Source organism: Streptomyces sp. P9-A4, assembly GCF_036634195.1.
GTDB lineage: Bacteria > Actinomycetota > Actinomycetes > Streptomycetales > Streptomycetaceae > Streptomyces.
This window is the reverse complement of the sequence record NZ_JAZIFY010000001.1, coordinates 4469046-4523764: the sequence shown is the minus strand read 5'-3', so window position 1 is coordinate 4523764 and position 54719 is coordinate 4469046. Positions and strand designations below refer to the sequence as shown.

The following is a 54719-nucleotide window of genomic DNA, read 5'->3' as shown; positions in this document are numbered from 1 at the left end:
TCGCCGTCCTTGAGGACGGTCTTGTCGTCGGGGATGCCGTGGACGACGACCTCGTTGACCGAGGTGCAGATCGTCGCGGGGAAGCCGCCGTAACCGAGGAAGTTCGACTTCGCCCCGTGGTCGGCGATGACCTTCCGCGCGACCTCGTCGAGGTCCTTCGTCGTGGCGCCCGGCACGGCCGCCTCACGGGTCGCCGCGTGAATGGCGGCGACGACCAGCCCCGCCTCGCGCATCTTCGCGATCTGCTCGGGGGTCTTGATCTGCACGGGCCGCGGCCTTTCCATCGGGTACGGGGAACAGAACAACGATACGGCCGCGGCGCCCCTGAGGGGCACCGCGGCCGTATCGCACGAACCAGGGGTTACTTCTTGAGCGCGTCCATCGCCTTGGCGGTGACCTCGTCCACCTTGCCGAGCGCCGAGATCGTCACGACCAGGTTCTGCGCCCGGTAGTAGTCGATGATCGGCTCGGTCTGCGTGTGGTAGACCTCCAGGCGCCGGCGGACGGTCTCCTCGGAGTCGTCGTCGCGCTGGAAGAGCTCGCCACCGCAGACGTCACAGACGCCCTCGGTCTTCGGAGCGTTGTACGTCAGGTGGAACACGTGCGCGCTGTCGTTGCGGCAGATGCGGCGACCCGCGATCCGCTTCACGACCTCGTCCTCGGGGACCTCCAGGTCCAGGACCGCGTCGAGCTGCATGTCCTCGGCCTTCAGGACCACGTCCAGGGCCTCGGCCTGAGCCACGTTGCGGGGGAACCCGTCCAGCAGGAAGCCATTGGCGGCGTCCGGCTGCTCCATCCGGTCCTTGGCCATCCCGATGGTCACCTCGTCGGGGACCAGGTCGCCGGCGTCCATGAACGCCTTCGCCTTGAGACCCAGCTCCGTGCCCTGAGAGATGTTGGCGCGGAACAGGTCGCCCGTGGAGATGTGCGGGATGTCCAGGTTCTTGGCGAGGAACGCGGCCTGCGTTCCCTTGCCGGCACCGGGCGGTCCGACGAGGACGATTCGCATCAGCGGAGGAACCCTTCGTAATTGCGCTGCTGGAGCTGGCTCTCGATCTGCTTCACGGTCTCCAGCCCCACACCCACGATGATGAGGATGCTTGTCCCACCGAAGGGGAAGTTGGCATTGGCGCCACCGAAGCCTGCCAACGCCATCGTCGGCACAAGAGCGATCAGACCCAAGTACAGCGAGCCCGGCCAAGTGATCCGGTTGAGCACGTAGCTCAGGTACTCGGCAGTAGGTCGACCAGCCCGGATACCCGGGATGAAGCCACCATACTTCTTCATGTTGTCGGCGACTTCCTCGGGGTTGAACGAGATCGCCACGTAGAAGAAGGCGAAGAACACGATCAGGAGGAAGTACGCGGTGATGTAGTAGGGGTGGTCACCCTTGACGAAGTGGGCTTCGATCCAGGTCTTCCACCCTGCGGTGGAGTTCGAGAACTGCGCGATCAAGGCCGGGATGTAGAGCAGCGACGACGCGAAGATGACAGGAATCACACCCGCCTGGTTCACCTTCAGCGGGATGTACGTGGACGTACCGCCGTAGGAGCGCCGGCCGATCATGCGCTTCGCGTACTGCACCGGGATGCGGCGCTGTGCCTGCTCGACGAAGACCACGAGGGCCACCATCACGAAGCCGATGAGGATGACGGTGCCGAACTCGATCCAGCCCTTGGCGAGCTTGCCGCTCTCCTTGATGGCCCACAGGGCGCCCGGGAAGCCGGCGGCGATCGAGATGAACATCAGGATCGACATGCCGTTGCCGATGCCGCGGTCGGTGATCAGCTCACCGAGCCACATGACGACACAGGTACCCGCGGTCATCGTGATGACCATGGTGGCGATGGTGAAGACGGACGGGTCGGGAACGACCTGGTCCGCCACCGAGCAGCCGCTGAACAGAGCACCGCTCTTCGCCGTCGCGACGAGACCCGTGCCCTGGAGGATGGCGAGGGCGACCGTCAGATAGCGGGTGTACTGCGTGATCTTGGAGGTACCGGCCTGACCCTCCTTCTTGAGGGCTTCGAGGCGCGGGATCACGACGGTCAGCAGCTGCAGGATGATGCTCGCCGTGATGTACGGCATGATGCCGAGCGCGAAGATGGTGATCTGCAGCAGCGCCCCGCCACTGAACATGTTGACCAGGCCGAACAGGCTGTTGTTGCCCTCGCTGGCCTGCTTGACACACTGCTGGACGGCCTCGTAGCTGACGCCGGGGACCGGGATGTGGGCCCCGAGGCGGTACAGCACGATGATGGCGAGCGTGAAGAGCAGCTTCTTGCGCAGGTCGGGCGTCTTGAACGCCCGGGCGAACGCGGTGAGCACGGTGCCTCCTGCGACCCCCGCGCTAGGCGTCAAGGGTGACGGCTTGAGATTCGAAGAATCACTGGATAGGTATCGGTCATCAAATCCGCACGGGCATACCGCACGGAGTCTAGACAGTGGACGCCACCTTACCGGCGACCATGCCCCCCTAGGAACGACCAATCGGGGATGCCCCTTTTGGGAGGCATCCCCGATCGGATGTTCAGGCCATCGAGTCGTCTTAGACGAGCTCGGTGACGGTGCCGCCGGCGGCGGCGATCTTCTCCTTGGCGGAGCCGGAGACGGCGTCAACCGTCACCTGCAGCGCCACGGTGATCTCGCCGGCGCCGAGCACCTTGACGAGCTGGTTCTTGCGAACCGCACCCTTGGCGACCAGATCGGCCACCGTGACCTCGCCACCCTGCGGGTAGAGCGCGGTGAGCTTGTCCAGGTTCACGACCTGGTACTCGGTGCGGAACGGGTTCTTGAAGCCCTTGAGCTTCGGCAGACGCATGTGGAGGGGCATCTGCCCACCCTCGAAGCGCTGCGGAACCTGGTAACGGGCCTTCGTGCCCTTGGTACCACGACCGGCCGTCTTACCCTTCGACGCCTCACCACGGCCCACACGGGTCTTCGCGGTCTTGGCGCCGGGGGCGGGACGGAGGTTGTGGGCCTTCAGCGGGTTGGTCTCCGCCATGTCAGTCAACCTCCTCGACCGTCACGAGGTGGCGGACGGTGTGCACCATGCCGCGGAACTCGGGACGATCCTCCTTGACAACCACGTCGTTGACCCGCTTGAGGCCGAGCGAACGCAGGGTGTCGCGGTGGTTCTGCTTGCTGCCGATGTACGACTTCGTCTGCGTGACCTTGAGGCGAGCCATTACGCACCCGCCCCAGCACGCGCACGAAGCAGGGCCGCGGGGGCGACGTCCTCGAGGGGCAGACCACGGCGAGCCGCGATCTCCTCGGGACGCTGCAGACCCTTGAGGGCCGCCACGGTCGCGTGCACGATGTTGATCGCGTTGGACGAGCCAAGCGACTTCGACAGGATGTCGTGAACGCCGGCGCACTCCAGAACGGCGCGCACCGGGCCACCGGCGATAACACCGGTACCGGGGGAAGCCGGCTTCAGGAGCACGACGCCCGCGGCACGCTCGCCCGTGATCGGGTGAGGGATCGTGCCCTGGATGCGCGGAACCTTGAAGAAGTTCTTCTTGGCTTCCTCGACACCCTTGGCGATGGCCGCGGGAACTTCCTTGGCCTTGCCGTAACCGACACCTACGGTGCCGTCACCGTCGCCCACCACGACCAGCGCGGTGAAGCTGAAGCGGCGACCACCCTTGACAACCTTGGCGACGCGGTTGATCGCGACAACGCGCTCAACGTACGCGGTCTTCTCGGCGGCAGCGCCACCGTCGCGGCCCTTCCGGTCCCGCCGCTCGCCGCCACCGGCACCGCTTCCGCGGCGCTGGGGTCCAGCCATTGGATTTACCTCTCTCTGTTACGTCCGTTAGTCCCGGAACCGGGGCTTAGAACTTCAGCCCGGCTTCGCGGGCGGCGTCAGCCAGAGCGGCAATGCGCCCGGCGTACCTGTTGCCACCACGGTCGAACACGACAGCCTCGACGCCGGCGGCCTTGGCGCGCTCGGCGACGAGAGCGCCGACCTGCTGGGCCTGCGCGGACTTGTCACCCTCGCCACCACGGATCGACGCGTCCAGGTTCGACGCCGACGCAAGGGTGTGACCCTTGAGGTCGTCGATGACCTGAGCGGTGATACCGCGGTTCGAACGCGTCACGACGAGGCGCGGACGCTCCGCCGTACCCGACACGTTCTTGCGGATGCGGATGTGGCGGCGAGCCTTGGCGGCACGCTTGTAAGCGTCGCCCTTGGCGATCTTCACACCGTATGCCATGGCTTACTTACCAGCCTTTCCGACCTTGCGGCGGATGACCTCGCCGGCGTACTTGACGCCCTTGGCCTTGTACGGGTCGGGCTTGCGCAGCTTGCGGATGTTCGCCGCAACCTCGCCGACCTTCTGCTTGTCGATGCCCTCGACCGAGAACTTGGTCGGCGACTCGACCTTGAACGAGATGCCCTCGGGCGCCTCGATCAGGATCGGGTGGCTGTAGCCGAGCTGGAACTCCAGGTTGGAGCCCTTCGCGGCCACGCGGTAACCGACACCGCTGATCTCGAGCGCCTTCACGTAACCCTGGGTCACACCGGTGATCATGTTGGCCACCAGCGTGCGGGACAGGCCGTGAAGGGCCTTGTTCTGACGCTCGTCGTTCGGGCGGGTGACGTTGAGAACGCCGTCCTCGCCCTTAACGATCTCGATCGGAGCGGCGACGGTGTGGTTCAGGGTGCCCTTGGAACCCTTCACCGTGACCGTGCGGCCCTCGATGGTGACGTCCACGCCGGCGGGAACCTGGATAGGCAGCTTGCCAATACGCGACATTAGCTATTCCTCCGTTCCCGACTACCAGACGTAGGCGAGGACTTCCCCACCTACGCCCTTCTTGCCTGCCTGCTGGCCGGTCAGGAGACCGTGGGACGTGGAGATAACCGCCACGCCCAGGCCGCCGAGAACCTTCGGCAGGTTGGTGGACTTCGCGTAAACCCGGAGACCGGGCTTCGAGATCCGCTTGATGCCCGCGATGGAGCGCTCACGGTTCGGACCGAACTTGAGCTCGAGGACGAGGTTCTTGCCGACCTCGGCGTCCTCGACCTTCCAGCCCGTGATGAAGCCCTCCTGCTGGAGGATTTCCGCGATGTGAGACTTGATCTTGCTGTGCGGCATCGACACGGTGTCGTGGTATGCCGAGTTCGCGTTACGCAGACGAGTCAGCATGTCCGCGATCGGATCAGTCATGGTCATGAAGTGGCCTTCGGCCTCTCTCGCCGTGGTTTCCGGTGCGCCATCCCTCTCCCCACACAGGGGCGGGACGGGTGCGGCGCGGGGACCTACGGCGTAGTAAGTCGTAAGGGCGGCGGACGCCCAACCCTCCTAGCCTAAGCCATGGAGGCTCGGGCGTCCGCCAACCCAATGCTTACCGAGAGACTCCGGTCATCCCAACTAAGGGATTACCAGGAGCTCTTGGTCACGCCCGGCAGCTCGCCACGGTGAGCCATCTCACGGAGGCACACGCGGCACAGGCCGAACTTGCGGTACACGGAGTGGGGACGACCACAACGCTGGCAGCGCGTGTAGCCACGCACGCCGAACTTAGGCTTACGGGCAGCCTTCGCGATGAGAGCCTTCTTCGCCATCTCGCTTACGCCTCCTTGAACGGGAAGCCGAGGTGACGCAGAAGGGCACGGCCCTCGTCGTCATTGGTCGCCGTGGTCACCACGGTGATGTCCATACCCCGGACACGGTCGATCTTGTCCTGGTCGATCTCGTGGAACATGACCTGCTCCGTGAGACCGAAGGTGTAGTTGCCACGCCCGTCGAACTGCTTGGGGGACAGACCACGGAAGTCGCGGATGCGCGGAAGCGCGAGCGACAGGGTGCGGTCCAGGAACTCCCACATGCGGTCGCCACGGAGGGTGACGTGCGCACCGATCGGCTGGCCCTCACGCAGCTTGAACTGCGCGATGGACTTGCGAGCCTTGGTGACGGCCGGCTTCTGACCGGTGATCGTGGTCAGGTCACGGACGGCACCGTCCATGAGCTTCGAGTCACGGGCGGCGTCGCCGACACCCATGTTCACCACGATCTTCACGAGGCCGGGAACCTGCATGACGTTCTCGTAGGAGAACTCCTCACGCAGCTTGCCCGCGATCTCCTCGCGGTACTTCGTCTTGAGACGCGGAGTGGTGGTAGCCATCAGATGTCCTCACCCGTCCGCTTGGCAACGCGGATCTTGTTGCCCTCGTCGTCGAAGCGGTATCCGACACGCGTGACGACCTTCTTGCCGTCCTTCTCCACGACCAGCTGGACGTTGGAGACGTGGACCGGAGCCTCGGTCGTGACGATGCCACCGGCCTGCGACGGGCCGGCCTTGGTGTGCTTCTTGACCCGGTTGACACCCTCGACGAGGACGCGGTTGTCACGGGGGAAGGCCGTGATGACCTTGCCCTGCTTGCCCTTGTCCTTACCGGTGATGACCTGGACCAGGTCGCCCTTCTTGATCTTCATGCTTACAGCACCTCCGGCGCGAGCGAGATGATCTTCATGAACTTCTTCTCGCGCAGCTCACGGCCGACCGGGCCGAAGATACGGGTGCCACGAGGGTCGCCGTCGTTCTTGAGAATGACAGCGGCGTTCTCGTCGAAGCGGATGTACGAGCCGTCCTGGCGGCGGCGCTCCTTGACGGTGCGAACGATGACCGCCTTGACGACGTCACCCTTCTTCACGTTGCCACCGGGGATCGCGTCCTTGACGGTGGCGACGATGACGTCACCGATGCCCGCGTAGCGGCGACCCGAGCCACCGAGAACACGGATGCAAAGGATCTCCTTGGCACCAGTGTTGTCGGCGACACGCAGTCGCGACTCCTGCTGGATCACGTCTATCTCCTGATTTGTCTGCCGGTTCCCGGCGGGGTCGCGCTAGCGGTCAGCGCGACCCCACCGAGCCTGGCGGAACGAACTCGAAGGGTTACCCCTTCAAGAATTACTTGGCCTTCTCGAGGATCTCGACGACGCGCCAGTGCTTCGTCGACGACAGCTTCCGGGTCTCCATCAGGAGGACGCGGTCACCGATGCCGGCAGCGTTCTGCTCGTCGTGAGCCTTGAGCTTGTTCGTACGGCGGATGACCTTGCCGTACAGCGCGTGCTTGACGCGGTCCTCGACAGCGACGACGACGGTCTTGTCCATCTTGTCGCTGACGACCAGGCCCTCGCGGACCTTGCGAGCGTTGCGCTCGGTCTTCTCAGTCACGTTGCTCTCGCTCATCAGACGTTCTCCACCGTCTCGATGCCGAGCTCGCGCTCGCGCATCAGGGTGTAGATCCGGGCGATGTCCTTACGGACGGACTTGAGCCGGCCGTGGTTCTCGAGCTGGCCCGTCGCCGCCTGGAAGCGGAGGTTGAACAGCTCTTCCTTGGCCTCGCGGAGCTTGTTGAGAAGCTCCTCGTTGCCCAGCTCGCGCAGCTCGGACGCCTTGGTACCGGCCGACATCACAGCTCACCTGCTTCGCGCTTCACGATCTTGCACTTCATCGGCAGCTTGTGGGCCGCACGGGTCAGGGCCTCGCGCGCGATCTTCTCGTTCGGGTAGGACAGTTCGAACATCACCCGACCCGGCTTGACGTTCGCGATCCACCACTCCGGAGAACCCTTACCGGAACCCATGCGGGTCTCGGCGGGCTTCTTCGTCAGCGGGCGGTCCGGGTAGATGTTGATCCAGACCTTGCCGCCACGCTTGATGTGGCGGGTCATCGCGATACGAGCCGCCTCGATCTGGCGGTTGGTCACGTACGCCGGCGTGAGGGCCTGAATGCCGTACTCGCCGAACGCAACCTGCGTACCACCCTTGCTCATACCCGAGCGCTTGGGGTGGTGCTGCTTGCGGTGCTTGACCCTACGGGGGATCAGCATTTCGGTCAGGCCTCCGTTCCGGTGCTCTCAGCCGGAGCGGCAGCGGCGGCGGGAGCCTCGGCCTTGGGGGCCTCGGCAGCCGGCGCGGACTGCTGCTGCGGCTTGCGGCCGCGGCCGCCACGCTCGCCACCGCGGCCACCACGGCCGGCGGGACGGTCGCCAGCGCCGGCGCCACGGGCCGGGCGGTTACCCGCACGGGCCGCAGCGTTCTCGGCGCGGACCTCGGCGATGTTCTTGACGTCGCCCTTGTAGATCCAGACCTTCACGCCGATGCGACCGAAGGTGGTCTTGGCCTCGAAGAAGCCGTAGTCGACGTTCGCGCGGAGCGTGTGCAGGGGCACACGGCCCTCGCGGTAGAACTCCGAGCGGGACATCTCGGCGCCGCCGAGACGACCGCCGCACTGGATCTTGATGCCCTTGGCGCCGGCCTTCATCGTGCCCTGCATGCTCTTACGCATGGCGCGACGGAAGGAGACGCGGGAGGAGAGCTGCTCGGCAACGGCCTGAGCAACCAGCTGAGCGTCCATCTCGGGGTTCTTGACCTCGAGGATGTTCAGCTGGACCTGCTTGCCCGTGAGCTTCTCGAGGTCGCCGCGGATGCGGTCGGCCTCGGCGCCACGGCGGCCGATGACGATGCCGGGACGCGCGGTGTGGATGTCCACCCGCACGCGGTCACGGGTGCGCTCGATCTCAACCTTCGAGATGCCGGCGCGCTCCATGCCGGACGTCATCATCCGACGGATGGCGACGTCTTCCTTGACGTAGTCCTTGTACAGCTTGTCGGCGTACCAACGGGACTTGAAGTCCGTGGTGATGCCGAGCCGGAACCCATGCGGGTTAACCTTCTGGCCCATTACCGGGTTCCTTCCTTGCTGCTGACGACCACGGTGATGTGGCTGGTCCGCTTACGGATCCGGTAGGCACGGCCCTGAGCACGCGGACGGAACCGCTTCAGGGTCGGGCCCTCATCCACGTACGCCTCGCTGATGACCAGCGAAGAGGCGTCACTGTGGTCGTAGTTGTGCGCGGCGTTGGCAATGGCGCTGTCAAGCACCTTGCCGACCGGCACGCTCGCGGCCTGCGGGGCGAAACGCAGGACCGCCTGAGCCTCCGTGGCATCCATGCCACGGATAAGGTCCACCACGCGGCGGGCCTTCATGGGCGTAACGCGGATGTACCGCGCCTGGGCCCTGGCTTCCATGGTTGTCCTTCCAGTGTCTGTCATGGTCATTCCACCCCGCTACTAGCGGCGCTTCGACTTCCGGTCGTCCTTCACGTGACCCCGGAAGGTGCGCGTCGGCGAGAACTCGCCGAGCTTGTGGCCGACCATCGACTCGGTGACAAACACCGGAATGTGGGTCTTGCCGTTGTGCACCGCGATCGTGTGGCCGAGCATGGCCGGGATGATCATCGAGCGACGGGACCAGGTCTTGATGACGTTCTTGGTACCGGCTTCGTTCTGTACGTCCACCTTCTTTACGAGGTGTCCGTCGACGAAGGGTCCCTTCTTGAGACTGCGCGGCATCTAAACCCGCTCCTAGCGCTTCTTGTTCGTCTTGCGGCGGCGGACGATGTACTTGCTCGAAGCCTTCTTCGGCGAGCGAGTACGACCCTCCTTCTGACCCCACGGGGAGACCGGGTGACGACCACCGGAGGTCTTACCCTCACCACCACCGTGCGGGTGGTCCACCGGGTTCATCGCCACACCGCGAACGGTCGGGCGAACGCCCAGCCAGCGCTTACGGCCGGCCTTGCCCCAGTTGATGTTCGACTGCTCGGCGTTGCCGACCTCGCCGATGGTGGCGCGGCAGCGGGCGTCGACGAGACGGATCTCACCGGACGGCATACGAAGGTGGGCCATCGTGCCCTCCTTCGCCAGCAGCTGCACGGACGCACCAGCGGAGCGCGCGAACTTGGCGCCGCCACCGGGACGGAGCTCGATCGCGTGGATCGTGGTACCGACCGGGATGTTGCGGAGCGCCAGGTTGTTGCCGGGCTTGATGTCAGCGCCGGGGCCGTTCTCGACGCGGTCACCCTGCGTCAGACCCTTGGGGGCGATGATGTAGCGCTTCTCGCCGTCCACGTAGTGGAGCAGCGCGATGCGCGCGGTGCGGTTGGGGTCGTACTCGATGTGAGCGACCTTGGCCGGCACGCCGTCCTTGTCGTGACGACGGAAGTCGATCACACGGTAGGCGCGCTTGTGTCCACCACCCTGGTGGCGAACGGTGATCCGACCGGTGTTGTTACGGCCGCCCTTGCTGTGCAGGGGGCGAACCAGCGACTTCTCCGGCGTGGACCGCGTGATCTCGACGAAGTCGGCTACGGAGGAGCCACGACGGCCCGGCGTAGTCGGCTTGTACTTGCGGATTCCCATTTCTCAGTCCTCGTCCGATTCCGGACGATCCAGACCGCCCTTAGGCGGTCGGACCGCCGAAGATGTCGATACGGTTGCCCTCAGCAAGGGTCACGATGGCGCGCTTGGTGTCCTTGCGCTTGCCGAAACCGGCCTTGGTGCGCTTGCGCTTACCCTGGCGGTTGATCGTGTTGACCCCGGTGACCTTGACCGAGAAGACCGCCTCGACGGCCTGCTTGATCTGGGTCTTGTTGGAGCCAGGCGCGACGATGAACGTGTACTTGTTCTCGTCCAGCAGAGCGTAGCTCTTCTCCGAAACGACCGGCTTGATCAGAATGTCGCGCGGGTCCGAGAAGGTCTTGCTGGTGACGACGGCCTCAGTCATCAGGCGTCGCTCCCTTCGGTCTCAGCGGTCTGGGGGCCAGACACGAAGGACTCGAGGGCGGCCTTGGTGAAGACCACGTCGTCGGAGACGATCACGTCGTACGTGTTGAGCTGGCCCGGCTCCAGGATGTGCACCTGGGGCAGGTTACGAGCGGACAGCCACGCGGCCTCGTCGGAGCGCTCGACGACCAGGAGCAGGTTCTTGCGCTCCGAGATCTTGCCGAACAGCGTCTTCGCGGCCTTGGTGGAGATGTCACCCTCGACCACGCCGGTGACGACGTGAATGCGGGAGTGGGTGGCCCGGTCCGACAGGGCACCGCGGAGGGCGGCGACCTTCATCTTCTTCGGGGTCCGCTGGGAGTAGTCACGCGGCTGCGGGCCGTGGACGACGCCACCACCGGCGAACTGCGGGGCGCGGGTCGAACCCTGGCGCGCGCGGCCGGTGCCCTTCTGGCGGTAAGGCTTCTTGCCACCACCACGGACCTCGCCACGACGCTTGGTCTTGTGCGTGCCCTGACGGGCCGCGGCCAGCTGCGCGACGACGACCTGGTGGATCAGCGGAACGCTGACCTTGGCGCCGAAGATCTCCTCGGGGAGCTCGACGGTCCCGGTCTTGTCGCCTGCCGGCGAAAGGATGTCAATGGTGCTCATCGGTTCCTCAAACCCCCTTGGCCGCGGTGCGGACCAGGACGAGGCCACCGTTGGGGCCGGGGACGGCGCCCTTGATGAGCAGCAGACCCTTCTCGGCGTCAACGGCGTGGACGGTCAGGTTCTGGGTGGTCACACGCTCGTTGCCCATGCGACCAGCCATCTTCATGCCCTTGAAGACACGGCCCGGGGTGGCGCAGCCACCGATGGAACCGGGCTTGCGGTGCACGCGGTGGGCACCGTGCGACGCCTTGCCACCACGGAAGTTGTGGCGCTTCATGACGCCGGCGAAGCCCTTGCCCTTGCTCTTCGCGGTGACGTCGACCTTCACGCCGGCCTCGAAGAGCTCGGCGGTGATCTCCTGGCCGAGCGTGTACTCGGAGGCGTCAGCGGTGCGGAGCTCCACGAGGTGGCGGCGCGGGGTGACGTCGGCCTTGGCGAAGTGACCCTTGAGGGGCTTGTTCACCTTGCGCGGGTCGATCTCGCCGAAGGCGATCTGGACCGACTCGTAGCCGTCGACGTCGTTCGTACGCACCTGGGTCACGACATTGGGGCCGGCCTTGACGACGGTCACCGGGACGACCCGGTTGTTCTCGTCCCAGACCTGCGTCATGCCGAGCTTCTCGCCCAGGATGCCCTTGATGTTCTTAGCCATCTCGCGCGCCCTCAGAGCTTGATCTCGATGTCAACGCCCGCCGGGAGGTCGAGACGCATGAGCGAGTCAACCGTCTTCGGCGTGGGGTCGAGGATGTCGATGAGGCGCTTGTGCGTGCGCATCTCGAAGTGCTCGCGCGAGTCCTTGTACTTGTGCGGCGACTTGATGACGCAGTACACGTTCTTCTCAGTGGGCAGCGGCACCGGGCCCGCGACCGACGCACCAGTGCGGGTCACCGTCTCGACGATCTTCTTCGCCGAGGAATCGATGACCTCGTGGTCGTAGGCCTTGAGCCGGATGCGGATCTTCTGTCCCGCCATGGCTACTAGTAGTCCTTTGTCTCGTAACGCTCTGGAACCCGATCGGCCGCGCTTCCTGAGAAGCACTGTCCTGCTCCGACCCACGCGGTCGGGCGTGTCGCACTCCCTCTACGCAGAAATCCCTGAGGATTTCCCAACCAAGGGGGCGCGGTAGCCATAACCGCAGGCCGGGGGCGGAACACCCACCGGGCGCCTGGTCTGCACCCCGCTGACGCTTCCCAGAAGATTCCCGTACGTCCGCCCCAGAGGAGCGACGAGTACTGTGGGACTCGCTTCCGGTCCTCCCGACGGGAGGCGCGCAGCATCGGCACTCAACCGAGCAACCCCGACAGTCTGCCATACGGGGCCATCCGGCCGCCAATCGGGGTCGAAGACTGTACCCCACGTCACGTACGGACATGCGCCGGGGCGCACGCGCCTCGCCCGGACGCCCCCCTCCCCCGCGTCACCCCAAGCGCCGTGCGCGCTCCGTGAGATGACGCCGCTCGGGTGCGCTCGTCGTCCGCCGGGCCGCCTCCCGGTACGCCGCGGCAGCCTCCTCCCCCTCGCCGAGGAGTTCGAGGAGATGCGCCCGGGTCGCGAGCAGCCGGTGGTGCCGCGCGAGCCGCTTGTCCCGCGCCACCTCGTCCAGCACGGCGAGCCCCGCCCCGGGGCCATGGACCATCGCGACCGCCACCGCCCGGTTCAGGGTGACCATCGGATTCGGCCCGGTCCGCTCCAGGAGCTCGTACAGCGCGAGGATCTGCGCCCAGTCGGTCACTCCCGCGGACTCCGCCTCGTCGTGGACCGCCGCGATCGCCGCCTGGAGCTGGTACGGGCCGACCCGGCCGCGCGGCAGCGTACGGCTGATCAGCCCGACGCCCTCCGCGACCAGACCCGCGTCCCACCGCCCCCGGTCCTGCTCCGCGAGCGGCACCAGCTCGCCGTGCGCGCCGGTGCGCGCCGGCCGGCGGGCGTCGGTGAGCAGCATCAGGGCCAGCAGCCCCGCCGTCTCGGTGTCCTCGGGCAGCAGCCGGTGGAGCAGCCGCGCCAGCCGGATCGCCTCCGTGGACAGCTCGGGCGCCGTCAGCTCGTCCCCGCCGCTAGCCGTGTACCCCTCGTTGAAGACCAGGTAGAGCACGTGGCGCACCTCGGCGACCCTGGCCGTGCGCTCCTCCCCCTCGGGCAGCGCGAGCGAACCGCCCGCCGCCCTGACCGTCTGCTTGGCCCGGCTGATCCGCTGCGCCATGGTCGCCTCGGGCACCAGGAAGGCGGCGGCGATCTGCGCCGTGGTGAGACCGCCGACCGCGCGCAGGGTGAGCGCGATCCGACTCGGCGGCGAGAGGTCCCGGTGGCAGCAGAGGAACAGCAGCGCCAGGGAGTCGTCCCGGTCGGTGCCGGGGTCCTCGTCGGCGGCGTGCGCGAGGAGTTCCGACGCGGGGGTGGCGAGGGCGAGGGAGTCCTCGCGGCGGCGGCGCGCGGCCTCGCTGCGCACCTCGTCGACGAGCCTGCGCGAGGCGACGGTGACCAGCCAGCCGCGCGGGTTGTCGGGGACGCCCTCCTCGGGCCACTGCCGGGCGGCGTCGATCAGGGCCTCCTGGACGGCGTCCTCGCACGTGTCGAAGGCGCCGTACCGGCGGACGAGCCGGCCGAGGACCTGCGGCGCGTACTCCCGCAGCAGGTCCTCGATCCGAGCCCGGTGGGGCGTCCCGCTCACACGTCCGCCGCGGACTCGTGCAGCACCGGCCACAGTTCGACCGGGTCGACGTCCGCGAAGGGCATGTCCGCGGCGATCTCCTGGGCGCGCTCCAGGCTGTCGCAGTCCAGCAGGTAGAAGCTCGCCAGGTACTCCTTGGTCTCCAGGTACGGCCCGTCGGTGACCGCGGGGGCCCCGCCCTCACGGCGTACGAGCTGCGCGGCGGCGGCGTCGGCCAGTCCGTAGGCGCCGATCAGCTCGCCGCTCTCCCGGTACCTGCGGTTGAAGGCCTCCTGCCGGGCGATCGCCTCCGGCCACTCCTCGGCCGGGAAGGACTCCCACTTGGCCTGGTTGCCGTAGATCATCGCGACGTACTTCATCTCGGGTGTCCTCCCCATAACCGCCCGCCCCGGTGGCGCGCTGTCACCCTTCGGTCGGAACCAGGATCGCCCGCTCGACATCGGTCCGCACCCTTCGGAGATCTTTCTTCCGGAGAACTTCCCCCCGGGGGGGCGGCCCCGCACAACCCCGGCACTCGCATATCCGTCTAGCAGTGGACCGATGAGCGAAGGGCCCCTGCCGTGCACACTCCCCCCCGCCGCCGGACGGTCCTCGCCGCCGCCCTCGCGGTCACCTCGGCCGCCGCCGGGTGTTCCGTCCCGGAGCCGCGCAGGACCGCGCCGACCGCCGACCCCGCTCCCGGCAGACCGATCGCCTCGGCACGGGCCCGCCGGGCACTCCTGCTCCAGGTCGCCGCGCACCCGGACGACGACCTGTACTTCATGAACCCGGACACCCAGCGGCTGCTGGACGCCGGGGTCCCGCTGGTCTCCGTGTACGTGACGGCCGGCGAGCACACCGGCCGCAACCGGATCGCCGGGATGCCCGACACTCCCCCGGACCGGTCCGCGTACTCCTCCGCCCGCCACCAGGGGCTGCGCCAGTCGTACGCGGTGGCGCTGGGCCTGCCGATGTTCACCCCGTGGCGGCGGGAGACGCTCACCCTCCCCGACGGCCGGAGCGCGGAGCTCGACACGCTCACGCACGGCCCGCGCCGGGTCGAGCTGGTCTTCCTCAACCTGCCGATGCACACCAGCCGCCGCTACATGGCGCTGCCCGCGCTCTGGCACGACCGGGCCCTCGAACTGCGGACCCATCTGTCGACCGGTTCGCCGGTGACCCGCTCGGACACGTACGACTACGACCGCCTGGTCGAGGTCCTCGCCGAGCTGCTCCGCCGCTACCGGCCCACCGTGGTGCACACCCTCGACCCCGACCCGGACATCCAGAGCAGCGACGAGGCCACCAGGAAGCGGGACTCCGAGCAGCCCGGGTACTCCGACCACGGGGACCACACCGCGGTCGCCTCCTTCACCTGGGCGGCGCTGGCGCGCTGGGTCACGGACACGGTCCGGGACGGCGGTCCGATACCGGCGTTCACGACGACCGCCTTCCGCGGCTACTACAACCGGCACTGGCCCAAGAACCTCCCGCCGCTGCTGCTCCAGGAGAAGGCGGCCCGCCTCGTCCCGTACGGCGGCGACCCGTCCTGGGAGTGCGGCAACCTCTCGGGCTGCGGCGACTACGGCGTCGGCGGCGACCGGCCGCTCACCAACCGCAAGGGCTGGGTCCGCTCCACCCACCACCGCTGGCCGAGCGCGGGCCCCGCGCTCGCCCGCGAGCGGGACGGCCGCCTCACCGCGTACGGGGTGCTCGGCCTGCGCGCGGTCCGCTGGCGCGAGCGGACGCCCGGCGTCTGGAGCGAGCCCGAGGACCTGGGCGGCGGCCCGCTGGCGCCCGCGCTCGGCTCGGCGGTGCTCCCCGACGGCCGCGTCCTGCTCTTCGGGGTGCGGTTCGCCGCGCTCGACGGCCACGGCGGCCCGAACCGGCGCGAGCTGGTGCTCCTGGAGCAGCGCTCCCCCGGCGGCCCGTTCCTGGCCTGGACCGGGCTCGGCAACCCGGAGCGCGGGGACGACCGGGGGCGGCGGCTCGGCGCCCCGGTCGCGGTCACGGCCCCCGACGGCCGGGTCCACCTCTTCGTACGGAACGCGGAGAACGGCGTCTCCACCCGGGTCCGGGCGGCGGCCGACGGCACCTGGGGCCCGTGGCGGGCGCTCCCCGGCACGGCGCAGGTCCAGGACGGGCTCGCGGTCTCGCTCGACGCCTCGGGCCGGGTGCATGTGTACGCGGCCGGGCGGGAGTCCGTACGGCACTGGGTGGACGGGGTGGAGCGGACGGAGCCGCTGCCGCTCTCGGGTTCCACGGTGGCGACGGCCGGCGGCGAGCTGTACTACCGGGCGCCCGCCGCCGGCGCGCTCCTCGGCCCGGGGGGCGACGCCGGTCTGGACGGCTTCGGGGGCGTGGTCGCCGCCGGCTCGGCGTCCCTCGGCACGGTGCTGCTCGGCACGGACGCGGACGGCCGGCTCCTGGTCCGGTCCGGGGGCCGGCTCCGTACCCGTACGGCAGGCCCCTCCGCGGTGTCGGCCGCGCTGCACCTGGGTGCGCCCGGGGTGACCGTGGTGGGCCTCGGCGCGGACGGGCACCCCTGGAGCTGGCGACCGTAGACCCCGGGAAACCGGCCCCGGGAACGCGAGAAGGCCCCGCACCTTTCGGTGCGGGGCCTTCCCCTACTGCTCAGCAGCTCGAAGGAGCTACCAGATCAGTTCAAGATCAGGCGTTGATCTTGACGACCTGGCCGGCGCCGACGGTCCGGCCACCCTCACGGATGGCGAACTTGAGGCCCTCCTCCATGGCGATGGGCTGGATCAGCTCAACGCTCATGGCGGTGTTGTCGCCCGGCATGACCATCTCGGTGCCCTCGGGGAGGGTCACGACGCCGGTCACGTCCGTGGTACGGAAGTAGAACTGCGGGCGGTAGTTGTTGAAGAACGGGGTGTGACGGCCACCCTCGTCCTTCGACAGGATGTAGGCCTGGGCCTCGAAGCTGGTGTGCGGCGTAACCGAACCCGGCTTGATGATGACCTGGCCGCGCTCGACATCCTCGCGCTTGATGCCACGGAGGAGCAGACCGACGTTCTCACCGGCCTGGCCCTCGTCGAGCAGCTTGCGGAACATCTCGATACCGGTGACCGTGGTGGTGGTCTTCTCGGTCTTGATGCCGATGATGTCGACGGTCTCGTTGACCTTGAGGATACCGCGCTCGATACGACCGGTGACGACGGTGCCACGACCGGTGATCGTGAAGACGTCCTCGATCGGCATCAGGAACGGCTTGTCGACGTCACGCTCGGGCTGCGGGATCGACTCGTCGACGGCGTGCATGAGGCCGAGAAGCTTCTCGCCCCACTCCTTGTCGCCCTCGAGCGCCTTGAGCGCCGAGACGCGGACGACCGGCAGGTCGTCGCCCGGGAACTCGTACTCGGAGAGGAGCTCACGGACCTCGAGCTCGACGAGCTCCAGGATCTCCTCGTCGTCCACCATGTCGGCCTTGTTCAGGGCGACGACGATGTACGGAACGCCGACCTGGCGGGCCAGGAGCACGTGCTCCTTGGTCTGCGGCATCGGGCCGTCGGTGGCGGCGACCACGAGGATGGCGCCGTCCATCTGCGCCGCACCCGTGATCATGTTCTTGATGTAGTCAGCGTGACCCGGGCAGTCGACGTGCGCGTAGTGACGCGACTCCGTCTGGTACTCGACGTGCGCGATCGAGATCGTGATACCGCGCTGGCGCTCCTCGGGAGCCTTGTCGATCTGGTCGAAGGCCGAGGCCTCGTTCAGGTCCGGGTACGCGTCGTGCAGCACCTTGGTAATGGCGGCCGTGAGGGTCGTCTTACCGTGGTCAATGTGACCGATGGTGCCGATGTTGACGTGCGGCTTAGTCCGCTCGAACTTTGCCTTCGCCACTGAATCCTCCTGCGGAGTGGTTCTGTACGCCTTGCTTCATCGGCGCCAGGTGATCTTTGCTGGGATGCCAGTCGCCCGGGGCCCGTTCCTCGGGTTTCGGGGGCCGAGCCCCGGCGACTGGTGTCAAGCCTAAAGCGTGAACTCGGAAGAGTTACTCGCCCTTGGCCTTCGCGATGATCTCCTCGGCGACGTTCCGCGGAACCTCGGCGTAGGAGTCGAACTGCATCGAGTAGCTTGCGCGACCCGAGGTCTTGCTTCGGAGGTCTCCGACATAGCCGAACATCTCCGAGAGGGGCACGAGGCCCTTCACGACGCGAGCGCCGCTGCGCTCCTCCATGGCCTGAATCTGGCCACGGCGGGAGTTGATGTCACCGATGACCTCACCCATGTAGTCCTCGGGCGTGGTGACCTCGACGGACATCATGGGCTCGAGGATGACCGGCGAAGCCTTGCGCGCGGCCTCCTTGAAGGCCTGCGAACCGGCGATCTTGAACGCGAGCTCGGAGGAGTCGACCTCGTGGTAGCCACCGTCGAGAAGGATGACGCGGACGCCAGTCATCTCGTAGCCGGCCAGGATGCCGAACTGCATGGCCTCCTGCGCACCCGCGTCGACCGAAGGGATGTACTCCTTCGGGATGCGGCCACCGGTGACCTTGTTCACGAACTCGTACGAGGCGTCGCCGCCCTCGATGGGCTCGATCGCGATCTGCACCTTGGCGAACTGACCGGTACCACCGGTCTGCTTCTTGTGGGTGTAGTCAAGTCGCTCGACGGCCTTGCGGATCGTCTCGCGGTACGCGACCTGCGGCTTGCCGACGTTCGCCTCGACCTTGAACTCGCGACGCATGCGGTCGACGAGGATGTCGAGGTGAAGCTCGCCCATACCACCGATGATGGTCTGGCCGGTCTCCTCGTCCGAGTGCACCTGGAAGGAGGGGTCCTCCTCCGCGAGACGCTGGATGGCAACACCCAGCTTCTCCTGGTCACCCTTGGACTTGGGCTCGATCGCGACCTGAATGACCGGCGCCGGGAAGTCCATGGACTCCAGGATGACCGGGTTCTTGTCGTCGCACAGCGTCTCACCGGTGGTGGTCTGCTTCAGGCCCATGACGGCGACGATGTCGCCGGCGCCCACCGAGTCGATCTCCTCACGCTTGTTCGCGTGCATGCGGTAGATCTTGCCGATGCGCTCCTTCTTGCCCTTGACGGAGTTCAGCACCGCGGTGCCGGCCTCCAGGCGACCGGAGTAGATCCGGACGAAGGTGAGCTTGCCCAGGTGCGGGTCGCTCGCGATCTTGAACGCGAGGGCCGACAGGGGCTCGTCGTCGGACGGCTTGCGCTTGACGATCTCCTCCGGGTCCTTCACGCCGTGGCCCTCGATGGCCTCGACGTCCAGGGGGGAGGGGAGGTAGCGCACGACCGCGTCGAGCAGGGGCTGAACGCCCTTGTTCTTGAACGCGGTGCCGCAGAAGACGGGGGTGACCGTCTTCTCGCCGCCACCCTTGCCGGAGGCAATGGTGATGCGACGGACGGCAGCGTAGAGCTGCTCCTCGGTGGGCTCGACGCCCTCGAGGAAGAGCTCCATGAGCTCCTCGTCGTTCTCGGCGACGGTCTCGACCAGCTTGGCGCGCCACTCGTCGGCGAGCTCGGTGTGCGAGGCCGGGATGTCGACGACGTCGTACATCTCACCCTTGCTGGCCTCGGCGGACCAGACAAAAGCCTTCATGCGGACGAGGTCGACGACGCCCTGGAAGTCCATCTCGGCGCCGATCGGGAGCTGCATGACGATCGGGACGGCGCCGAGGCGCTCCACGATCATGTCGACGCAGCGGAGGAAATCGGCGCCCGTACGGTCGAGCTTGTTGACGAAGCAGATACGCGGAACGCCGTAGCGGTCCGCCTGACGCCAGACAGTCTCGGACTGGGGCTCGACGCCGGCCACACCGTCGAACACGGTGACAGCACCGTCGAGCACGCGCAGCGAACGCTCCACCTCGACGGTGAAGTCGACGTGACCCGGCGTGTCGATGATGTTGATCGTGTGATCGACATCCTCGAGCGGCCAGTGGCAGGTCGTCGCGGCGGACGTGATCGTGATGCCGCGCTCCTGCTCCTGCTCCATCCAGTCCATCGTGGCAGCGCCGTCGTGGACTTCACCGATCTTGTAAGAGACACCGGTGTAGAACAGGATCCGCTCGGTGGTGGTCGTCTTGCCCGCGTCGATGTGCGCCATGATGCCGATGTTGCGCACCTTGGCAAGGTCAAGCGAAGTGGTAGCCATATCGGCTCAGTCTTCTCTCGGTCTCGATGTGGGTTGCGACTACCAGCGGTAGTGCGCGAAGGCCTTGTTGGACTCGGCCATCTTGTGCGTGTCCTCGCGCTTCTTGACGGCCGCACCGAGGCCGTTCGAGGCGTCGAGGAGCTCGTTCATGAGGCGCTCGGTCATGGTCTTCTCGCGACGGGCGCGGGAGTAACCGACGAGCCAGCGGAGGGCCAGCGTGGACGCGCGGCCCGGCTTGACCTCGATCGGCACCTGGTAGGTGGCGCCACCGACACGGCGGGACTTGACCTCGAGGGCCGGCTTGACGTTCTCGAGAGCGCGCTTCAGCGTGATGACCGGGTCCTGGCCGGTCTTCTCACGAAGACCCTCCATGGCGCCGTACACGATGCGCTCTGCGGTGGAACGCTTGCCGTCCAGCAGGATCTTGTTGATCAGCGAGGTGACAAGAGGAGAGCTGTAGACCGGGTCGATGATGACCGGGCGCTTCGGGGCGGGGCCCTTACGAGGCATTCTTACTTCTCCTTCTTGGCGCCGTAGCGGCTGCGAGCCTGCTTACGGTTCTTGACGCCCTGCGTGTCGAGGGAACCGCGGATGATCTTGTAGCGAACACCCGGCAGGTCCTTCACACGGCCACCGCGCACGAGCACGATCGAGTGCTCCTGCAGGTTGTGACCCTCACCCGGGATGTAGGCCGTGACCTCGATGCCCGAGGTCAGACGCACACGCGCGACCTTACGGAGGGCCGAGTTCGGCTTCTTCGGGGTGGTCGTGAACACACGCGTGCAGACGCCGCGACGCTGAGGGGAACCCTCGAGTGCGGGCGTCTTGTTCTTCTCGACCTTGTCCTGCCGGCCCTTACGGACCAGCTGCTGGATCGTAGGCACTACTTCTCCGGTTTCTGTGTGCCGTCGTAAAACTAACCTGGAACATCCACCGACCCACGCGGTCGGGTGTGTCGAATCTCGCGGACCTCCGCCGAAGCGGAGAAGGCGCGGATCACGGTGGCCGGTATCGGACTCACTGTGCGGTTGAGGACACGCACGCGAGCCCAGGCACACCCCAGGCACAAGGCATGAGCGTACCTATCGCATGGACTCCGGTCAAAACAAATGCCGACGCGCAGGTCAGCCCCGACGCAGCTGTGGGGCCGTCAGGCCGCGAGGAACCGGTGCAGGGAGGCGGTGAGGGCAGTGACGAAGGACATACGGGCTTTCTCGGGCACGAGATCCAGCGACAGGTACGGGTTCAGGTCCTCCAGCTCGACCAGCAGCAGCCCTCCCCCGGGCGCCCGGCAGGCGTCCACGCGCTGGATGCCGTGCCCCAGGGTGTTCCAGTCGACGAAGCGGCGCGCGAAGGCCAGATCGTCCCCCGTGGGCTCGTACGGCTCCAGCTCCCAGCGGCGCTCCGGGTCGGGCGCGTACAGGGCGTACTGGAAGAGGTCGTCGACGAAGTAGAACGACACCTCGTAACGGAAGTCGATGCGCGGCTGCACCAGGAGTCCGTCGAGGTCCAGCCCGTCCAGCTCCTCCCGGGGCAGGAAGCGCAGCCCCAGGGAGTCGGCGCCGGCCTTCGGCTTGACCGCGTACGCGGCGGCCTCGGGCAGCCGGTCCAGGTGCTCCGCCCGGTCGACGGTGGGGATGACCGGGTACCCGGCGGCCGTCAGGTCCGGCAGGTACTGCTTGCCGGCCATGTCGCCGCGCCCGTGGAGCGGGTTGTAGACGCGGGTCCCGCGGGCCAGGGCGGCGGCCCGGAAGGCCTCGTACTCCCGCTGGTAGCCCAGGACGGGCCCGCTGTTGCGCACGACGACCGCGTCGAAGCCGTCCATGAGCGCGGTCGCGTCCAGCGGATGGCAGAGCGCCAGGTCGAAGTCCTCGCGCAGCCGGGCGGTGAGGTGGATGTCCTCGTCGCAGTAGCGCCGTCCACGGGCCGGGTAGGCGAGGTCGGAGACGTACAGGAGGCGGGGGCGGGCGGACACGGGGCGGCTCCTCGGTCGGACGGGGCCGCCAACCTACCGGGCACGCGCGTGCGTGCCTCTCCCGGGTCCCGGTACGCCGAAGGGCGGCACCCCGGTCACGGGGTACCGCCCTTCGGTTCGCACTACTTACTGGTTGTACGGACCGTAGTCGTAGTCCTCCAGCGGAACGGCCTGGCCGGAGCCCGAGCCGAACGGCGAGTAGTCGATGTCGTCGTAGCCGACGGCCGAGTACATCGCGGCCTTGGCCTCTTCGGTCGGCTCCACCCGGATGTTGCGGTAGCGGGACAGACCCGTACCGGCCGGGATGAGCTTACCGATGATGACGTTCTCCTTGAGGCCGATGAGGCTGTCGGACTTGGCGTTGATCGCCGCATCCGTCAGGACTCGGGTCGTCTCCTGGAAGGAGGCGGCCGACAGCCAGGATTCCGTCGCCAGCGAGGCCTTGGTGATACCCATCAGCTGCGGACGGCCGGAGGCGGGGTGACCGCCCTCGGTGACCACACGACGGTTCTCGGTCTCGAACTTCGAGCGCTCGACGAGCTCGCCCGGAAGCAGCTCCGCGTCGCCGGACTCGATGATCGTCACACGGCGCAGCATCTGCCGGATGATGATCTCGATGTGCTTGTCGTGGATCGACACGCCCTGCGAGTTGTAGACCTTCTGGACTTCGGCGACCAGGTGGATCTGGACCGCGCGCTGACCGAGGATCCGGAGCACGTCGTGCGGGTTGGTGGCACCCACGGTGAGCTTCTGGCCCACCTCGACGTGGTCGCCCTCGCCCACGAGCAGACGGGCACGCTTCGAGATCGGGAACGCCGTCTCGTCGGTGCCGTCGTCCGGGGTGACGACGATCTTCTTGGTCTTCTCGGTCTCCTCGATACGGACGCGGCCGGCCGCCTCCGAGATCGGGGCGACACCCTTGGGCTGACGAGCCTCGAAGAGCTCGACGACACGGGGCAGACCCTGGGTGATGTCGTCACCGGCCACACCACCGGTGTGGAAGGTACGCATCGTCAGCTGGGTACCGGGCTCACCGATGGACTGGGCGGCGATGATGCCGACCGCCTCACCGATGTCGACCAGCTTGCCGGTGGCGAGCGAACGGCCGTAGCAGAACGCACAGGTACCGACGGCGGACTCACAGGTCAGGACCGAACGGGTCTTGACCTCCTCGACGCCCGCGTTGAGCAGGGCGTCGATGAGCACGTCACCCAGGTCGACGTTGGCAGGCGCGATGACCTTGCCGTCGACGACGACGTCCTCGGCGAGCATCCGCGCGTACACGGAGGTCTCGACGTCGTCCGTCTTGCGCAGGACACCGTCGGCGCCGCGCTCGGCGATCCGCAGCTTGAGACCGCGCTCGGTGCCGCAGTCCTCCTCGCGGATGATCACGTCCTGCGAGACGTCCACCAGACGACGGGTCAGGTAACCCGAGTCGGCGGTACGCAGGGCGGTGTCCGCCAGACCCTTACGGGCACCGTGCGTGGAGATGAAGTACTCCAGGACGGTGAGGCCCTCACGGAAGGACGCCTTGATGGGACGCGGGATCGTCTCGTTCTTGGCGTTCGACACCAGACCACGCATACCGGCGATCTGACGCATCTGCATCATGTTTCCTCGGGCACCCGAGTCGACCATCATGAAGATGGGGTTCGTCTTCGGGAAGTTCGCGTTCATCGCCTCGGCAACCTCGTTGGTCGCCTTGGTCCAGATCGCGATGAGCTCCTGAGTGCGCTCTTCCTTCGTGATGAGACCGCGCTCGTACTGCTTCTGGACCTTCTCGTCCTGCTCCTCGTAGCCCTTGACGATGGCCTTCTTGGCCTCGGGCACGACGACGTCGGAGATGGCCACGGTGACACCGGAACGGGTCGCCCAGTAGAAGCCCGCCGCCTTCAGGTTGTCGAGCGTCGCCGCCACGATGACCTTGGGGTAGCGCTCGGCGAGGTCGTTGACGATCTCGGAGAGCTGCTTCTTGCCGACGGAGTAGTCGACGAACGGGTAGTCCTCGGGCAGCAGCTCGTTGAAGAGCGCGCGGCCCAGCGAGGTGCGCAGGCGGAACGAGTCACCCTGCTGCCACTCCGGCTCACCCTCCTCCGTGACCGGGGGAACCCAGCCACGCGGAGCGATGGTGCCGACGGGGAAGCGGATGTCGATCTGCGACTGCAGCGCGAGCTCGCCGGCGTCGAACGCCATGATCGCCTCGGCCGTGGAGCCGAACGCGCGGCCCTCGCCCTTGGTGTCACGGAGCTCACCGTCGGTGGTCAGGAAGAACAGACCGAGGACCATGTCCTGGGTCGGCATCGTGACCGGACGGCCGTCGGCCGGCTTGAGGATGTTGTTCGAGGACAGCATCAGGATGCGGGCCTCGGCCTGTGCCTCCGCGGAGAGCGGCAGGTGCACGGCCATCTGGTCACCGTCGAAGTCCGCGTTGAACGCGGTGCAGACGAGCGGGTGGATCTGGATGGCCTTGCCCTCGACCAGCTGGGGCTCGAAGGCCTGGATGCCGAGGCGGTGCAGCGTGGGCGCACGGTTCAGCAGAACCGGGTGCTCGGCGATGACCTCTTCGAGGACGTCGTACACGACCGTGCGGCCGCGCTCGACCATCCGCTTGGCGCTCTTGATGTTCTGCGCGTGGTTCAGGTCCACCAGGCGCTTCATCACGAACGGCTTGAAGAGCTCCAGCGCCATGGCCTTCGGCAGACCGCACTGGTGCAGCTTGAGCTGCGGACCGACGACGATCACGGAACGCGCGGAGTAGTCCACACGCTTGCCGAGGAGGTTCTGACGGAAACGACCCTGCTTGCCCTTGAGCATGTCGCTCAGGGACTTCAGCGGGCGGTTGCCGGGACCGGTCACCGGGCGACCACGACGACCGTTGTCGAAGAGGGCGTCCACGGCCTCCTGGAGCATGCGCTTCTCGTTGTTCACGATGATCTCGGGGGCACCGAGGTCGAGAAGCCGCTTCAGGCGGTTGTTGCGGTTGATCACGCGGCGGTACAGGTCGTTCAGGTCGGAGGTCGCGAAGCGGCCACCGTCCAGCTGCACCATCGGACGAAGGTCCGGCGGGATGACCGGCACGCAGTCGAGAACCATGCCCTTGGGGCTGTTCGCGGTCTGCAGGAACGCGGAGACGACCTTGAGGCGCTTGAGCGCACGGGTCTTCTTCTGGCCCTTGCCGGTACGGATGATCTCGCGGAGGCGCTCGGCCTCCTCCTCCAGGTCGAAGGACTCCAGGCGCTTCTGCAGCGCCGCGGCACCCATCGAACCGTCGAAGTACGTGCCGAAGCGGTCACGCAGCTCGCGGTAGAGGAGCTCGTCGCCCTCCAGGTCCTGGACCTTGAGGTTCTTGAAGCGCGACCAGACCTCGTCCAGACGGTCGATCTCGCGCTGCGCACGGTCGCGCAGCTGCTTCATCTCGCGCTCGGCACCCTCGCGCACCTTGCGGCGCACATCGGCCTTGGCGCCCTCGGCCTCGAGCTCGCCGAGGTCGTTCTCGAGCTTCTTGGCGCGGGCCTCCAGGTCGGAGTCGCGACGGTTCTCGATCTGCTGACGCTCGACGGAGACGTGCGCCTCCAGCGAGGGCAGGTCACGCGTACGACGCTCGTCGTCGACGTACGTGATCATGTACGCCGCGAAGTAGATGACCTTCTCGAGGTCCTTCGGGGCGAGGTCGAGCAGGTAGCCAAGGCGCGACGGGACGCCCTTGAAGTACCAGATGTGGGTGACGGGAGCGGCGAGCTCGATGTGGCCCATCCGCTCACGGCGCACCTTCGCGCGGGTGACCTCGACGCCACACCGCTCACAGATGATGCCCTTGAAGCGGACACGCTTGTACTTGCCGCAGTAGCACTCCCAGTCCCGGGTCGGACCGAAGATCTTCTCGCAGAAGAGTCCGTCCTTCTCGGGCTTGAGCGTGCGGTAGTTGATGGTCTCCGGCTTCTTGACCTCGCCGTGGCTCCACTGACGGATGTCGTCAGCGGTGGCCAGACCGATCCGGAGCTCGTCGAAGAAGTTGACGTCGAGCACTATGCGTCAATCCCTCTCAGGGTTGTAAGGCTTGGGGTCTGATACGGGGGTCTTGGGGCCGGCCGGGGACTCAGCGGCGTTTCGCCGAGTCCCCGACCGAACTCCCGTCAGACCTCTTCGACGCTGCTCGGCTCGCGCCGGGACAGGTCGATGCCGAGCTCCTCCGCTGCGCGGAAGACGTCCTCGTCGGTGTCGCGCATCTCGATGGACATGCCGTCCGAGGACAGCACCTCCACGTTGAGGCACAGGGACTGCATCTCCTTGATGAGCACCTTGAAGGACTCGGGGATGCCGGGCTCAGGGATGTTCTCGCCCTTGACGATGGCCTCGTAGACCTTCACGCGGCCGGTCACGTCGTCGGACTTGATCGTCAGCAGCTCCTGGAGGGCGTATGCGGCGCCGTACGCCTCCAGCGCCCACACCTCCATCTCACCGAAGCGCTGGCCACCGAACTGGGCCTTACCACCCAGCGGCTGCTGGGTGATCATCGAGTACGGGCCGGTCGAACGAGCGTGGAGCTTGTCGTCGACCAGGTGGTGGAGCTTGAGGATGTACATGTACCCGATGGAGATCGGGTCCGGGAACGGCTCGCCGGAGCGGCCGTCGAACAGCCTCGCCTTACCGGTCGGCTGCACCATGCGCTCGCCGTCGCGGTTCGGGATGGTGTGGTTCAGCAGGCCCGCGAGCTCGTCCTCACGCGCACCGTCGAACACCGGGGTGGCGACGTTGGTGCCCGGGGCGACCTGGTCGGCGCCGATCGCCTGGAGGCGCTGCGCCCAGTCGTCCGCGAGGCCGGAGACGTCCCAGCCGCGGCTGGCGAGCCAGCCGAGGTGGATCTCCAGGACCTGTCCCGGGTTCATTCGGGACGGGACACCCAGCGGGTTGAGGATGATGTCGACCGGCGTGCCGTCCTCGAGGAAGGGCATGTCCTCGATCGGAAGGATCTTGGAGATGACACCCTTGTTGCCGTGACGGCCGGCGAGCTTGTCACCGTCGGTGATCTTGCGCTTCTGGGCGACGTAGACGCGGACCAGCTGGTTCACGCCCGGGGGAAGCTCGTCGCCCTCCTCGCGGTCGAAGACACGCACACCGATGATCTTGCCGATCTCGCCGTGCGGGACCTTCAGCGAGGTGTCACGGACCTCGCGCGCCTTCTCACCGAAGATCGCGCGGAGCAGACGCTCCTCCGGGGTCAGCTCGGTCTCGCCCTTGGGCGTGACCTTGCCGACGAGGATGTCGCCGGCGACGACCTCGGCACCGATACGGATGATGCCGCGCTCGTCGAGGTCGGCGAGGACCTCCTCGGAGACGTTCGGGATGTCCCGGGTGATCTCCTCCGGGCCGAGCTTGGTGTCACGGGCGTCGACCTCGTGCTCCTCGATGTGGATCGAGGAGAGGACGTCGTCCTGCACGAGGCGCTGCGACAGGATGATCGCGTCCTCGTAGTTGTGGCCCTCCCACGGCATGAACGCCACGAGCAGGTTCTTGCCGAGCGCCATCTCGCCGTCTTCGGTGGCGGGACCGTCGGCGAGGACCTGGCCCTCGATGACGCGGTCGCCCTCGTCCACGACGACCTTCTGGTTCACAGAGGTGCCCTGGTTGGAGCGGGAGAACTTGTGCAGGCGGTACGTGATGTACGTGCCGTCGTCGTTGGCGACCGTGATGTAGTCGGCCGACAGCTCCTGGACGACACCGTCCTTCTCGGCCTTGAGCACGTCACCGGCGTCGGTGGCGCAGCGGTACTCCATGCCGGTGCCGACGAGCGGGGCCTCCGACTTGATGAGCGGCACCGCCTGACGCATCATGTTCGCGCCCATCAGGGCGCGGTTGGCGTCGTCGTGCTCGAGGAACGGGATCATGGCCGTCGCGACCGACACCATCTGGCGCGGCGAGACGTCCATGTAGTCGACCTCGGCCGGCGGGACGTAGTCGACCTCGCCGCCACGCTTACGGACCAGGACGCGGGCCTCGGTGAACTGAAGCTCGTCGTTCAGGGTCGCGTTCGCCTGGGCGATGACGAAGCGGTCCTCCTCATCGGCGGTGACGTAGTCGACCTCGTCGGTGACCTGGCCGTCGATGACCTTGCGGTACGGCGTCTCGATGAAGCCGAAGGGGTTGATCCGGCCGTACGAGGCGAGCGAACCGATCAGACCGATGTTCGGGCCTTCGGGGGTCTCGATCGGGCACATGCGTCCGTAGTGGGACGGGTGCACGTCTCGGACCTCGAAGCCGGCCCGCTCACGGGACAGACCACCAGGGCCCAGCGCCGAGAGACGACGCTTGTGCGTCAGACCCGACAGCGGGTTGTTCTGGTCCATGAACTGCGACAGCTGGCTGGTGCCGAAGAACTCCTTGATGGAGGCGACGACCGGCCGGATGTTGATCAGGGTCTGCGGCGTGATCGCCTCGACGTCCTGGGTGGTCATGCGCTCACGCACGACGCGCTCCATACGAGCCAGACCCGTGCGGACCTGGTTCTGGATGAGCTCGCCGACGTTGCGCAGACGACGGTTGCCGAAGTGGTCGATGTCGTCGGTCTCGACGACGATCTCCGTGCCGCTCTCGCCGATCGTCTCGGTCTCGCCCGCGTGGAGCTTGACCAGGTACTTGATCGTGGCGATGACGTCATCGGTGGTGAGCACGCCGGCGTCCAGCGGCTCGTCCGCGCCGAGCTTCTTGTTCACCTTGTAGCGGCCGACCTTCGCGAGGTCGTAGCGCTTCGGGTTGAAGTAGAGGTTCTCGAGCAGCGTCTGAGCGGCCTCACGGGTCGGCGGCTCGCCCGGACGCAGCTTGCGGTAGATGTCGAGCAGCGCGTCGTCCTGGCCCTGGGTGTGGTCCTTCTCCAGGGTGGCGCGCATGGACTCGTACTCGCCGAACTCCTGGAGGATCTGCTCGGTGGTCCAGCCGAGAGCCTTGAGGAGGACGGTGACGGACTGCTTGCGCTTGCGGTCGATGCGGACACCGACCAGGTCGCGCTTGTCGATCTCCATCTCCAGCCAGGCACCCCGGGACGGGATGATCTTGGCGGAGAAGATGTCCTTGTCGGACGTCTTGTCGATGGAGGAGTCGAAGTAGACACCCGGCGAACGGACCAGCTGCGACACCACGACACGCTCGGTGCCGTTGATGACGAAGGTGCCCTTGTTCGTCATGAGCGGGAAGTCGCCCATGAAGACCGTCTGGGACTTGATCTCGCCGGTCTCGTTGTTGGTGAACTCGGCGGTGACGAAGAGCGGGGCGCCGTACGTGAAGTCACGGTCCTTGCACTCGTCGATCGAGTTCTTCGGCGGCTCGAAGCGGTGGTCGCGGAAGGTCAGCGACATCGACCCGGAGAAGTCCTCGATCGGGGAGATCTCCTCGAAGATCTCCTCCAGGCCGGACTTCCTGGGGACGTCCTGTCCCGACTCAAGGGCAGCCTCGACGCGAGCCTTCCAGGCGGCATTGCCGAGCAGCCAGTCAAAGCTCTCGGTCTGCAGCGCGAGGAGGTTCGGAACCTCGAGGGGCTCCCTGATCTTTGCAAAAGAGATGCGCAGCGGGGCGGTGCTTGCGCCGTTGTTCGTATTGGTCGAGGCGTTGCGCGAGGCGGCCAAGAGGGGGTCCTTCCGAGGGCTCGGACTCACTACGCGCGTACCGGTCCCCAGCAATGCTTCACGGCAGACATTTCCTGATATGACCAAAAGGCCAGGTCAGACTGGGTCGGTCCGAGAAGCGGATGCGAAGGTATGCCCCTGGTGACGGGCAGAGGGCAGCTAACAGGCAGCGCAAAGGGTCAGTGTAGCCACTTGGCTCACTGATGTCCAGGGCGAATAATTCGCGACCCTCGTTGCTCTCAACTCCGCGGTACCTCGCGCCGTGCGGCGCACCTCGATACTGCCCGTTCAGTCGTCGATCCATGCCTCGGAAACGGATCGTTGTGACGACGCGTCCTGAGAATTGCGCGCTGCGTGCGGTTCGTCAAGGCCCCCCGGTCTGCGGGGCGCACGGCGAAGATCACCATACTCCGCCTCCGGCGGCCCTCGGGGCCCCCGCCACGCCCTTCCCGGGGACGCCGAAAGGCGACCACCCATAAGGGTGATCGCCTTTCGGTGCTCCCGCGTTACACGGGGGCAGGAGTCAGCTACAGCGACTCGAAACGGTCTTACTTGACCGTGACGGAGGCGCCGGCGGCCTTGAGGGACTCGGCAGCCTTCTCGGCGGCCTCCTTCGCGACCTTCTCGAGGACCGGCTTCGGGGTGCCGTCGACGAGGTCCTTGGCCTCCTTGAGGCCCAGGGAGGTGAGCTCACGCACGACCTTGATGACCTGGATCTTCTTGTCGCCGGCACCCTCGAGGATGACGTCGAACTCGTCCTGCTCCTCGACGGCCTCGGCACCGGCAACCGGGGCGCCCGGGCCGGCAACGGCGACGGCCGCGGCGGCGGTGACGTCGAACTTGTCCTCGAACGCCTTAACGAACTCGGAGAGCTCGATGAGGGTCATCTCCTCGAACTGGGCGAGGAGGTCGTCCTGAGAGAGCTTCGCCATGATGGGCGATCCTTCCACTAATTCGGCAGGTGCCGGATGTATAGAGAGGCGGGCGTTACGGCCCGCTACGACCTGTGCCTAGGCGGCACAGATCATGACGCGAGCCGAATTACTCGGCACCGCCCTGCTCGGCGAGCTTGACGCGAAGCGCCTCCGCGGTGCGGACGAACTTCGACGGCAGCGCCTGGAAGAGCGAGGCAGCCTGAGACTGCTTGCCCTTGAACGCGCCGGCCAGCTTGCTGAGCAGAACCTCGCGGGACTCGAGGTCCGCGAGCTTCTTGAACTCGTCGGCGGACAGCGCCTTGCCATCAAGGACACCGCCCTTGATGACGAGGTTGGGGTTCTCCTTGGCGAAGTCACGCAGAGCCTTCGCCGACTCCACCGGGTCACCGGTGACGAAGGCGGCCGCGGTCGAACCAGCAAGCTGGTCGTCCAGCGCGGAGATGCCGGCCTGGTTGGCCGCAATCTTGGTCAGCGTGTTCTTCACCACGGCGTACTGGGCGTTCTCACCGAGCGAACGACGCAGCGTCTTGAGCTGCGCCACGGTGAGCCCCGTGTACGAGGTCAGCACGACGGCGTTCGAGCTGCGGAACTTGTCCTCAAGCTCGGCTACCGCGGCAGCCTTGTCGGGCCTTGCCATAGAGCGTCGGCCTCCTTCCGGGTGATGAGGACCGCTCAGAAGGGGCTGACAAAACAAAACGCCCCGGGCGCAAGCGCTCGGGGCTCTGCTCAACCGCATCCGAAGATCCGGGAACTCTTCCACGATCACCTGCGCGGGTCGTTCGCGTCTCAGCGAATCCTTCGGCCACCGCACCTTGACGGCACAGTGACGACCAGCGGTCTTTGGCTTCTGTGGAAGAGTACGCGACCGGGTCGGCCCGGGGCAAATCAGCCCTGGCCCATGCCCTTCAGCATCTCGAACAGGTCCATCGTGTCCTTCGCCGGCGGGGCCTGGACGCTCGCCTTGGCGCCGTAGTCGGAGAAGTGCATCGCCATCTTCACGGTGCCCTGCTTCATCTTCATGCCGACGTCCATCTTGACCGGGTAGCCGTCGGCGTCGACCCAGACCTGGGTGTCGTACGCCGTGATGCCGGCCTTCCGCACGCCGTCGATCATCTCGGTGCGCTCCTTCTCGGAGAGCACGTCGAAGGACTTGTTGGCCCCGACCATCTGCTCCAGGGTCAGCGTGCCCTTGTAGTGCTGGGTGTCGACGCCGTCGACCTTCTCCGCGCCGACGTGCTTGAGGTTGGGAGAGTCGAGGAGCATGGCGAGCTGCTTGGCCGGGTCCTGGTTCATGTTCTCCATGCCCCCGGTCATGGACTTCTCCAGGCCCTTGTCCCCGGACGCGGCCGCGATCGACTTCATGTCGAGCTTCATCCAGCGCTTGCCGCCCATCTCGGCGGCCTGCCCGGCACCCATGTCCATGTACATGGCGTCGTCGAGCATGATCATGCGCATCTGCTCGGGCCCGCCGGGGTTCCCCGCCGTGAGCATGGAGCCCTTGACGGTGATGTCCATCACCGAGGGGTCCCAGCCCTGCACACCGGTCATCTCCATGGTGCCGCCGCCTTCGAGGCCGGCCGGCATCTCCATGGTCATCCGGATCTTCGCGGACTTGGCGGCCGAGGTCTTCGTGTACGCGGCCTGGATGACCTTGGTGACGTCCTCCAGGCTCTGCGCCTGCGGCTTCGCCGGCGCGTCGGCGGCGGGCTTCTTGGCCTCGTCGCCGTCCTGACAGCCCGCGACACCCGTCACGACGGCCACGGCCGTCAGAGCGATGCCCGCACGCTTCCACGTGGACTTGTTCATGAGTGTTCCCCACCCCTTGATCAACGTCTTTACGGTTCCTTGAACCGTAACAAAGAGCCGGCCCCGCACCTCCGAAGAGGTGCGGGGCCGGCTGACCACTCAGTGAACCGATGGGGTTCAGACCGCGGCCGGGTCCTCCTCGACGAGGAGGTTGCGGGTGCGGTTGGAGTCCAGCGGGATGCCGGGGCCCATCGTCGTCGTCAGGGTCGCCTTCTTGATGTAGCGGCCCTTGGCGGCGGACGGCTTCAGACGGAGGATCTCCTCCAGAGCCGCGGCGTAGTTCTCGACCAGCTTCGTCTCGTCGAATGAGACCTTGCCGATGATGAAGTGCAGGTTCGAGTGCTTGTCGACGCGGAACTCGATCTTGCCGCCCTTGATCTCGTTGACAGCCTTCGCCACGTCGGGCGTGACGGTGCCGACCTTGGGGTTGGGCATGAGACCACGCGGGCCGAGGACGCGGCCGAGGCGGCCGACCTTGCCCATGAGGTCCGGGGTGGCCACAACGGCGTCGAACTCGTTCAGGCGGTTGCCCTTGGAGATCTCGTCGATGAGCTCGTCGGAGCCGACGATGTCGGCGCCCGCGGCGATCGCGGCCTCGGCACGGTCACCGGTCGCGAAGACCAGGACCCGGGCGGTCTTGCCGGTGCCGTGCGGAAGGTTCACGGTGCCACGGACCATCTGGTCGGCCTTGCGCGGGTCGACGCCCAGGCGGAAGGCGACCTCGACGGTGCCGTCGAACTTCGTGGTGGCGGTGTCCTTGGCGATACGGACGGCCTCGAGGGGCGCGTAGTTCCGCTCGCGGTCGACCTTGGCGTCCGCGGAGCGGAGAGCCTTGCTGCGCTTCACTGCTTCTCCTGTTGGTTCAGGTATGGAGTCGTGGTGCGGGCCGCGCAGGCCCTACCACTGAGGTCACGAGGGGGGTGATCAGCCCTCGACCGTGATGCCCATGGAACGGGCGGTGCCAGCGATGATCTTGGACGCGGCGTCCAGGTCGTTGGCGTTCAGGTCGGGGAGCTTGACCGTGGCGATGTCGCGGACCTGGGCGGCCGTGAGCTTGGCAACCTTGGTCTTGTGCGGCTCGCCGGAGCCCTTGTCCACACCAGCGGCCTTGAGGATCAGCTTGGCGGCCGGCGGAGTCTTGGTGACGAAGGTGAAGGAACGGTCGTCGTAGACCGTGATCTCCACCGGCACGACCATGCCACGCTGCGACTCGGTCGCGGCGTTGTAGGCCTTGCAGAACTCCATGATGTTGACGCCGTGCTGACCGAGCGCGGGGCCGACCGGCGGGGCCGGGTTCGCCGCACCGGCGTTGATCTGGAGCTTGATAAGCCCCGTGACCTTCTTCTTCTTGGGAGGCATTGCTCTCTCCGGGTCCTAGTGAGAGTGTTCAGCCCGCCATCCGGTCATCCGGATGGAGGCATACCGCACAACGATAACGGGTATAGACGCGCGGCCAAAAACCGAGCAGGTCAGAGCGGCTTTGACAGCCACTCTGACCTGGTCGGAAATCTGTGAGATCAGTTCTTCTGGATCTGGTCGAAGCTGAGTTCGACCGGGGTCTCGCGACCGAAGATCTCGACGAGGCCCTTGACCTTCTTCGAGTCGGGGTTGATCTCGTTGATGGTCGCCTGGAGAGTGGCGAAGGGGCCGTCGGTGACGGTGACCGAGTCGCCGACCTCGAAGTCCAGGACCTGGATCTCGAGCTTGCGGGCCGGAGCCGGCTTGCCCTCGGCCTCGGCGGCCTCGCGGGCGGCCTTCTCCTCGGCCTCGGGGGCGAGCATCTTGACGATCTCGTCCAGCGTCAGCGGGTACGGGTCGTAGGCGTTGCCCACGAAGCCGGTGACACCGGGGGTGTTGCGGACGACGCCCCAGGACTCGTTCGTCAGGTCCATGCGGACGAGAACGTAGCCGGGAAGCTTGTTCTGCTTGACGTTCTTCCGCTCGCCGCCCTTGATCTGGACGATCTCTTCCTCGGGGACCTCGGCCTGGTAGATGAAGTCCTCGACGTTGAGCGAGACGGCGCGCTGCTCCAGGTTGGCCTTCACGCGCTTCTCGTAGCCCGCGTAGGTGTGGATGACGTACCACTCGCCGGGGAGCGTGCGCAGCTCCTCGCGGAGCGCGGCGACCGGGTCGACCGGGGCGGCCGGCTCGGCCTCCTCTTCGGTCTCTTCCTCGGTGTCCTCGTCCTCCGCGGCCTCGTCCTCGGCCGTGACGGTCTCGACGGTCTCGTCCTCGTCGCCCTCGGCGGCGTCGACGTCCTCGTCGGACTCCTCGTCGCCCTCGTCCTCGTCCTCGACGTGGAGAGCGGCTTCCTCGGCGGCCTCGCCTGCGACCTCGTCAGCAGCGTCCGCCTGGTCCTCGTCGGCGGCCTCGACGATGTCCAGCTCGTCCTCGACGGACTCGGACTCGAAGGCGTCGTTCAGGTTCGCGTCAGACACGGTGGCTGCTTCTTCCTGCGATACAGATGGGGTGGAACAAAAAGTCAGCCGAAGACGTACTTGACTGCTTCCTGGAAGCCATAGTCAATCACGGTGACGAGGCCGATCATGATGACGACGAAGACGATCACCACAGTGGTGTACGACGTCAGCTGATTGCGCGTCGGCCAGACGACCTTGCGGAGTTCCGCGATGATCTGTCGGTAGAAGAGCGCGAGACGGCCCAGGGGGCCCTTCTTTCCGCGCTTGCCGCCCTTGCGCGACTTCTTCTTCGCGTCGGCGGCCTCGTCGTCGGCATCAGGCATGTCGATGGAGCCTACGGCGTCCGTCACGATCTCTCACCTGATTCCGGGTCGGCCGTGCCGCGCCCGGGTGGAGCCGCACGGCGGTGCAATGAAGTACGTACATGCGCACAACACCTGGCGGTGTGTGTAGCAGGGCCGGAGGGACTTGAACCCCCAACCGCCGGTTTTGGAGACCGGTGCTCTACCAATTGAGCTACGACCCTTTGTTGGTGTCCCTCAACGTACCGCATCGTGAGATGTGGTCGGTGCGGGCCAACGAGGAGTGAGCATACGTGGTCAGGGGGCCCCGCGTCGAACAGAAACCACGACGGACCTGCCGTCGGACGCGCGTACGACCGGGAATGACCGTTCCTGTCCGGTCCGTGAAACCTGTGTGCCGGGGCCTGAGCCGGTCTGGGACGATGGGCCGCATGAGCGCTGCTACCCCTCCCACCGAGCGTCGGGTCTCCGCCCGGATCGGTGCGATCTCCGAGTCCGCCACCCTCGCCGTCGACGCCAAGGCCAAGGCCCTCAAGGCCGCCGGGCGCCCGGTGATCGGTTTCGGCGCGGGTGAGCCCGACTTCCCGACCCCGGACTACATCGTCGAAGCGGCCGTCGAGGCCTGCAAGAACCCGAAGTACCACCGCTACACGCCGGCCGGCGGTCTGCCCGAGCTGAAGGCCGCCATCGCCGCCAAGACGCTGCGCGACTCCGGCTACGAGGTCGACGCCTCCCAGGTCCTGGTGACCAACGGCGGCAAGCAGGCGATCTACGAGGCGTTCGCCGCGATCCTCGACCCGGGCGACGAGGTCATCGTCCCGGCGCCGTACTGGACGACGTACCCGGAGTCGATCCGTCTCGCGGGCGGTGTCCCGGTGGAGGTCGTGGCCGACGAGACCACCGGCTACCGGGTCTCGGTGGAGCAGCTGGAGGCGGCCCGGACGGAGCGGACCAAGGTCGTCCTCTTCGTCTCGCCGTCCAACCCGACCGGCGCGGTCTACACCGAGGCCGACGCGGAGGCCATCGGCCGCTGGGCCGTCGAGCACGGCCTGTGGGTCCTGACCGACGAGATCTACGAGCACCTGGTCTACGGCGACGCGAAGTTCACCTCGCTGCCGGCGATCGTCCCCGAGCTGCGCGACAAGTGCATCGTGGTCAACGGCGTGGCGAAGACGTACGCCATGACGGGCTGGCGCGTCGGGTGGATCGTGGGCCCGAAGGACGTCGTGAAGGCCGCGACGAACCTCCAGTCGCACGCCACGTCCAACGTGAGCAACGTCGCGCAGATCGCCGCGCTCGCCGCCGTCTCGGGCAACCTGGACGCCGTCGCGGAGATGCGGACCGCCTTCGACCGTCGCCGTCAGACGATCGTGCGGATGCTGAACGAGATCGAGGGCGTGTACTGCCCGACGCCGGAGGGCGCGTTCTACGCGTACCCCTCGGTGAAGGCGCTGCTCGGCAAGGAGATCCGCGGCAAGCGCCCGCAGAGCTCGGTCGAGCTCGCGGCCCTGATCCTGGACGAGGCCGAGGTCGCGGTCGTCCCGGGCGAGGCCTTCGGCACCCCGGGCTACCTGCGTCTTTCGTACGCGCTGGGCGACGAGGACCTGGTGGAGGGCGTGTCCCGGATCCAGAAGCTCCTGGCCGAGGCCACGGACTGAGCAGTCCGGCCTGCTCTTGGGAGTGGGCTGGACGGGCCCCCGGTTCTTCGGAACCGGGGGCCCGTTTTTGCGTTCTAGCAAGGTCCCGATCGGGGAAACGGGCTGTGTTCGTCCATTCGGGTAGGGCAGGATCGGCCGATGGAGCACGAATACCGCGATCTCACGACCCTCCCGAAGGCCCATCTGCACCTGCACTTCACCGGTTCGATGAGGCCCTCGACCCTGCTCGAACTGGCCGACAAGTACGGGGTGCGCCTCCCCGAGGCGCTCAAGGGCGGTACGCCTCCCCGGCTGCGGGCGACCGACGAGCGCGGCTGGTTCCGCTTCCAGCGTCTCTACGACGTCGCCCGCTCCTGTCTGCGCGCCCCCGAGGACATCCAGCGGCTCGTGCGCGAGGCGGCCCAGGAGGACGTCAGGGACGGTTCCGGGTGGCTGGAGATCCAGGTCGATCCCACCTCGTACGCCCCGCACCTCGGCGGGCTCATCCCGGCCCTGGAGATCATCCTCGACGCGGTCGACGCGGCCTCGCGGGAGACCGGGCTCGGGATGCGGGTGCTGGTCGCGGCGAACCGGATGAAGCACCCGCTGGAGGCGCGTACGCTCGCCCGGCTCGCGGTGCGGTTCGCGGACCGGGGAGTCGTCGGCTTCGGGCTCTCCAACGACGAGCGGCGGGGCATGGCGCGGGACTTCGACCGGGCCTTCGCCATCGCACGCGACGGCGGTCTGCTCGCGGCCCCGCACGGCGGCGAGCTGACGGGTCCCGCTTCGGTACGGGACTGCCTGGACGACCTGCGGGCGGCGCGGGTCGGCCACGGCGTGCGGTCGGCGGAGGACCCGCGGCTGCTCCGCAGGCTCGCGGAGCGCGGGGTGACCTGCGAGGTCTGCCCCGCGTCGAACGTGGCCCTCGGGGTGTACGAGAAGCACGAGGACGTACCCCTGCGGACGCTCTTCGAGGCGGGGGTGCCGATGGCGCTCGGCGCGGACGACCCGCTGCTCTTCGGCTCGCGGCTCGCCGCGCAGTACGAGATCGCCCGCCGGCACCACGCCTTCACGGACGCGGAGCTGGCGGAGCTGGCCCGGCAGTCGGTGCGGGGCTCGGCGGCCCCGGAGGACGTACGGGCGAAGCTGCTCGCGGGGATCGACGACTGGATCGCCGGCTGATCCCCCTGAGCGGGGTGCGGGCGAGCCCGCGGGCGAAGTCGTCGAGGGAGTCCGGCGGCCTGCGGTCCGGGCTCGTCTCCCAGGCGAAGGCGCACTGGACACAGGCGCCCAGGAGCAGCGACGCGGCGGCCACCGGGTCGGCGTCGGCGGGAACCCGCCCCGGGGCCGCTCGCTCGCCCGCGCGGACGTGGCCCACGCGATGCTGTCGATGATCGACGACCCGGCGACGGTCGAGCAGGGCGTGGGCGTCGCGTACTGAACAGTCGCGTACGAAACAGCCGCGTGCCGAACAGTCGCGTACGGAACCTCAGAGGCTGACGCCGACCGTCACCGGCTCGTTGACGAGGGTGATCCCGAAGGCCTCGTGGACCCCGGCGACGACCTCGCGGGCGAGCGCCAGCAGGTCCTCGGTGGTCGCCTCGCCCCGGTTGGTGAGGGCGAGCGTGTGCTTGGTGGAGATCCGCGCGGGCCCGGAGCCGTACCCCTTGGTGAACCCGGCCCGGTCGATCAGCCACGCGGCTGAGGTCTTCACCTCGCCGTCCCCGCCCGCGGGAAAGGCCGGCGGGGCGACGTCCGCGCCGAGACGCCCGGCCACGCGCGCGAGGAAGGTCTCGTACTCCCCCGCCGTGAGGATCGGGTTGGTGAAGAAGGAGCCCGCCGACCAGGTGTCGTGGTCCTCCGGGTCCAGGACCATGCCCTTGCCCGCGCGCAGCCGCAGCACGGTCTCGCGGGCGGTGGCGAGGGGCACCCGGTCGCCCGCCTCGACGCCGAGGGCGCGGGCGGTCTCCGGGTACTTGATCGGGGCGGACATCCCGTCCGCGTCCTCCAGCTCGAACCGGACGCGCAGCACCACGTACCGCTCGGGGTGGTCCTTGAAGACGCTGTGCCGGTACGAGAAGGCGCACTCGGCGCCCGTGAGGGTGACGGTCTCCTCCGCGCGCCGGTCGTAGGCGACGACCTCCGTGACGGTGGCGGAGACGTCCTGCCCGTAGGCGCCGACGTTCTGGATGGGGGTCGCGCCGGCCGAGCCGGGGATGCCGGCCAGGCACTCGATCCCGGCGAGCCCGGCCTCGACGGTCCGGGCGACGGCGTCCGTCCAGACCTCGCCGGCGGCGAGTTCGAGCCGGGTCCCGTCCAGGGCGAAGCCGGTGGTGGCGATGCGCAGCGCGGTGCCGTCGAAGCCCTTGTCCCCGATGACCAGGTTGGAGCCGCCGCCGATGATCAGCAGCGGGGTCCCCGCGGCGTCGGCCTCGCGCACGGCCGCGACGACCTCGTCGTCCGTGGTGGCGGTGACGAGCCGGGCGGCGGGGCCACCGAGCCGGAAGGTGGTCAGGGGCGCGAGGGGGGCGTCGTTGAGGAGCTGCACGGGCTCAAGAGTACGGGCCCCGCTTTCCGCCACGGCGGAAAGCGGGGCCCGTCAGCCGCGTCAGGCGAGCCGGACCACGGCCCGGCTCATCCCCAGCACCTTCTGTCCGGCGCACATCGCCGTGAGGTCCACCCGGACCCGCTGGTCGTCGAGCTTCGCCGCGACCTTGGCGCTGACCTCGATCAGGGCACCGGTCCCGTCGTCGGCGACGACGACGGGCTTGGTGAAGCGGACGCCGTACTCGACGACGGCGGCGGGGTCGCCGGCCCAGTCGGTGACGACGCGGACCGCCTCGGCCATGGTGAACATGCCGTGGGCGATGACGTCGGGCAGGCCGACCTCCACCGCGAACTTCTCGTTCCAGTGGATGGGGTTGAAGTCCCCGGAGGCGCCCGCGTACCGCACCAGCGTGGCGCGCGTCACGGGGAAGGTCTGCGCGGGCAGCTCGGTGCCGACCTCGACCTCGTCGTAGGCGATCTTCGCGGTCATGGTCAGACCCCCTCGGGTGCGCGGGAGACGAGCTTGGTCCAGGCGGTCACGACGTGTTCGCCGGAGGCGTCGTGGACCTCGCCGCGGATGTCCAGGATGTCGTTGCCCGCGAGGGACTTGATCGCCTCGATGGTGGAGGTGACCGAGAGCCGGTCCCCGGCACGCACGGGCCGGGTGTAGGCGAACTTCTGGTCGCCGTGCACGACGCGGCTGTAGTCCAGGCCCAGCTGCGGGTCCTCGATGACCGCGCCGGCCGCCTTGAACGTGATGGCGAACACGAAGGTCGGCGGGGCGATCACATCGGAGTGCCCGAGCGCCTTGGCCGCCTCGGTGTCGGTGTACGCGGGATTCGCGTCACCGATCGCCTCGGCGAACTCGCGGATCTTCTCGCGGCCGACCTCGTAGGGCGCGGTGGGCGGATAGGTCCGGCCCACGAAGGACTGGTCGAGCGCCATGGACTCGATACCTCCTGGATTTGTTGCCGAGGGCTCCGGCGGTGCCGTCGCCGTCTGTGTGCCGACAAACGACACGAGGCCGCCCCCGCAGTGGGGACGGCCTCGTGTACGAGCCTGATTAGCGCGTCTCGCGGTGCGCAGTGTGCGAGTTGCAGCGGGGGCAGTGCTTCTTCATCTCCATGCGATCCGGGTTGTTACGCCGGTTCTTCTTGGTGATGTAGTTCCGCTCCTTGCACTCCACGCAGGCCAGCGTGATCTTCGGGCGGACGTCGGTGGCAGCCACGTGAGTGCTCCTTGGACGGATGGGACGGATGAACGCATAAAAGAGTAGCCGATCGAAGGACCGACCCCACAATCGGCTACCGTGTGTAGCGGTGACCGGACTTGAACCGGTGACACAGCGATTATGAGCCGCTTGCTCTACCGACTGAGCTACACCGCTTTGATGATCCGGATCCCGTCCGAAGACGGGCCCTTCTCACCAGAGCCCCAATACGGAATCGAACCGTAGACCTTCTCCTTACCATGGAGACGCTCTACCGACTGAGCTATTGGGGCGAGCGAGGAAGACATTACACGGTCTCCGGCCCATCACCCAAATCCGTTTCGCGGAGCCCCCGCGAGGGTCCCCACCAGGCGTCCCGTACGCCACTCGTGGCCTCATCGGTACGACTATTGCGCTCCTCCTCGAAGCCCGGACCGAGCGCCCCTAGGCTCGGCCCCCACGCTGCGTGATCTTGATCTTGAGGAGCCTTGAGGAGCCCGATGTCAGCCGACAGCAAGCAGCCCCAGCCGCCGCCCGAGGACGGGGCCGCCACCACGGCCGACTCGACCTCCCTCCTGCTCTCCCACGCACGGCTCACCGACGGGCGGACCGTCGACGTACGGCTCGTCGGCGGCCGCATCGAGGCGGTCGGCACGGCCGGCAGCCTCGCCGCCGTCGGAGCACGGGTCGACCTCACCGGCTATCTGCTGCTGCCCGCCGCCGCCGAACCCCACGCGCACGCCGACACCGCGCTCTCCGCCGACTCCCCCGGGCCCGTCTCGTACGCCCCTGAGGAGGTGCAGCGCCGGGCCACCGAGGCCGCGCTGCTCCAGCTCGGCCACGGCGCGACCGCGCAGCGCGCGCACGTGCGGACCGGCGACGTCCACGGGCTCGGCCCGCTCGAAGCCGTCCTCCAGGCCAGGCGCTCGCTGCGCGGTCTGGTGGACCTGACCGCGGTCGCGGTGCCGAGGCTGCTCACCGGGGTGGCGGGCGCCGACGGCCTGGCGATGCTGCGGGACGCGGTGAAGATGGGCGCCGGGGTGGTCGGCGGCTGCCCGGACCTCGACCCGGACCCGTCCGGGTACGTGGAAGCGGTCCTGGAGGTCGCGGCCGAGCACGGCGTCCCGGTCGACCTGCACACCGACGGCGGCGACCCGGCGCGGCTCGCCCGGCTCGCGGCGATGGCCGGCGGGCTGCGCCCCGGGGTGTCGATCGGCCCGTGCGCGGGGCTCGGCCGGCTGCCCGCCGACGTGGCCCGGCGGGCGGCGGACGGGCTGGCGGCGGCCGGGGTGACCGTGGTGTGCCTGCCGCAGGGCGGCTGCGGGAGCACGGAGCGGCGCGGCTCGGCGCCGGTACGGCTGCTGCGGGCGGCCGGGGTGCGGGTCGCGGCGGGCAGCGGGGCGCTGCGGGACGTGGCGAACCCGGTGGGGCGCGGCGATCCGCTGGAGGCGGCGTATCTGCTGGCCTCGCTCGGCGGGATCCCGCCGGAGGAGGCGTACGCGGCGGTGAGCGCGGAGGCGCGGGCGGCGACGGGGCTGCCGGAGGTGCGGGTGGAGGCCGGGTTCCCCGCGGAGCTGCTCGCGGTGCGCGGCGAGCGCCTCTCGGGCGTGCTGTCCCTCGCGTACAGCCGGATCGTGGTGCACCGGGGGCGGGTGGTGGCCCGGACCAGCGCGGTACGGGAGTACTGCGACTCGGCGGCGGCGCTGGACCTGCCGAGGCAGGCGCGCCCGGAGCGTCCGCCGGAGCCGGGAAGCCCTCCGGCCGGTCCCGTCGTACGGTCGTGAGTATGCGCATCGTCATCGCTGGAGGACACGGACAGATCGCCCTGCGCCTGGAGAGGCTGCTCTCGGCGGGCGGGCACGAGGTCACGGGGATCATCCGCAGACCGGAGCAGGCGGGGGACCTGCGGGACGCGGGCGCGGAGCCCGCCGTCCTGGACCTGGAGTCGGCGTCGGTGGAGATGGTCGCCGCGGTGCTCCAGGGCGCGGACGCGGCGGTCTTCGCCGCGGGCGCGGGGCCGGGCAGCGGGGCGGACCGCAAGGACACGGTGGACCGGGCGGCCGCGGTGCTGTTCGCGGACGCGGCGGAACGGGCGGGCGTACGGCGGTATGTCGTCGTCTCCTCGATGGGCGCCGACTCCACCCACCCGGGCGACGAGATCTTCGACGCGTACCTCCGCGCGAAGGGCGCCGCCGACGACGAGGTCAGGTCGCGTACGGCGCTGGACTGGACGGTCCTGCGCCCGGGCTCGCTGACCAACGACGCGGGCACGGGCATGGTCCGCCTGGAGGCCCGCACGGGCCGCGGGCCGGTCCCCCGGGACGACGTGGCGGCGGTCCTGGCGGAACTCCTGGACACCCCGGCGACGGCCGGCCTGACCCTGGAACTGATCGCGGGCCCGACACCGCTGACCGTCGCGGTGAAGGACGTGGCCGGAAACTGATCCCCCACCCGGCCCTGTCGGCCCCGCGGAAACGCGAGAAGGTCCCCGGTGCAAGCACCGGGGACCTTCCGTATCGCGTGGCGACGCCAGGATTCGAACCTGGGTAGGCTAAGCCGACGGATTTACAGTCCGCTCCCATTGGCCACTCGGGCACATCGCCATGAGATCGCTGCCGTGGAGCCGCTTTTCTGCGGTGTTCCGTGGCAACGACGTAAACGATACCTGATCCCGGGGGGTGCTTCGCCACCGGATTGATCAGCCGTTCGGGCCGTTGCGCACCCCCTAGGCTTTGGGCTGTACCCCACAGCATCCGAGCAAGGAGCCACGAGTCATGGCCGACTCCAGTTTCGACATCGTGTCCAAGGTCGAGCGGCAGGAGGTCGACAACGCCCTCAACCAGGCCGTGAAGGAGATCTCGCAGCGCTACGACTTCAAGGGAACCAACGCCTCGATCGCCTGGTCGGGCGAGAAGATCCTGATGCAGGCGAACGGCGAGGAGCGCGTCATGGCGATCCTCGACATCTTCCAGTCCAAGCTGATCAAGCGGGGCATCTCGCTGAAGTCGCTGGACGTCGAGGGTGAGCCGCAGCTGTCCGGCAAGGAGTACAAGCTCTTCGCCTCCGTCCAGGAGGGCATCTCCCAGGAGAACGCCAAGAAGGTCGCGAAGGCCATCCGCGACGAGGGCCCCAAGGGTGTCAAGGCGCAGGTGCAGGGCGAGGAGCTGCGGGTCAGCTCGAAGAGCCGGGACGACCTGCAGGCCGTCCAGGCGTTGCTCAAGGGCAAGGACTTCGACTTCGCGATCCAGTTCGTGAACTACCGCTGACCCCTTGGCGGTCGTGAAGGTCATGTCCGAATACCGCCAGCCCGAGGTTCGGCGGTCCCCGCACACTGGGTCTGTGGAAGACCCGTGCGGGGAGAGGAACCAGCCATGACCGTGTACGCGTACGCCGACGGCCCCCTGGGCGAGATGCTGCTTGTCGGGCAGCTCGCCGGAGGGGGCCGTGCCGTGCTGCGCTCGCTGTCCCTGCCGGGGCAGAAGGGCGCCGTCGAGGTCGAGGACGGGTGGGTCCTGGCGCCCGAGGCCTTCGGCCTGGTCGTCGAGCAGCTCGGGGAGTACTTCGCCGGGCGCCGGGACCGGTTCGAGCTGCCGCTCGACGGCGACGCCGGGACCCCGTTCCAGCGGCGCGTCTGGCAGGCCCTGGAGGAGATCCCGTACGGCACGACCGTCTCGTACGGGGAGATCGCGCGGCGCGTCGGTTCCCCGGGCGCCGGGGTGCGGGCGGTGGGGACCGCGATCGGGCGCAATCCGCTGCTCGTGGTGCGGCCCTGCCACCGGGTGATCGGGGCCGACGGGAGTCTGCGCGGGTACGCCGCCGGGCTGGAGCGCAAGGAGCGGCTCCTGGGCCTGGAGGGGGCCCTGGTGTGACCGAGGGGCTGTTCCCGCGCGAGCGGGCCACGGTCGCGCCCGGTGCCGTGCACGTCCCCGGGTGGCTGCCGTTCGCCCGGCAGCGGGAGCTGGTGGACGTCTGCCGCGAGTGGGGGCGGGGGCCGGTGCCGTACCGCCAGACCGTGCTGCCCGGCGGGGGCGTCATGTCGGTGCGTTCACTGTGCCTGGGCCGGCAGTGGGAGCCGTACCGCTATCTCGACACCGTCGGGGTGCCGCTGCCCGGCTGGCTCGTGGCCCTGGGCCGGGAGGCGCTGGCCGAGGCGTACGGGGACGACGGAGGATTCACGCCCGACACCGCGCTGGTGAACTTCTACGCGCCGGGGGCGCGGATGGGGATGCACCAGGACCGGGAGGAGCGTTCGGGTGCGCCGGTGGTGTCGCTGAGCCTCGGGGACCGGTGCGTGTTCCGCTTCGGCAACGAGGAGAGCCGGGGCCGGCCGTACCAGGACGTGGATCTGGCCTCCGGGGACCTGTTCGTGTTCGGCGGGGTGTCGCGGTGGGTGCACCACGGGGTGCCGAAGGTGTTCCCGGGGACGGCCGATCCGGGGCTCGGGCTGACCGGGCGGCTGAACATCACGCTCCGGGAGACCGGGCTGTGGACACGCCGGGACACCCCCTAGGCTGCGGCGCATGAGTGGTGAGCTGCGGCGGTCCCTCGGTGTCTTCGACGCGGTCGTGATCGGGCTCGGTGCCATGGTCGGGGCCGGGATCTTCGTCGCCCTCGGGCCGGCCGCCGGGGCTGCCGGGTCCGGTGGCGGGCTGCTGCTCGCGCTCGGGATCGCCGCCGTCATCGCGTACTGCAACGCCATGGCCTCGGCCCGGCTCGCCGCCCGCCACCCCAGCTCGGGCGGCACCTATGTGTACGGTCGCGAACGGTTGGGACCCTTCTGGGGGTACCTGGCCGGCTGGGCGTTCGTGGTGGGCAAGACCGCCTCCTGCGCGGCGATGGCGCTGACCGTCGGGGCGTACCTGTGGCCGGGGCAGACGCACGCGGTGGCGGTGGCCGCGGTGGTGGCCCTGACGGCCGTGAACTACGGGGGAGTTCAGAAGTCGGCGCTGCTCACGCGGGTGATCGTGGCGCTGGTCCTCGCGGTCCTCTCCGTGCTGGTCGTGGTCTCCCTCGGGGCCGGCGGGACCTCCCCGCTCGCGCCCGGCGGGGAGCTGACCTTCGGCGGCGTCCTCCAGGCCGCTGGTTTGCTCTTCTTCGCATTCGCGGGGTACGCGCGCATCGCCACGCTCGGCGAGGAGGTCCGCGACCCGGCCCGGACGATCCCGCGCGCCGTACCGCTCGCGCTCGGGATCGCGCTCGCCGTGTACGTGCTCGTCGCCGTGAGCGTGCTCACCGTCCTCGGCCCCGGCGCCCTGGCCGACTCCCCCACCCCGCTGACCGACGCGGCCCGCGCGGCCGGCGCCGAATGGCTGGTGCCGGTGGTCGCGGTGGGCGCGGCCGTCGCCGCTCTGGGCTCGCTGCTGTCGCTGATCCTCGGGGTGTCCCGTACGGCCCTGGCCATGGCCCGGGACGGGTATCTGCCGACGGCGCTCGCGGCCGTCCACCCGCGTTTCCAGGTGCCGCACCGGATGGAGGTCGCGGTGGGCGCGGTGGTGGCCGTGGTGGCGGCGACGGCGGACGTGCGGGGTGCGATCGGCTTCTCGTCGTTCGGGGTGCTGGTCTACTACGGGATCGCGAACGCCTCGGCCTGGACGCTGGGGCCGGAGCGGCGGCCGCTCGCCGCGCTGGGGCTCGCCGGGTGCGGGGCGCTGGCCTTCGCGCTGCCGCTCGGTTCCGTCCTCGCGGGCTCGGCGGTCGTCGCGGCGGGGGTCGTGGCGTGGGCGGTCAGTCGAGGACGAGCCGTACCCCCGCGGCCGTGAGGCCCTCGGTGATCTCGTGGAAGGTGGCCGGGCGCCGTCCGGTCAGCGGGCGCACGCCGAGGCAGGCGCGGGCCACGTCGGCGTGGTGCCAGACGAGGGTGGCGCCCTCCAGCGCGTCGGCGACCGCCCGGAGGCCTCCGCGGAGAGTGTGACCGGGGCCGCGGACGGTCTCGCCCACGGCACAGAGGAAGGAGTCCTCGTCGAGGACGCCGGTGCCGTCGAGGTGGTACGTCGCGCCCGGGACGACCTCCCGGGCGCCGTACGGGCCGAGTGCGGCGGCCTGGGTCAGCCACAGGGCCCGGCCGGGGCCGGGGAAGCGGCGCCAGGTTCCCGGCTCGGTGGGCCGGTCGCGCCAGAAGAGGTCCCACACGTCCCGGGTCGGGTGCGGCAGGAGGCCCGTACGGGAGAAGGACACGGTCAGGTCGATCAGACCGCGGTGGCCGGCGGAGGTGTCCCAGCCGGTGACGCGGCCCGCCTCGGCCTCGTGGTGGTGGTTCCCGAGCCAGGTGAGGCCCTGGTAGCGGACCGCCTCGAACTCCTCGGCGCCGGCGGCCAGGGCGTCGCGGAGCGCGCCGCGCGGGGAGCAGCCGAGGAAGGTGACCTCGGTGCGGCCGGTCCCGGCGGGGACCTCGTGGGAGACGGGTGTGGAGACGGGTATGAGGTGGGCGACGGGTACGGGGCGGGGGTTCGGGGCGGGGTGAGGGCTCGGCACGAGGGGCGCGCTGGGGGCGAGGGGGGCGCTCGGGGCGAGGGGGGCGCTGGGGGTGGCGCCGCACGCCCTGCCGTACGCCCCTGGGAGGCGGCGCGGGGCGCCCGCGCTCTCCACCGTGACCGTGTCGCCGCGCGCGCCCAGGACGCGGACGGCGTCGAAGCGCCAGGGCCCGTCGGGGGTCTCCACGTCGAGGGTGCCGAGCGGGGCCGTGCCCTCCACGATCGCCTCGGTGACGGCGCGGGCCAGCTCGCCGCGCGGTTCGCAGCCGCGGAGCTCGTACCGTGTGCGGGGCGGCGGGTCGGGTTCGCCGAAGAGGCCCTCGACGTCCGTGCAGAGCGCGACCGCGTACCGGCCGGAGAGGAGTGCGTACCTCGGGTTCTGCACCGGGCTCCTCAGCGGCTCTGGTAGCCGTACGCCTGGTTCGTGGGGACGATCTCCTTGCCTAGGGGCATCAGGGAGACCGGGATCATCTTGAAGTTCGCGATGCCGAGCGGGATGCCGATGATCGTGATGCAGAGGGCGATGCCGGTGGTGATGTGGCCGAGGGCGAGCCACCACCCGGCGAGGATCAGCCACAGGACGTTGCCGACGCAGGAGGCGGCGCCCGCGTCACGGCGGTCCACGACCGTCTGCCCGAAGGGCCACAGGGCGTAGACGCCGATGCGGAAGGCGGCGAGTCCGAAGGGGATGCCGATGATCGTGATGCAGAGCAGGACGCCCGCGAGCATGTAGCCCAGGAACATCCAGAAGCCGCACAGGATCAGCCATATGACGTTGAGGATCGTCTTCACGGTCGGTGACCTGCCATCTGTTCGAGCCGGGCGATGCGCTCGGCCATCGGCGGATGGGTGGAGAACATCTTGGACATGCCCTGTCCGGGCCGGAACGGGTTCGCGATCATCATGTGGCTCGCGGTCTCGATCCGGGGCTCGGGGGGCAGCGGCAGCTGCTTGGTGCCCGCGTCCAGCTTCCGCAGGGCGCTGGCCAGGGCGAGCGGGTCGCCGGTGAGCTGGGCGCCGGAGGCGTCGGCCTCGTACTCCCGGGAGCGGGAGATGGCCAGCTGGATCACGGAGGCGGCGACCGGGCCCAGGATCATGACCAGGAGCATTCCGAGCAGTCCGGGGCCGTCGTCGTCGTTGGAGCGGCCGACCGGGATCAGCCAGGCGAAGTTGACCAGGAACATGATCACGGAGGCGAGGGCTCCGGCGACCGAGGAGATGAGGATGTCCCGGTTGTAGACGTGGCTCAGCTCATGGCCGATGACCCCGCGCAGCTCGCGCTCGTCGAGGATCGCGAGGATGCCCTCGGTGCAGCAGACCGCGGCGTTGCGCGGGTTGCGGCCGGTCGCGAAGGCGTTGGGCGCCTGGGTCGGCGAGATGTACAGCCGTGGCATCGGCTGTCTGGCCTGCGTGGAGAGCTCCCGCACGATCCGGTAGAGGCCGGGTGCCTCGAATTCGCTGACCGGGCGGGCGCGCATGGCCCGCAGCGCGAGCTTGTCGCTGTTCCAGTACGCGTACGCGTTGGTGCCCAGCGCCACGACGAGCGCGACGATCAGCCCCGTACGGCCGAAGAAACTGCCGATGACGATGATGAGGGCCGAGAGCCCTCCGAGGAGTACGGCGGTCCTCAGCCCGTTGTGCCGGCGGTGCACGGTACGCCCTCCAAGTGGTGCGGCAGGGGAACCCTTTGCTGCGTGGTCGTCCACTCCCGGACGTCGTCCGGGGGGAGGCCCACCTCCAGTGGACCCTTCCGTACTGGTCAACGCCAGGCGGGAAGCTCGGGTTCCCCGGGCCGCACCGGGGGTGGTGTGCGCCGTTCGGGTGATCAGCGGGCCGCGGGGACGGCGAGCTTCTCCAGGCCGGTGGCGACGGGCTCGACCTCGCTGGTGCAGTGGGCGCAGCGGGAGGCGATGGCCGGGATCTCGGTGAAGCAGCGGGGGCAGTCGCGCTTCTCGGCCTTGGGGTCGGCGGCCTCGGCCTTGGCGAACTTGTCCTGGATCTTGGTCATCGGGACGACGATCAGGAAGTAGAGGACGGCCGCCGTGATGACGAAGGCGATGATCGCCGCTATGGCCAGGCCGTACGGGAAGACCGTGCCCTTGATCTTGAAGCTGGCCTCGCTGAAGTCGCCGACGGAGCCGGTGGCGAGACCGATGAGCGGGGTGATGAAGGCCTTGCTGAAGCCCGTGACGACGGCAGTGAACGCGGAACCGACGGCCAGACCGATGGCCATCGAGATGACGTTCCCGCGAAGTATGAAGTCCTTGAATCCGTTCAGCACGGGGTCTTGCTCCTCGTTCTTTTTCTGTGGGGGGGGTCGGGCTCTTCTGAGGGTCAGAACAGGCTGTTCGCGGCGAAGCGGAGGGCGAACTGCGGGTAACCCGACAGCACCGCTCCGGCTACGGCGGTCAGCGCGATCGCCAGGGTGATCGGCACGGGGGCCCTGTGGGGGGCCTTCTCCGGCGGGGCTTCCGACGCGGTTCCGGGCGCGGCCTCCGGCGTACGGAACAGCAGTGCCGTCCAGCGGAGGTAGTAGTACAGCGCGATCACGACGTTCACGGCCATGACCACGGCCAGCCAGCCGAGGCCCGCGTCGACGGCCGCCGAGAAGACGGTCACCTTGGCGAAGAGGCCGATGATACCCGGGGGCAGACCGGCCAGATTCAGCAGGAAGAAGCCGAGCGCGAGGGCCGCGGCGGGGCGCGTCGCGTACAGGCCCCGGTAGTCCGCGAGGCGGTTCAGGGGGTGCGTACGGGCGACGAGCGCGACCACCGCGAAGGCGCCGAGGTTCACGACGGCGTACATCAGGGCGTACGCGACGGTGGCGCCGACCTGGTCGTCGCTGGAGTACGCGGCGGCAGCGATCGGCACCAGGAGGTAGCCGGCCTGGGCGACCGACGACCAGGCGAGCAGCCGGACCGCGCTCCACGCGCGCGTGGAGACCTGGCGCAGGGCGGCGACGTTGCCCACGGTCATGGTCAGCGCGGCCAGGGCCGCGAGCGCCGGGCCCCACACGTCCGCGTACGACGGGAAGGCGACGACCGTCACCAGGATGAGCCCGGTGAAGCCGACGGCCTTGCCGACCACCGACAGATAGGCGGCCACCGGCACCGGGGCGCCCACATAGGTGTCGGGGACCCAGAAGTGGAAGGGGACGGCGGCCGTCTTGAACGCGAAGCCGACGAGGGTGAGGGCCACGCCCGCCTCGGCGAGCGTCTGAAGCTGGCCGGGCACGTCGTCGAGGCGCTGGGCCAGCTCCGTGAGGTGGAGGGTGCCGGTCGCCGCGTACACGAAGCTGACGCCGAGCAGGGTGACGGCGGTCGCGGTCACGGACGACAGGAAGAACTTGAGCGCCGCCTCCCCGGACCTGCGGTCGCCGCGCTTGAGGCCGACCAGCGCGAACGCGGGCAGCGAGGCCACTTCGAGTGCGATGACCAGGGTCGCCAGGTCGCGGGAGGCGGGCAGCAGGGCCGCGCCCGCGGCGGAGGACAGCAGCAGGAACCAGAACTCGCCGGCCGGGAGCTTCTCGCGGGTCTCCGTGAGCGAGAGCAGCGCCGTGAGGAGGGCGCCGCCGAGCACGAGCAGCTGGATGACGAGGGTGAAGTGGTCGGCGGTGTAGCTGCACGCCCTGATCTGGGTGTCGGGCGTGAGGCAGAAGGTGGAGCGGTCACCGGCCCGCAGCGGGAGGAGGAGGGCGAGGGCGGCGACGAGCCCGCCGATCGCGGTCCAGCCGAGGATCCCCTTGCGCTCCTCGGGGAGGAAGAGGTCGGCGACGAGCACCACGAGGGCGACCACGGCCGTCAGGGTCGGGGGCGCGATCGTGAGCCAGTCGACGGACTGGACGAGCGACTCGCCGGCGAGCGTCGTCACGGGGGTCATCGGATGCCTCCGGCAAGGAGCTTCTGGACGGCCGGGTCGGTGAGGCCGAGGAGGACGGCGGGCCAGAGTCCGGCGAGGACGGTGAGGGCGACGAGCGGGGTCCAGGCGGCGAACTCGTACCCCTGGACGTCGGCGATCGGTGTCTCCCCGGCGGGCCGGGGGCCGCCCATGCAGACGCGGCGGACGACGAGGAGGAGGTACGCGGCGGTGAGCAGGGTGCCGAAGGCGCCGATCGCCATGAAGGTGAGGAAGGCGGGGCGGCTGAGGCCGGCGGCCGGTTCGAAGGCGCCGAACAGGGCCAGCATCTCGCCCCAGAAGCCGGCCAGGCCGGGCAGGCCGAGGGAGGCGACGGCGGCGAAGGCGAGGAGGGCGCCGAGGCGGGGGGCGCGGCCGTAGAGGGCGGCGCCGGTGGCCCCGGCGAGGGTGTCGAGGTCGGCGGTGCCGTACCGGTCCTTGACGGCGCCGACCAGGAAGAACAGCAGGCCGGTGACAAGGCCGTGGGCGACGTTGGCGAAGAGCGCGCCGTTGACTCCGGTGGGGGTCATGGTGGCGATGCCGAGGAGGACGAAGCCCATGTGGCCGACGGAGGAGTACGCGATGAGGCGCTTGAGGTCGCCCTTGTTGCCGGACCGGGCGAGCGCGAGGCAGGCGAGCGATCCGTAGATGATCCCGGCGACGGCGAAGGCGGCGAGGTAGGGGGCGAAGGTCCGCATGCCGTCGGGGGCGATCGGCAGGACGATCCGGACGAACCCGTAGGTGCCCATCTTGAGCAGGACGCCGGCGAGGAGGACCGAGCCGACCGTCGGGGCGGCGGTGTGGGCGTCCGGGAGCCAGCTGTGCAGCGGCCACATCGGGGTCTTCACCGCGAGCCCGATGCCGATCGCGAGAACGGCGATGACCTGCACCGATGTGGTCAGTCCACGGCCGTTGTCAGTGGCGAGTGCCACCATGTCGAACGTGCCCGCCTTCACGCCGATGAGGAGCAGGCCGAGCAGCATGACGACCGAACCGAGCAGCGTGTAGAGGATGAACTTCCAGGCGGCGGCCCGCCTGCCCTCGCCGCCCCAGCGGGCGATGAGGAAGTACATCGGGATGAGGACCGTCTCGAAGGCCAGGAAGAACAGGACGAGGTCGAGGACGGCGAAGGTGGCGAGGGTGCCGGACTCCAGGACGAGCAGCAGGGCGACGAAGGCCTTCGGGGACGGGCCCGCGGGCATCTTGAAGTAGCTGTACAGCGCGCAGAGGAAGCTCAGGAGCGCGGTCAGGACCAGGAGGGGGAGGGAAATGCCGTCGACACCGAGGTGGATCCGCACGTCCAGTGCCCTGATCCAGCTGATGTCCGTCGTGGCCTGCATCCTCGACGGCTGGTCGTGGTCGAAGCCGAGGACGAGGACGATCGCGGCCAGCAGGACGACACCGGTGACGGTGACTCCGTGGCGGAGCACGGCCTGGTCCGGGGACTTCCCCTTCAGCCCCGGCGGGGCCGGGAGGAGAGCGGCCGCCGCGCCGAGGAGCGGCCCGGCGACGATCAACGCCAGAAGGAACTGCATCACGGATTCGCTGATATCGATCACGGCTCACGCTCCGGCGACGGCGTTGGCGAGGGCGACTGCGGCGATCACCAGGACGACGGAGCCGGCGAGCAGGGCGCTCAGGTAGGTCTGCACGTTGCCGGTCTGGGCGCGGCGGACGAGCCAGCCGAGCCCCTTGGCGGAGTTGCCCGCGGCACGTACGTAGGTGTCGACGACCTCGCGGTCCAGGAAGCGGACCAGTGAGGCGGCGGCGAGGACGGGACGGACGAACGCGGTCCGGTAGACGGCGTCCAGGTGGAAGCCGTCGGCGGCGGGACCGTGCAGCGGGCCGAGGAGGGCGCGGCCGGGGTCGGCCGGGTCCTCCGCCGGGTGCGGCAGGTGCAGCGCCTCGGCCTCGACGAGTCCCGCGTCGGCGTCGGGGTGGGCGACGTGCGGGGCCGGGGGCCGGACGGAGGCGGTCCGGGCGGCGAGGGTGCGCCAGACCGCGTACGTGATCACGGCCCCGGCGGCGGCGAGGCCGGTGCCGAGGACGGCCGTGGTGAGGGTCGGGGTGAGGTCGTTGCCGTCGAACCAGTCGTCGAGGTAGGTGACGGTCAGTCCGAAGCCCAGGGAGGGGATGGCGAGGACCCAGAGGACCGTCGTCATCGCGAGGGGCTGGCGGCCGTGGTCGGGGGCCTCGGTGCCCCGGCCGCGGAAGGTCCGCAGCCACAGGCGGAGCGCGTACGCGGCGGTCAGCAGGGCGGTGAGCAGGCCCGCGACGAGGACGGTCCAGCCGGCCCCGGCGGGGGCGACGGTCCGCTCCCCGAGCGCGGTGTGCTCGGCGGCCACGAGGACGGCTTCCTTGGAGAAGAAGCCGGCGAAGGGCGGGATCGCGGCGAGCGCGAGCAGGGCGACGGTCATCGTCCAGTACGCGTCCGGGACGCGCTTCGCGAGGCCGCTCATCCGGGACATGGCGGTCAGCGAGTTCGTACCGGCGGCGTGGATGACCGTGCCGGCGGCGAGGAACAGCAGCGCCTTGAACGCGGCGTGCGAGAGGAGGTGGAAGACGGCGGCCCCCCGGTCGCCGACGGCGAGCGCACCGGCCATGTAGCCGAGCTGGCCCATCGTCGAGTACGCGAGGACCCGCTTGATGTCGTCCTGGGCGAGCGCGGCGAGCGCCGAGCCGACCATCGTGATCGCGGCCATCACGGCGAGCACCGTCAGCGCGGCGGCGGAGGCGGCGAAGACGGGCAGCAGCCGGGCCGTGAAGTAGATGCCGGCGGCGACCATCGTCGCCGCGTGGATGAGCGCGGAGACGGGGGTGGGGCCGGCCATGGCGTCCGGGAGCCAGGTGTGCAGCGGGAACTGCGCCGACTTGCCCGCCACACCGGCGAGCAGCAGCAGGGCGATCAGGGTGGGGTGGTCGAGGCCGCCGCTCGCGACGGCGCCGAGGACGCCCGTGATGCGGAAGGTGCCCGCGTCGGCGGCGAGCGCGAAGAGACCGATGAGGAAGGGGACGTCACCGAGCTTGGTGACGAGGAAGGCCTTCAGTGAGGCGGAGCGCGCCTCGGGGGTCTCCCAGTAGTGGCCGACGAGGAAGTACGAGCAGATGCCCATGATCTCCCAGCCGACCAGGAGCACCATCAGGTCGCCGGAGTAGACGACGAGCAGCATCGCGGAGGTGAAGAGGGAGACGAGCGCGGCGTACGAGGGGTAGCGGGGGTCCTCGCGGAGGTAGCCGGTCGAGTAGATCTGCACACAGGTGGCGACGACGCCGACCAGGACGGCGACGAGGGCGGCGAAGCCGTCGATGTGCAGGGCCAGGTCGATGGGGACCGAGCCGGTGGGGGTGAGCTGGGTGGCGGCGTCGATCGCCTTCCCGCCGCCCTGGCGGGCGGCGACCACGGCGGCCAGGACGGCGGCGGCGAGCGTCGGAAGCACGGCGAGCGGACGGACGAAGCCGGGCGCGGTGCGGCCGAGCAGGAGTCCGGCGGCGGAGCCGAGGAAGGGCAGGAGGGGGACGAGGACGGCGAGGGTCGTGGTGGTCACGCGGTGGCCTCGGCCTTCTCGCCGGTCGGCGTGTCGTCGTCCGCGGGTGTCGCCGCCGCGGCTGCGTCGTCCGGGGCTGCGTCGTCCGGGGACGAGGGGTGCTCCGCCGTGTCGCGGAGGCGGTCGATGTCGGCGGTGCCCTTGTTGCGGTGGACCGCGAGGACGATCGCGAGGCCGATGCCGATCTCCGCGGCGGCGACGGCGATCGTGAAGAGGGTGAGGGCCTGGCCCGCGTGCAGGGTGTCGCGGAGCCAGACGTCGAAGGCGACGAGGTTGAGGTTGACGGCGTTGAGCATCAGCTCGACGGACATCAGCACCAGGATCGCGTTGCGGC

61 protein-coding genes, 4 tRNA genes and 1 pseudogene (2 of these 66 cut by a window edge) are annotated in these 54719 nt (G+C 68.8%); 10 read left to right on the top strand and 56 right to left on the bottom strand.

All coding sequences use genetic code 11. From position 1 onward, the window contains the following. The 26 genes from map to V4Y03_RS20385 form a co-directional block, all read right to left on the bottom strand. A protein-coding gene (gene map / locus V4Y03_RS20510) for a type I methionyl aminopeptidase (protein ID WP_332435848.1) crosses the window boundary here: on the bottom strand, positions 1-284 show its start. Its footprint begins 583 nt before the window's first position; the window shows 284 of its 867 coding nt (coding positions 1-284); it begins with the start codon at positions 282-284; its stop codon lies beyond the left edge, outside the window. Between the two features lie 77 nt (positions 285-361). Continuing rightward, positions 362-1009, bottom strand: a complete 648-nt coding sequence (locus V4Y03_RS20505) for an adenylate kinase (RefSeq protein ID WP_317874229.1) — start codon at positions 1007-1009, stop codon at positions 362-364. After that, a complete protein-coding gene (gene secY, locus V4Y03_RS20500; RefSeq protein WP_317874228.1) occupies positions 1009-2328 on the bottom strand; it encodes a preprotein translocase subunit SecY in 1320 nt (439 codons plus the stop codon). The genes V4Y03_RS20505 and secY overlap by 1 nt, the downstream gene beginning before the upstream one ends. A 220-nt stretch (positions 2329-2548) precedes the next feature. Beyond that, the gene (gene rplO, locus V4Y03_RS20495; RefSeq protein WP_317874227.1) at positions 2549-3004 is read right to left on the bottom strand and encodes a 50S ribosomal protein L15; all 456 of its coding nucleotides are present in this window, start codon (positions 3002-3004) and stop codon (positions 2549-2551) included. Between the two features lies 1 nt (position 3005). Then, positions 3006-3188, bottom strand: coding sequence for a 50S ribosomal protein L30 (gene rpmD, locus V4Y03_RS20490; RefSeq protein ID WP_056552385.1), 183 nt, complete (start codon positions 3186-3188; stop codon positions 3006-3008). Continuing rightward, positions 3188-3790: a 30S ribosomal protein S5 gene (gene rpsE, locus V4Y03_RS20485; RefSeq protein ID WP_030214033.1), complete on the bottom strand. Its 603-nt coding sequence runs from the start codon at positions 3788-3790 to the stop codon at positions 3188-3190. The genes rpmD and rpsE overlap by 1 nt, the downstream gene beginning before the upstream one ends. Before the next feature lie 46 nt (positions 3791-3836). Next, positions 3837-4220 carry a 50S ribosomal protein L18 gene (rplR, locus tag V4Y03_RS20480; RefSeq protein WP_148005765.1) on the bottom strand — a complete coding sequence of 128 codons (384 nt, stop codon included), beginning with the start codon at positions 4218-4220 and terminating at the stop codon, positions 3837-3839. 3 nt (positions 4221-4223) lie between these two features. Next, the gene (gene rplF / locus V4Y03_RS20475) at positions 4224-4763 is read right to left on the bottom strand and encodes a 50S ribosomal protein L6 (protein ID WP_317874226.1); all 540 of its coding nucleotides are present in this window, start codon (positions 4761-4763) and stop codon (positions 4224-4226) included. 21 nt (positions 4764-4784) lie between these two features. Further along, positions 4785-5183, bottom strand: a complete 399-nt coding sequence (gene rpsH, locus V4Y03_RS20470; protein ID WP_317874225.1) for a 30S ribosomal protein S8 — start codon at positions 5181-5183, stop codon at positions 4785-4787. A 206-nt stretch (positions 5184-5389) separates the two neighbouring features. Beyond that, complete coding sequence (locus V4Y03_RS20465; protein WP_003948630.1) at positions 5390-5575, bottom strand: type Z 30S ribosomal protein S14; 186 nt, start codon at positions 5573-5575, stop codon at positions 5390-5392. Between the two features lie 5 nt (positions 5576-5580). Next, positions 5581-6138 (bottom strand): 50S ribosomal protein L5, encoded by a 558-nt coding sequence (gene rplE / locus V4Y03_RS20460; RefSeq protein WP_106975815.1) that lies wholly within the window; start codon positions 6136-6138, stop codon positions 5581-5583. Continuing rightward, positions 6135-6446 carry a 50S ribosomal protein L24 gene (gene rplX, locus V4Y03_RS20455; protein WP_317874224.1) on the bottom strand — a complete coding sequence of 104 codons (312 nt, stop codon included), beginning with the start codon at positions 6444-6446 and terminating at the stop codon, positions 6135-6137. The genes rplE and rplX overlap by 4 nt, the downstream gene beginning before the upstream one ends. A 2-nt stretch (positions 6447-6448) precedes the next feature. Next, positions 6449-6817 (bottom strand): 50S ribosomal protein L14, encoded by a 369-nt coding sequence (gene rplN, locus V4Y03_RS20450; RefSeq protein WP_003956455.1) that lies wholly within the window; start codon positions 6815-6817, stop codon positions 6449-6451. A gap of 106 nt (positions 6818-6923) precedes the next feature. After that, positions 6924-7205 (bottom strand): 30S ribosomal protein S17, encoded by a 282-nt coding sequence (gene rpsQ / locus V4Y03_RS20445; protein ID WP_024755411.1) that lies wholly within the window; start codon positions 7203-7205, stop codon positions 6924-6926. After that, positions 7205-7429: a 50S ribosomal protein L29 gene (gene rpmC, locus V4Y03_RS20440; protein ID WP_056552388.1), complete on the bottom strand. Its 225-nt coding sequence runs from the start codon at positions 7427-7429 to the stop codon at positions 7205-7207. The genes rpsQ and rpmC overlap by 1 nt, the downstream gene beginning before the upstream one ends. Then, positions 7429-7848, bottom strand: a complete 420-nt coding sequence (gene rplP, locus V4Y03_RS20435) for a 50S ribosomal protein L16 (protein WP_015035580.1) — start codon at positions 7846-7848, stop codon at positions 7429-7431. Before rplP ends, rpmC begins: the two co-directional genes overlap by 1 nt. A 5-nt stretch (positions 7849-7853) precedes the next feature. Beyond that, positions 7854-8702, bottom strand: coding sequence for a 30S ribosomal protein S3 (rpsC, locus tag V4Y03_RS20430; RefSeq protein ID WP_033201982.1), 849 nt, complete (start codon positions 8700-8702; stop codon positions 7854-7856). Next, positions 8702-9049 (bottom strand): 50S ribosomal protein L22, encoded by a 348-nt coding sequence (gene rplV, locus V4Y03_RS20425; protein WP_016645177.1) that lies wholly within the window; start codon positions 9047-9049, stop codon positions 8702-8704. The genes rpsC and rplV overlap by 1 nt, the downstream gene beginning before the upstream one ends. A gap of 42 nt (positions 9050-9091) precedes the next feature. Next, on the bottom strand, positions 9092-9373 hold the full coding sequence (gene rpsS, locus V4Y03_RS20420; RefSeq protein ID WP_024755409.1) for a 30S ribosomal protein S19: 282 nt from the start codon (positions 9371-9373) through the stop codon (positions 9092-9094). A 12-nt stretch (positions 9374-9385) separates the two neighbouring features. Beyond that, positions 9386-10222 carry a 50S ribosomal protein L2 gene (gene rplB / locus V4Y03_RS20415; protein WP_030318653.1) on the bottom strand — a complete coding sequence of 279 codons (837 nt, stop codon included), beginning with the start codon at positions 10220-10222 and terminating at the stop codon, positions 9386-9388. Positions 10223-10262: 40 nt separating this feature from the next. After that, positions 10263-10586 carry a 50S ribosomal protein L23 gene (rplW, locus tag V4Y03_RS20410; RefSeq protein WP_015035575.1) on the bottom strand — a complete coding sequence of 108 codons (324 nt, stop codon included), beginning with the start codon at positions 10584-10586 and terminating at the stop codon, positions 10263-10265. After that, the gene (gene rplD / locus V4Y03_RS20405; protein ID WP_317877597.1) at positions 10586-11236 is read right to left on the bottom strand and encodes a 50S ribosomal protein L4; all 651 of its coding nucleotides are present in this window, start codon (positions 11234-11236) and stop codon (positions 10586-10588) included. The genes rplW and rplD overlap by 1 nt, the downstream gene beginning before the upstream one ends. Positions 11237-11243: 7 nt before the next feature. Beyond that, the gene (gene rplC, locus V4Y03_RS20400) at positions 11244-11888 is read right to left on the bottom strand and encodes a 50S ribosomal protein L3 (protein ID WP_317877596.1); all 645 of its coding nucleotides are present in this window, start codon (positions 11886-11888) and stop codon (positions 11244-11246) included. A gap of 11 nt (positions 11889-11899) precedes the next feature. Further along, entirely contained in the window at positions 11900-12208 is a 309-nt protein-coding gene (gene rpsJ, locus V4Y03_RS20395) for a 30S ribosomal protein S10 (RefSeq protein WP_003948644.1), read from the bottom strand. Positions 12209-12653: 445 nt separating this feature from the next. Then, entirely contained in the window at positions 12654-13904 is a 1251-nt protein-coding gene (locus V4Y03_RS20390) for an RNA polymerase sigma factor (RefSeq protein WP_332435847.1), read from the bottom strand. Beyond that, positions 13901-14263, bottom strand: a complete 363-nt coding sequence (locus tag V4Y03_RS20385) for a YciI family protein (protein WP_317877594.1) — start codon at positions 14261-14263, stop codon at positions 13901-13903. Before V4Y03_RS20385 ends, V4Y03_RS20390 begins: the two co-directional genes overlap by 4 nt. Positions 14264-14464: 201 nt before the next feature. Here V4Y03_RS20385 and V4Y03_RS20380 point away from each other — a divergent pair, with 201 nt between their 5' ends. Next, on the top strand, positions 14465-16447 hold the full coding sequence (locus V4Y03_RS20380) for a PIG-L family deacetylase (RefSeq protein ID WP_332435846.1): 1983 nt from the start codon (positions 14465-14467) through the stop codon (positions 16445-16447). Between the two features lie 106 nt (positions 16448-16553). On the opposite strand, the gene tuf is transcribed toward V4Y03_RS20380, so the two are convergent. The 15 genes from tuf to V4Y03_RS20305 all read right to left on the bottom strand — a co-directional run bounded on the left by tuf (position 16554) and on the right by V4Y03_RS20305 (position 35306). Next, positions 16554-17747: an elongation factor Tu gene (tuf, locus tag V4Y03_RS20375; RefSeq protein ID WP_073910658.1), complete on the bottom strand. Its 1194-nt coding sequence runs from the start codon at positions 17745-17747 to the stop codon at positions 16554-16556. 151 nt (positions 17748-17898) lie between these two features. Then, a complete protein-coding gene (gene fusA, locus V4Y03_RS20370) occupies positions 17899-20028 on the bottom strand; it encodes an elongation factor G (protein ID WP_317874088.1) in 2130 nt (709 codons plus the stop codon). A 39-nt stretch (positions 20029-20067) separates the two neighbouring features. Then, positions 20068-20538: a 30S ribosomal protein S7 gene (gene rpsG, locus V4Y03_RS20365; protein ID WP_015035567.1), complete on the bottom strand. Its 471-nt coding sequence runs from the start codon at positions 20536-20538 to the stop codon at positions 20068-20070. Between the two features lie 2 nt (positions 20539-20540). Next, positions 20541-20912, bottom strand: a complete 372-nt coding sequence (rpsL, locus tag V4Y03_RS20360) for a 30S ribosomal protein S12 (protein WP_003948652.1) — start codon at positions 20910-20912, stop codon at positions 20541-20543. Positions 20913-21178: 266 nt separating this feature from the next. Continuing rightward, positions 21179-22003 carry a hypothetical protein gene (locus tag V4Y03_RS20355; protein ID WP_332435845.1) on the bottom strand — a complete coding sequence of 275 codons (825 nt, stop codon included), beginning with the start codon at positions 22001-22003 and terminating at the stop codon, positions 21179-21181. 126 nt (positions 22004-22129) lie between these two features. Beyond that, positions 22130-26029 (bottom strand): DNA-directed RNA polymerase subunit beta', encoded by a 3900-nt coding sequence (locus V4Y03_RS20350; RefSeq protein WP_317874086.1) that lies wholly within the window; start codon positions 26027-26029, stop codon positions 22130-22132. 107 nt (positions 26030-26136) lie between these two features. Further along, the gene (rpoB, locus tag V4Y03_RS20345) at positions 26137-29619 is read right to left on the bottom strand and encodes a DNA-directed RNA polymerase subunit beta (protein ID WP_317874085.1); all 3483 of its coding nucleotides are present in this window, start codon (positions 29617-29619) and stop codon (positions 26137-26139) included. Between the two features lie 548 nt (positions 29620-30167). Continuing rightward, positions 30168-30551 carry a 50S ribosomal protein L7/L12 gene (gene rplL, locus V4Y03_RS20340; protein WP_056552432.1) on the bottom strand — a complete coding sequence of 128 codons (384 nt, stop codon included), beginning with the start codon at positions 30549-30551 and terminating at the stop codon, positions 30168-30170. Positions 30552-30660: 109 nt separating this feature from the next. After that, positions 30661-31191, bottom strand: coding sequence for a 50S ribosomal protein L10 (gene rplJ / locus V4Y03_RS20335; protein ID WP_056552434.1), 531 nt, complete (start codon positions 31189-31191; stop codon positions 30661-30663). Between the two features lie 248 nt (positions 31192-31439). Continuing rightward, positions 31440-32360 (bottom strand): hypothetical protein, encoded by a 921-nt coding sequence (locus tag V4Y03_RS20330; RefSeq protein ID WP_332435844.1) that lies wholly within the window; start codon positions 32358-32360, stop codon positions 31440-31442. A 117-nt stretch (positions 32361-32477) separates the two neighbouring features. After that, positions 32478-33206, bottom strand: a complete 729-nt coding sequence (gene rplA, locus V4Y03_RS20325) for a 50S ribosomal protein L1 (protein ID WP_056552442.1) — start codon at positions 33204-33206, stop codon at positions 32478-32480. 78 nt (positions 33207-33284) lie between these two features. Then, positions 33285-33719, bottom strand: coding sequence for a 50S ribosomal protein L11 (rplK, locus tag V4Y03_RS20320; protein WP_317874083.1), 435 nt, complete (start codon positions 33717-33719; stop codon positions 33285-33287). 158 nt (positions 33720-33877) lie between these two features. After that, complete coding sequence (nusG, locus tag V4Y03_RS20315) at positions 33878-34798, bottom strand: transcription termination/antitermination protein NusG (protein WP_317874082.1); 921 nt, start codon at positions 34796-34798, stop codon at positions 33878-33880. 44 nt (positions 34799-34842) lie between these two features. After that, positions 34843-35130, bottom strand: a complete 288-nt coding sequence (gene secE / locus V4Y03_RS20310; protein WP_317874081.1) for a preprotein translocase subunit SecE — start codon at positions 35128-35130, stop codon at positions 34843-34845. A gap of 103 nt (positions 35131-35233) precedes the next feature. Beyond that, positions 35234-35306: transfer RNA gene (locus tag V4Y03_RS20305), tRNA-Trp, on the bottom strand. 207 nt (positions 35307-35513) lie between these two features. On the opposite strand from V4Y03_RS20305, the gene V4Y03_RS20300 reads away from it, so the two are divergent. The 3 genes and pseudogenes from V4Y03_RS20300 to V4Y03_RS20285 all read left to right on the top strand — a co-directional run. Then, positions 35514-36740 (top strand): pyridoxal phosphate-dependent aminotransferase, encoded by a 1227-nt coding sequence (locus tag V4Y03_RS20300; protein WP_056552452.1) that lies wholly within the window; start codon positions 35514-35516, stop codon positions 36738-36740. A 138-nt stretch (positions 36741-36878) separates the two neighbouring features. Next, on the top strand, positions 36879-37901 hold the full coding sequence (locus tag V4Y03_RS20295) for an adenosine deaminase (RefSeq protein WP_317874080.1): 1023 nt from the start codon (positions 36879-36881) through the stop codon (positions 37899-37901). 124 nt (positions 37902-38025) lie between these two features. Next, positions 38026-38160: pseudogene (locus V4Y03_RS20285) on the top strand (epimerase); the annotation flags it as partial. Positions 38161-38208: 48 nt separating this feature from the next. Here the strand turns inward: V4Y03_RS20285 and V4Y03_RS20280 are convergent. The 6 genes from V4Y03_RS20280 to V4Y03_RS20255 form a co-directional block, all read right to left on the bottom strand. After that, positions 38209-39300 carry a UDP-N-acetylmuramate dehydrogenase gene (locus V4Y03_RS20280; protein WP_317874079.1) on the bottom strand — a complete coding sequence of 364 codons (1092 nt, stop codon included), beginning with the start codon at positions 39298-39300 and terminating at the stop codon, positions 38209-38211. 27 nt (positions 39301-39327) lie between these two features. Beyond that, positions 39328-39756: a MaoC family dehydratase gene (locus tag V4Y03_RS20275; protein WP_317874078.1), complete on the bottom strand. Its 429-nt coding sequence runs from the start codon at positions 39754-39756 to the stop codon at positions 39328-39330. Positions 39757-39758: 2 nt separating this feature from the next. Further along, complete coding sequence (locus tag V4Y03_RS20270; protein ID WP_317874077.1) at positions 39759-40211, bottom strand: MaoC family dehydratase N-terminal domain-containing protein; 453 nt, start codon at positions 40209-40211, stop codon at positions 39759-39761. Positions 40212-40329: 118 nt separating this feature from the next. Next, positions 40330-40494: a 50S ribosomal protein L33 gene (rpmG, locus tag V4Y03_RS20265; protein WP_007265873.1), complete on the bottom strand. Its 165-nt coding sequence runs from the start codon at positions 40492-40494 to the stop codon at positions 40330-40332. 86 nt (positions 40495-40580) lie between these two features. Then, positions 40581-40653: transfer RNA gene (locus tag V4Y03_RS20260), tRNA-Met, on the bottom strand. Positions 40654-40696: 43 nt separating this feature from the next. Continuing rightward, positions 40697-40769 (bottom strand) — tRNA-Thr (locus V4Y03_RS20255). 207 nt (positions 40770-40976) lie between these two features. Between V4Y03_RS20255 and V4Y03_RS20250 the strand changes: the two genes are divergently transcribed. Next, the gene (locus tag V4Y03_RS20250; RefSeq protein ID WP_332435843.1) at positions 40977-42260 is read left to right on the top strand and encodes an amidohydrolase family protein; all 1284 of its coding nucleotides are present in this window, start codon (positions 40977-40979) and stop codon (positions 42258-42260) included. Between the two features lie 2 nt (positions 42261-42262). Next, on the top strand, positions 42263-42919 hold the full coding sequence (locus V4Y03_RS20245; protein ID WP_332435842.1) for an NAD(P)H-binding protein: 657 nt from the start codon (positions 42263-42265) through the stop codon (positions 42917-42919). A 78-nt stretch (positions 42920-42997) separates the two neighbouring features. Here the strand turns inward: V4Y03_RS20245 and V4Y03_RS20240 are convergent. Then, positions 42998-43079 (bottom strand) — tRNA-Tyr (locus tag V4Y03_RS20240). Positions 43080-43250: 171 nt separating this feature from the next. Here V4Y03_RS20240 and V4Y03_RS20235 point away from each other — a divergent pair. The 4 genes from V4Y03_RS20235 to V4Y03_RS20220 all read left to right on the top strand — a co-directional run bounded on the left by V4Y03_RS20235 (position 43251) and on the right by V4Y03_RS20220 (position 46235). Next, positions 43251-43742, top strand: coding sequence for a YajQ family cyclic di-GMP-binding protein (locus tag V4Y03_RS20235; protein WP_317878263.1), 492 nt, complete (start codon positions 43251-43253; stop codon positions 43740-43742). A 105-nt stretch (positions 43743-43847) separates the two neighbouring features. Continuing rightward, the gene (locus tag V4Y03_RS20230; RefSeq protein WP_332435841.1) at positions 43848-44345 is read left to right on the top strand and encodes a methylated-DNA--[protein]-cysteine S-methyltransferase; all 498 of its coding nucleotides are present in this window, start codon (positions 43848-43850) and stop codon (positions 44343-44345) included. Beyond that, positions 44342-44986: an alpha-ketoglutarate-dependent dioxygenase AlkB family protein gene (locus tag V4Y03_RS20225; RefSeq protein ID WP_332435840.1), complete on the top strand. Its 645-nt coding sequence runs from the start codon at positions 44342-44344 to the stop codon at positions 44984-44986. Before V4Y03_RS20230 ends, V4Y03_RS20225 begins: the two co-directional genes overlap by 4 nt. A 10-nt stretch (positions 44987-44996) precedes the next feature. Next, positions 44997-46235: an APC family permease gene (locus V4Y03_RS20220; protein ID WP_332435839.1), complete on the top strand. Its 1239-nt coding sequence runs from the start codon at positions 44997-44999 to the stop codon at positions 46233-46235. Here the strand turns inward: V4Y03_RS20220 and V4Y03_RS20215 are convergent. The 8 genes from V4Y03_RS20215 to nuoK form a co-directional block, all read right to left on the bottom strand. Then, positions 46201-47331 (bottom strand): hypothetical protein, encoded by a 1131-nt coding sequence (locus V4Y03_RS20215; protein ID WP_332435838.1) that lies wholly within the window; start codon positions 47329-47331, stop codon positions 46201-46203. The genes V4Y03_RS20220 and V4Y03_RS20215 overlap by 35 nt on opposite strands. An 8-nt stretch (positions 47332-47339) precedes the next feature. Continuing rightward, positions 47340-47738, bottom strand: a complete 399-nt coding sequence (locus tag V4Y03_RS20210; RefSeq protein WP_332435837.1) for a YccF domain-containing protein — start codon at positions 47736-47738, stop codon at positions 47340-47342. Beyond that, a complete protein-coding gene (gene htpX, locus V4Y03_RS20205) occupies positions 47735-48598 on the bottom strand; it encodes a zinc metalloprotease HtpX (protein WP_332435836.1) in 864 nt (287 codons plus the stop codon). Before htpX ends, V4Y03_RS20210 begins: the two co-directional genes overlap by 4 nt. Positions 48599-48771: 173 nt before the next feature. Further along, complete coding sequence (gene mscL / locus V4Y03_RS20200; RefSeq protein ID WP_317876973.1) at positions 48772-49227, bottom strand: large conductance mechanosensitive channel protein MscL; 456 nt, start codon at positions 49225-49227, stop codon at positions 48772-48774. Positions 49228-49280: 53 nt separating this feature from the next. Then, positions 49281-50825 carry an NADH-quinone oxidoreductase subunit N gene (locus tag V4Y03_RS20195; RefSeq protein ID WP_317876972.1) on the bottom strand — a complete coding sequence of 515 codons (1545 nt, stop codon included), beginning with the start codon at positions 50823-50825 and terminating at the stop codon, positions 49281-49283. Further along, positions 50822-52375 (bottom strand): complex I subunit 4 family protein, encoded by a 1554-nt coding sequence (locus tag V4Y03_RS20190; RefSeq protein WP_332437235.1) that lies wholly within the window; start codon positions 52373-52375, stop codon positions 50822-50824. The genes V4Y03_RS20195 and V4Y03_RS20190 overlap by 4 nt, the downstream gene beginning before the upstream one ends. A gap of 27 nt (positions 52376-52402) precedes the next feature. After that, positions 52403-54385 (bottom strand): NADH-quinone oxidoreductase subunit 5 family protein, encoded by a 1983-nt coding sequence (locus V4Y03_RS20185; RefSeq protein ID WP_332435835.1) that lies wholly within the window; start codon positions 54383-54385, stop codon positions 52403-52405. Beyond that, positions 54382-54719 carry the 3' portion of an NADH-quinone oxidoreductase subunit NuoK gene (nuoK, locus tag V4Y03_RS20180; protein ID WP_317876970.1) on the bottom strand. The gene runs 70 nt beyond the window's last position, so 338 of the gene's 408 nt are visible here — the last part of the coding sequence; its start codon lies beyond the right edge, outside the window; the stop codon is at positions 54382-54384. Before nuoK ends, V4Y03_RS20185 begins: the two co-directional genes overlap by 4 nt.

What these genes read in the sequence shown, in the direction of transcription:
- rplF (WP_317874226.1), bottom strand. Translation starts at nt 4,763, where the DNA reads ATGTCGCGTATTGGCAAGCTGCCTATCCAGGTTCCCGCCGGCGTGGAC.
- rplX (WP_317874224.1), bottom strand. Translation starts at nt 6,446, where the DNA reads ATGAAGATCAAGAAGGGCGACCTGGTCCAGGTCATCACCGGTAAGGAC.
- V4Y03_RS20505 (WP_317874229.1), bottom strand. Translation starts at nt 1,009, where the DNA reads ATGCGAATCGTCCTCGTCGGACCGCCCGGTGCCGGCAAGGGAACGCAG.
- V4Y03_RS20275 (WP_317874078.1), bottom strand. Translation starts at nt 39,756, where the DNA reads ATGACCGCGAAGATCGCCTACGACGAGGTCGAGGTCGGCACCGAGCTG.
- V4Y03_RS20270 (WP_317874077.1), bottom strand. Translation starts at nt 40,211, where the DNA reads ATGGCGCTCGACCAGTCCTTCGTGGGCCGGACCTATCCGCCCACCGCG.
- rpsC (WP_033201982.1), bottom strand. Translation starts at nt 8,702, where the DNA reads ATGGGCCAGAAGGTTAACCCGCATGGGTTCCGGCTCGGCATCACCACG.
- rplL (WP_056552432.1), bottom strand. Translation starts at nt 30,551, where the DNA reads ATGGCGAAGCTCTCTCAGGACGACCTCCTCGCCCAGTTCGAGGAGATG.
- rpsE (WP_030214033.1), bottom strand. Translation starts at nt 3,790, where the DNA reads ATGGCTGGACCCCAGCGCCGCGGAAGCGGTGCCGGTGGCGGCGAGCGG.
- V4Y03_RS20330 (WP_332435844.1), bottom strand. Translation starts at nt 32,360, where the DNA reads ATGAACAAGTCCACGTGGAAGCGTGCGGGCATCGCTCTGACGGCCGTG.
- rplD (WP_317877597.1), bottom strand. Translation starts at nt 11,236, where the DNA reads ATGAGCACCATTGACATCCTTTCGCCGGCAGGCGACAAGACCGGGACC.
- rplP (WP_015035580.1), bottom strand. Translation starts at nt 7,848, where the DNA reads ATGCTGATCCCCCGTAGGGTCAAGCACCGCAAGCAGCACCACCCCAAG.
- V4Y03_RS20385 (WP_317877594.1), bottom strand. Translation starts at nt 14,263, where the DNA reads ATGAAGTACGTCGCGATGATCTACGGCAACCAGGCCAAGTGGGAGTCC.
- rpsJ (WP_003948644.1), bottom strand. Translation starts at nt 12,208, where the DNA reads ATGGCGGGACAGAAGATCCGCATCCGGCTCAAGGCCTACGACCACGAG.
- rplW (WP_015035575.1), bottom strand. Translation starts at nt 10,586, where the DNA reads ATGACTGAGGCCGTCGTCACCAGCAAGACCTTCTCGGACCCGCGCGAC.
- rpmD (WP_056552385.1), bottom strand. Translation starts at nt 3,188, where the DNA reads ATGGCTCGCCTCAAGGTCACGCAGACGAAGTCGTACATCGGCAGCAAG.
- V4Y03_RS20245 (WP_332435842.1), top strand. Translation starts at nt 42,263, where the DNA reads ATGCGCATCGTCATCGCTGGAGGACACGGACAGATCGCCCTGCGCCTG.
- V4Y03_RS20250 (WP_332435843.1), top strand. Translation starts at nt 40,977, where the DNA reads ATGTCAGCCGACAGCAAGCAGCCCCAGCCGCCGCCCGAGGACGGGGCC.
- V4Y03_RS20190 (WP_332437235.1), bottom strand. Translation starts at nt 52,375, where the DNA reads ATGCAGTTCCTTCTGGCGTTGATCGTCGCCGGGCCGCTCCTCGGCGCG.
- V4Y03_RS20220 (WP_332435839.1), top strand. Translation starts at nt 44,997, where the DNA reads ATGAGTGGTGAGCTGCGGCGGTCCCTCGGTGTCTTCGACGCGGTCGTG.
- rpsG (WP_015035567.1), bottom strand. Translation starts at nt 20,538, where the DNA reads ATGCCTCGTAAGGGCCCCGCCCCGAAGCGCCCGGTCATCATCGACCCG.
- rplO (WP_317874227.1), bottom strand. Translation starts at nt 3,004, where the DNA reads ATGGCGGAGACCAACCCGCTGAAGGCCCACAACCTCCGTCCCGCCCCC.
- rpsH (WP_317874225.1), bottom strand. Translation starts at nt 5,183, where the DNA reads ATGACCATGACTGATCCGATCGCGGACATGCTGACTCGTCTGCGTAAC.
- rplB (WP_030318653.1), bottom strand. Translation starts at nt 10,222, where the DNA reads ATGGGAATCCGCAAGTACAAGCCGACTACGCCGGGCCGTCGTGGCTCC.
- V4Y03_RS20465 (WP_003948630.1), bottom strand. Translation starts at nt 5,575, where the DNA reads ATGGCGAAGAAGGCTCTCATCGCGAAGGCTGCCCGTAAGCCTAAGTTC.
- rpsQ (WP_024755411.1), bottom strand. Translation starts at nt 7,205, where the DNA reads ATGAGCGAGAGCAACGTGACTGAGAAGACCGAGCGCAACGCTCGCAAG.
- V4Y03_RS20235 (WP_317878263.1), top strand. Translation starts at nt 43,251, where the DNA reads ATGGCCGACTCCAGTTTCGACATCGTGTCCAAGGTCGAGCGGCAGGAG.
- rplK (WP_317874083.1), bottom strand. Translation starts at nt 33,719, where the DNA reads ATGCCTCCCAAGAAGAAGAAGGTCACGGGGCTTATCAAGCTCCAGATC.
- rplR (WP_148005765.1), bottom strand. Translation starts at nt 4,220, where the DNA reads ATGGCATACGGTGTGAAGATCGCCAAGGGCGACGCTTACAAGCGTGCC.
- V4Y03_RS20300 (WP_056552452.1), top strand. Translation starts at nt 35,514, where the DNA reads ATGAGCGCTGCTACCCCTCCCACCGAGCGTCGGGTCTCCGCCCGGATC.
- rpmC (WP_056552388.1), bottom strand. Translation starts at nt 7,429, where the DNA reads ATGTCGGCCGGTACCAAGGCGTCCGAGCTGCGCGAGCTGGGCAACGAG.
- rpsS (WP_024755409.1), bottom strand. Translation starts at nt 9,373, where the DNA reads ATGCCGCGCAGTCTCAAGAAGGGACCCTTCGTCGACGGACACCTCGTA.
- rplV (WP_016645177.1), bottom strand. Translation starts at nt 9,049, where the DNA reads ATGGAAGCCAGGGCCCAGGCGCGGTACATCCGCGTTACGCCCATGAAG.
- fusA (WP_317874088.1), bottom strand. Translation starts at nt 20,028, where the DNA reads ATGGCTACCACTTCGCTTGACCTTGCCAAGGTGCGCAACATCGGCATC.
- V4Y03_RS20295 (WP_317874080.1), top strand. Translation starts at nt 36,879, where the DNA reads ATGGAGCACGAATACCGCGATCTCACGACCCTCCCGAAGGCCCATCTG.
- V4Y03_RS20195 (WP_317876972.1), bottom strand. Translation starts at nt 50,825, where the DNA reads ATGACCCCCGTGACGACGCTCGCCGGCGAGTCGCTCGTCCAGTCCGTC.
- rplC (WP_317877596.1), bottom strand. Translation starts at nt 11,888, where the DNA reads ATGGCTAAGAACATCAAGGGCATCCTGGGCGAGAAGCTCGGCATGACG.
- V4Y03_RS20230 (WP_332435841.1), top strand. Translation starts at nt 43,848, where the DNA reads ATGACCGTGTACGCGTACGCCGACGGCCCCCTGGGCGAGATGCTGCTT.
- rplJ (WP_056552434.1), bottom strand. Translation starts at nt 31,191, where the DNA reads ATGGCAAGGCCCGACAAGGCTGCCGCGGTAGCCGAGCTTGAGGACAAG.